General features: G+C 63.2%; 53 protein-coding genes (2 of these 53 cut by a window edge). 19 read left to right on the top strand and 34 right to left on the bottom strand.

The window, feature by feature from the left end:
- Window positions 1-911 carry the 3' portion of an AraC family transcriptional regulator gene (locus tag YUO_RS0120525; RefSeq protein ID WP_028348968.1) on the top strand. The gene continues 100 nt to the left of window position 1, outside the view, so the window shows 911 of its 1011 coding nt (coding positions 101-1011); its start codon lies off the left edge, out of view; it ends in the stop codon at window positions 909-911.
- Window positions 912-1541: 630 nt separating this feature from the next.
- Here YUO_RS0120525 and YUO_RS0120520 read toward each other — a convergent pair.
- The 5 genes from YUO_RS0120520 to YUO_RS0120500 all read right to left on the bottom strand — a co-directional run bounded on the left by YUO_RS0120520 (window position 1542) and on the right by YUO_RS0120500 (window position 5024).
- On the bottom strand, window positions 1542-1973 hold the full coding sequence (locus tag YUO_RS0120520; RefSeq protein ID WP_028348967.1) for an MgtC/SapB family protein: 432 nt from the start codon (window positions 1971-1973) through the stop codon (window positions 1542-1544).
- Window positions 1974-2065: 92 nt separating this feature from the next.
- Complete coding sequence (locus YUO_RS41240) at window positions 2066-2983, bottom strand: hypothetical protein (protein ID WP_035727129.1); 918 nt, start codon at window positions 2981-2983, stop codon at window positions 2066-2068.
- 321 nt (window positions 2984-3304) lie between these two features.
- Entirely contained in the window at window positions 3305-3577 is a 273-nt protein-coding gene (locus YUO_RS0120510) for a PilZ domain-containing protein (protein ID WP_035727192.1), read from the bottom strand.
- A 256-nt stretch (window positions 3578-3833) separates the two neighbouring features.
- Window positions 3834-4604 (bottom strand): SDR family NAD(P)-dependent oxidoreductase, encoded by a 771-nt coding sequence (locus YUO_RS0120505; protein WP_028348965.1) that lies wholly within the window; start codon window positions 4602-4604, stop codon window positions 3834-3836.
- A gap of 132 nt (window positions 4605-4736) precedes the next feature.
- Complete coding sequence (locus YUO_RS0120500) at window positions 4737-5024, bottom strand: hypothetical protein (RefSeq protein ID WP_028348964.1); 288 nt, start codon at window positions 5022-5024, stop codon at window positions 4737-4739.
- A gap of 56 nt (window positions 5025-5080) precedes the next feature.
- On the opposite strand from YUO_RS0120500, the gene YUO_RS41235 reads away from it, so the two are divergent.
- The 3 genes from YUO_RS41235 (at window position 5081) to YUO_RS41230 (ending at window position 9030) form a co-directional block, all read left to right on the top strand.
- Window positions 5081-6418, top strand: a complete 1338-nt coding sequence (locus YUO_RS41235) for a CoA transferase (protein WP_051379535.1) — start codon at window positions 5081-5083, stop codon at window positions 6416-6418.
- Between the two features lie 224 nt (window positions 6419-6642).
- Window positions 6643-8106 carry a hypothetical protein gene (locus YUO_RS0120490; RefSeq protein ID WP_235782770.1) on the top strand — a complete coding sequence of 488 codons (1464 nt, stop codon included), beginning with the start codon at window positions 6643-6645 and terminating at the stop codon, window positions 8104-8106.
- Between the two features lie 15 nt (window positions 8107-8121).
- Complete coding sequence (locus tag YUO_RS41230; RefSeq protein ID WP_051379534.1) at window positions 8122-9030, top strand: methylenetetrahydrofolate reductase; 909 nt, start codon at window positions 8122-8124, stop codon at window positions 9028-9030.
- On the opposite strand, the gene YUO_RS0120480 is transcribed toward YUO_RS41230, so the two are convergent.
- The gene (locus YUO_RS0120480) at window positions 9018-9983 is read right to left on the bottom strand and encodes an amidohydrolase family protein (RefSeq protein WP_028348962.1); all 966 of its coding nucleotides are present in this window, start codon (window positions 9981-9983) and stop codon (window positions 9018-9020) included. The two genes, YUO_RS41230 and YUO_RS0120480, sit on opposite strands and share 13 nt — an antisense overlap.
- 152 nt (window positions 9984-10135) lie before the next feature.
- Here YUO_RS0120480 and YUO_RS0120475 point away from each other — a divergent pair, with 152 nt between their 5' ends.
- Entirely contained in the window at window positions 10136-11734 is a 1599-nt protein-coding gene (locus YUO_RS0120475; RefSeq protein WP_028348961.1) for an FAD-binding oxidoreductase, read from the top strand.
- Between the two features lie 329 nt (window positions 11735-12063).
- On the opposite strand, the gene YUO_RS0120465 is transcribed toward YUO_RS0120475, so the two are convergent.
- The 5 genes from YUO_RS0120465 to YUO_RS0120445 form a co-directional block, all read right to left on the bottom strand.
- Window positions 12064-13239, bottom strand: coding sequence for a LysM peptidoglycan-binding domain-containing protein (locus YUO_RS0120465; protein ID WP_028348960.1), 1176 nt, complete (start codon window positions 13237-13239; stop codon window positions 12064-12066).
- 149 nt (window positions 13240-13388) lie between these two features.
- Window positions 13389-13733: a hypothetical protein gene (locus YUO_RS41220; RefSeq protein WP_051379533.1), complete on the bottom strand. Its 345-nt coding sequence runs from the start codon at window positions 13731-13733 to the stop codon at window positions 13389-13391.
- The gene (locus YUO_RS0120455) at window positions 13723-14823 is read right to left on the bottom strand and encodes a hypothetical protein (protein WP_028348959.1); all 1101 of its coding nucleotides are present in this window, start codon (window positions 14821-14823) and stop codon (window positions 13723-13725) included. Before YUO_RS0120455 ends, YUO_RS41220 begins: the two co-directional genes overlap by 11 nt.
- A complete protein-coding gene (locus YUO_RS0120450; protein WP_028348958.1) occupies window positions 14816-15238 on the bottom strand; it encodes a hypothetical protein in 423 nt (140 codons plus the stop codon). Before YUO_RS0120450 ends, YUO_RS0120455 begins: the two co-directional genes overlap by 8 nt.
- Before the next feature lie 217 nt (window positions 15239-15455).
- Window positions 15456-16868 (bottom strand): TolC family outer membrane protein, encoded by a 1413-nt coding sequence (locus YUO_RS0120445; protein WP_028348957.1) that lies wholly within the window; start codon window positions 16866-16868, stop codon window positions 15456-15458.
- Window positions 16869-17209: 341 nt separating this feature from the next.
- On the opposite strand from YUO_RS0120445, the gene YUO_RS0120440 reads away from it, so the two are divergent.
- On the top strand, window positions 17210-19057 hold the full coding sequence (locus tag YUO_RS0120440; RefSeq protein WP_028348956.1) for an acetyl-CoA hydrolase/transferase C-terminal domain-containing protein: 1848 nt from the start codon (window positions 17210-17212) through the stop codon (window positions 19055-19057).
- A 104-nt stretch (window positions 19058-19161) separates the two neighbouring features.
- Here YUO_RS0120440 and YUO_RS0120435 read toward each other — a convergent pair whose 3' ends face one another.
- Window positions 19162-19941 carry an enoyl-CoA hydratase gene (locus YUO_RS0120435; protein WP_028348955.1) on the bottom strand — a complete coding sequence of 260 codons (780 nt, stop codon included), beginning with the start codon at window positions 19939-19941 and terminating at the stop codon, window positions 19162-19164.
- Window positions 19942-20053: 112 nt separating this feature from the next.
- Window positions 20054-20731 carry a hypothetical protein gene (locus YUO_RS0120430; RefSeq protein ID WP_028348954.1) on the bottom strand — a complete coding sequence of 226 codons (678 nt, stop codon included), beginning with the start codon at window positions 20729-20731 and terminating at the stop codon, window positions 20054-20056.
- A gap of 350 nt (window positions 20732-21081) precedes the next feature.
- Between YUO_RS0120430 and YUO_RS0120425 the strand changes: the two genes are divergently transcribed.
- A complete protein-coding gene (locus YUO_RS0120425) occupies window positions 21082-21627 on the top strand; it encodes a sigma-70 family RNA polymerase sigma factor (RefSeq protein WP_028348953.1) in 546 nt (181 codons plus the stop codon).
- Window positions 21628-21629: 2 nt separating this feature from the next.
- Window positions 21630-22268 carry an NrsF family protein gene (locus tag YUO_RS0120420; protein WP_028348952.1) on the top strand — a complete coding sequence of 213 codons (639 nt, stop codon included), beginning with the start codon at window positions 21630-21632 and terminating at the stop codon, window positions 22266-22268.
- A 203-nt stretch (window positions 22269-22471) separates the two neighbouring features.
- Here YUO_RS0120420 and YUO_RS0120415 read toward each other — a convergent pair whose 3' ends face one another.
- Window positions 22472-23581 (bottom strand): DUF2336 domain-containing protein, encoded by a 1110-nt coding sequence (locus YUO_RS0120415; RefSeq protein WP_028348951.1) that lies wholly within the window; start codon window positions 23579-23581, stop codon window positions 22472-22474.
- A 61-nt stretch (window positions 23582-23642) separates the two neighbouring features.
- A complete protein-coding gene (locus YUO_RS0120410; RefSeq protein WP_028348950.1) occupies window positions 23643-24791 on the bottom strand; it encodes a GGDEF domain-containing protein in 1149 nt (382 codons plus the stop codon).
- A gap of 414 nt (window positions 24792-25205) precedes the next feature.
- Between YUO_RS0120410 and YUO_RS0120405 the strand changes: the two genes are divergently transcribed.
- The 4 genes from YUO_RS0120405 (at window position 25206) to YUO_RS0120390 (ending at window position 29345) form a co-directional block, all read left to right on the top strand.
- The gene (locus YUO_RS0120405) at window positions 25206-25775 is read left to right on the top strand and encodes a sigma-70 family RNA polymerase sigma factor (protein ID WP_028348949.1); all 570 of its coding nucleotides are present in this window, start codon (window positions 25206-25208) and stop codon (window positions 25773-25775) included.
- Window positions 25772-26482: a zf-HC2 domain-containing protein gene (locus YUO_RS0120400; RefSeq protein WP_028348948.1), complete on the top strand. Its 711-nt coding sequence runs from the start codon at window positions 25772-25774 to the stop codon at window positions 26480-26482. Before YUO_RS0120405 ends, YUO_RS0120400 begins: the two co-directional genes overlap by 4 nt.
- A gap of 35 nt (window positions 26483-26517) precedes the next feature.
- Window positions 26518-28251, top strand: coding sequence for a S8 family serine peptidase (locus YUO_RS0120395; protein WP_028348947.1), 1734 nt, complete (start codon window positions 26518-26520; stop codon window positions 28249-28251).
- A 548-nt stretch (window positions 28252-28799) separates the two neighbouring features.
- Complete coding sequence (locus YUO_RS0120390; RefSeq protein WP_028348946.1) at window positions 28800-29345, top strand: TIGR03809 family protein; 546 nt, start codon at window positions 28800-28802, stop codon at window positions 29343-29345.
- Window positions 29346-29368: 23 nt separating this feature from the next.
- Here the strand turns inward: YUO_RS0120390 and YUO_RS0120385 are convergent, their stop codons facing one another.
- From YUO_RS0120385 to YUO_RS0120360, 6 genes are all read right to left on the bottom strand, one after another.
- Window positions 29369-30739, bottom strand: a complete 1371-nt coding sequence (locus YUO_RS0120385) for a TIGR03808 family TAT-translocated repetitive protein (RefSeq protein WP_028348945.1) — start codon at window positions 30737-30739, stop codon at window positions 29369-29371.
- A gap of 224 nt (window positions 30740-30963) precedes the next feature.
- Entirely contained in the window at window positions 30964-31605 is a 642-nt protein-coding gene (locus YUO_RS0120380; protein ID WP_028348944.1) for a pyroglutamyl-peptidase I, read from the bottom strand.
- Window positions 31602-32594, bottom strand: coding sequence for a methylmalonyl Co-A mutase-associated GTPase MeaB (gene meaB / locus YUO_RS0120375; RefSeq protein ID WP_028348943.1), 993 nt, complete (start codon window positions 32592-32594; stop codon window positions 31602-31604). The genes YUO_RS0120380 and meaB overlap by 4 nt, the downstream gene beginning before the upstream one ends.
- A 53-nt stretch (window positions 32595-32647) precedes the next feature.
- A complete protein-coding gene (locus YUO_RS0120370; RefSeq protein WP_028348942.1) occupies window positions 32648-34159 on the bottom strand; it encodes a tripartite tricarboxylate transporter permease in 1512 nt (503 codons plus the stop codon).
- Window positions 34160-34162: 3 nt separating this feature from the next.
- Entirely contained in the window at window positions 34163-34648 is a 486-nt protein-coding gene (locus tag YUO_RS0120365) for a tripartite tricarboxylate transporter TctB family protein (protein ID WP_028348941.1), read from the bottom strand.
- A 42-nt stretch (window positions 34649-34690) separates the two neighbouring features.
- Window positions 34691-35686, bottom strand: a complete 996-nt coding sequence (locus YUO_RS0120360; RefSeq protein ID WP_035727125.1) for a tripartite tricarboxylate transporter substrate binding protein — start codon at window positions 35684-35686, stop codon at window positions 34691-34693.
- Window positions 35687-35906: 220 nt separating this feature from the next.
- On the opposite strand from YUO_RS0120360, the gene YUO_RS0120355 reads away from it, so the two are divergent.
- Window positions 35907-36377, top strand: coding sequence for an SRPBCC family protein (locus YUO_RS0120355; RefSeq protein ID WP_028348939.1), 471 nt, complete (start codon window positions 35907-35909; stop codon window positions 36375-36377).
- Window positions 36378-36383: 6 nt separating this feature from the next.
- Here the strand turns inward: YUO_RS0120355 and YUO_RS0120350 are convergent, their stop codons facing one another.
- The 9 genes from YUO_RS0120350 to YUO_RS47815 all read right to left on the bottom strand — a co-directional run bounded on the left by YUO_RS0120350 (window position 36384) and on the right by YUO_RS47815 (window position 44475).
- Complete coding sequence (locus YUO_RS0120350) at window positions 36384-37181, bottom strand: DUF3298 and DUF4163 domain-containing protein (protein ID WP_430649552.1); 798 nt, start codon at window positions 37179-37181, stop codon at window positions 36384-36386.
- A gap of 37 nt (window positions 37182-37218) precedes the next feature.
- A complete protein-coding gene (gene scpA / locus YUO_RS0120345; protein WP_028348937.1) occupies window positions 37219-39378 on the bottom strand; it encodes a methylmalonyl-CoA mutase in 2160 nt (719 codons plus the stop codon).
- A 42-nt stretch (window positions 39379-39420) separates the two neighbouring features.
- Entirely contained in the window at window positions 39421-39888 is a 468-nt protein-coding gene (locus YUO_RS0120340; protein WP_028348936.1) for a GFA family protein, read from the bottom strand.
- A gap of 2 nt (window positions 39889-39890) precedes the next feature.
- On the bottom strand, window positions 39891-41753 hold the full coding sequence (locus YUO_RS0120335) for a methylmalonyl-CoA mutase family protein (RefSeq protein WP_028348935.1): 1863 nt from the start codon (window positions 41751-41753) through the stop codon (window positions 39891-39893).
- 92 nt (window positions 41754-41845) lie between these two features.
- Window positions 41846-42337, bottom strand: coding sequence for a 2-amino-4-hydroxy-6-hydroxymethyldihydropteridine diphosphokinase (gene folK / locus YUO_RS0120330; protein WP_028348934.1), 492 nt, complete (start codon window positions 42335-42337; stop codon window positions 41846-41848).
- 1 nt (window position 42338) lies between these two features.
- A complete protein-coding gene (gene folB / locus YUO_RS0120325) occupies window positions 42339-42710 on the bottom strand; it encodes a dihydroneopterin aldolase (RefSeq protein WP_028348933.1) in 372 nt (123 codons plus the stop codon).
- Window positions 42707-43564, bottom strand: a complete 858-nt coding sequence (folP, locus tag YUO_RS0120320; protein ID WP_028348932.1) for a dihydropteroate synthase — start codon at window positions 43562-43564, stop codon at window positions 42707-42709. Before folP ends, folB begins: the two co-directional genes overlap by 4 nt.
- A gap of 85 nt (window positions 43565-43649) precedes the next feature.
- A complete protein-coding gene (locus tag YUO_RS0120315) occupies window positions 43650-44057 on the bottom strand; it encodes a DUF4332 domain-containing protein (RefSeq protein ID WP_028348931.1) in 408 nt (135 codons plus the stop codon).
- 52 nt (window positions 44058-44109) lie between these two features.
- Window positions 44110-44475, bottom strand: coding sequence for a hypothetical protein (locus YUO_RS47815; RefSeq protein WP_028348930.1), 366 nt, complete (start codon window positions 44473-44475; stop codon window positions 44110-44112).
- A gap of 326 nt (window positions 44476-44801) precedes the next feature.
- Here YUO_RS47815 and YUO_RS0120305 point away from each other — a divergent pair, with 326 nt between their 5' ends.
- The 3 genes from YUO_RS0120305 (at window position 44802) to YUO_RS0120295 (ending at window position 49231) form a co-directional block, all read left to right on the top strand.
- The gene (locus YUO_RS0120305; protein ID WP_028348929.1) at window positions 44802-46421 is read left to right on the top strand and encodes a helicase HerA-like domain-containing protein; all 1620 of its coding nucleotides are present in this window, start codon (window positions 44802-44804) and stop codon (window positions 46419-46421) included.
- Between the two features lie 77 nt (window positions 46422-46498).
- Window positions 46499-47821 (top strand): glycosyltransferase family 87 protein, encoded by a 1323-nt coding sequence (locus YUO_RS0120300; RefSeq protein ID WP_235782768.1) that lies wholly within the window; start codon window positions 46499-46501, stop codon window positions 47819-47821.
- 6 nt (window positions 47822-47827) lie between these two features.
- Window positions 47828-49231, top strand: coding sequence for a M20/M25/M40 family metallo-hydrolase (locus tag YUO_RS0120295; protein ID WP_028348927.1), 1404 nt, complete (start codon window positions 47828-47830; stop codon window positions 49229-49231).
- A gap of 226 nt (window positions 49232-49457) precedes the next feature.
- Here YUO_RS0120295 and YUO_RS0120290 read toward each other — a convergent pair whose 3' ends face one another.
- Complete coding sequence (locus YUO_RS0120290; RefSeq protein WP_028348926.1) at window positions 49458-50441, bottom strand: NAD-dependent epimerase/dehydratase family protein; 984 nt, start codon at window positions 50439-50441, stop codon at window positions 49458-49460.
- 107 nt (window positions 50442-50548) lie between these two features.
- The gene (locus tag YUO_RS0120285; protein ID WP_028348925.1) at window positions 50549-52198 is read right to left on the bottom strand and encodes a glycosyltransferase family 39 protein; all 1650 of its coding nucleotides are present in this window, start codon (window positions 52196-52198) and stop codon (window positions 50549-50551) included.
- Window positions 52199-52531: 333 nt separating this feature from the next.
- On the opposite strand from YUO_RS0120285, the gene YUO_RS0120280 reads away from it, so the two are divergent.
- Together YUO_RS0120280 and YUO_RS0120275 are read left to right on the top strand one after the other, a co-directional pair.
- Window positions 52532-53419 carry a hypothetical protein gene (locus tag YUO_RS0120280; RefSeq protein WP_028348924.1) on the top strand — a complete coding sequence of 296 codons (888 nt, stop codon included), beginning with the start codon at window positions 52532-52534 and terminating at the stop codon, window positions 53417-53419.
- Window positions 53420-53592: 173 nt separating this feature from the next.
- Window positions 53593-54006, top strand: a complete 414-nt coding sequence (locus YUO_RS0120275; RefSeq protein WP_028348923.1) for a Ros/MucR family transcriptional regulator — start codon at window positions 53593-53595, stop codon at window positions 54004-54006.
- A gap of 75 nt (window positions 54007-54081) precedes the next feature.
- Here YUO_RS0120275 and YUO_RS0120270 read toward each other — a convergent pair whose 3' ends face one another.
- Together YUO_RS0120270 and YUO_RS0120265 are read right to left on the bottom strand one after the other, a co-directional pair.
- Entirely contained in the window at window positions 54082-54510 is a 429-nt protein-coding gene (locus tag YUO_RS0120270; protein ID WP_028348922.1) for a SufE family protein, read from the bottom strand.
- A gap of 82 nt (window positions 54511-54592) precedes the next feature.
- Complete coding sequence (locus tag YUO_RS0120265; protein WP_028348921.1) at window positions 54593-55024, bottom strand: DUF5330 domain-containing protein; 432 nt, start codon at window positions 55022-55024, stop codon at window positions 54593-54595.
- 422 nt (window positions 55025-55446) lie between these two features.
- On the opposite strand from YUO_RS0120265, the gene YUO_RS0120260 reads away from it, so the two are divergent.
- Window positions 55447-56550: the 5' portion of a PAS domain-containing sensor histidine kinase gene (locus YUO_RS0120260; RefSeq protein ID WP_035727121.1), read on the top strand. Its footprint extends 723 nt past the window's final position; 1104 of the gene's 1827 nt are visible here — the first part of the coding sequence; the start codon lies at window positions 55447-55449; its stop codon lies off the right edge, out of view.

The following is a 56550-nucleotide window of genomic DNA, read 5'->3' as shown; positions in this document are numbered from 1 at the left end:
TGCAGAACGTCGCCCACTTGCTTGCCCCCGGGACCGAGCGCCTGATCAGCTATCACCTGGTCACCCAAGGAAAAGCGGTCGTATGCTTCGCCGACGAAGAGAATATCGCCGTCACCGCCGGGGATATCCTGATCATTCCCCACGGCGATGCTCATACCGTTTCGAACGGCCCGCCATCGACTTTCGTTGACAGCGGAGCTTCACTCGGCAGTTTTCTGGCGGGCGATCTCACGACAATGCAATTGGGTGGCGGCGGCGAACTGACCACCTTTGTCTGCGGCTATTTCGGCTGCGAGCGACATGCGGAGCGGCTTTTCCTTGCTGGCCTGCCGCTGATGATCAAGATCAATCTCCGCGGCGATCCGGCCGGCGAATGGCTGGAGAGCTCGGTTCGCCATCTCGTTTGCCAGGCTGGATGTGCGCGGCCGGGACATTCGGTCCTTCTCTCCAAGATGGCGGAAGCGCTCTTCATCGAAGCCATCCGCCGCTATATGGAGGCGCTGCCGGCAGAGCAGACCGGCTGGCTTGCAGGTGCGCGGGATCCGGTCGTCGGCGGCGCACTGGCGCTCCTGCACCGCAAACCCTATCATCGTTGGACAGTGGAAGAACTTGCCGCCGAAACCGCGGTTTCGCGCTCGGTTCTTGCCGAGAGGTTTTCCCGGTTTCTTGGCGAGCCGCCACTGACCTATCTTGCCCGCTGGCGATTGCAGCTCGCCGCCAGAATGCTCCAAACGACCACGGAGTCGGTGGTCGAGGTGGCGTGCGAGGTCGGGTATGACTCAGAAGCCGCGTTCAATCGGGCATTCAAGCGCGAATTCGGCCTCCCTCCAGGACAATTCAGACGATCGCGCTCCCGACCGCAACTGGTTGGAGGTGCTGGGCCAACTCATAGCCCATCGCGTGCGGTATGAGGGGACGAGCTCGCCGATCCGCCAGTCCGTCTCTACCAGTAGATCAATCCCCTTCGTGTCGCCGCGGCTCCGTTTTTCGCAAATGCTGCTGCAAGTCTCTGCTTTTCGGCGCAATGTGCAGCAAGCTTTTCGTAGATCCTTGCCTCCACGAATGGGGCGTGTTCTCTGTTGCTGGACACCGCATTAGCAGTCGCCGATATCAGAGCACCGATTTGGCGTATCAGCAGATCGTCGGTCGATGGCTGCATATCCTCCTCCCTCGATCCTGGTTCCGACTGGATTCTTTGATGTCGGTTCACCGCGCGTCGCTAGCCGAACCGCAGATGCTGGCTGCGACAGATTGCTCGCGCTACTGGTGTTTAGTGCGAGAGATGAACCCTGCGCATGTCCCTTAACCGAGCCAGGCAATATTCCCGGTACAGTATGTTGATCAGGTTCCACATGATCGAACGCCCGGTTGATCATTCGTCACGCTACCAGCAGATTGTTTCCGGATTTCTTCGTCGGCCGGGAAAATGGCTTCGCCAGAAGGGCAGAATATTTAATACGGCCGCGGGCGACGAAACACCTTCACGACGTCGTGACTGCTATTCCCGGTACGTTGGCTGCCGCAGCCCATCGTCCGGACCTTCAATCCATCTTCGGATCGTGTTCGTCCTTGACCAGCGTCAGTAGCGTCAGCGTTAGGAACGTGAACACCGCGATCGTCACCGCAACATGGTAGCTGCCGAGGCCGACGGAAATCCCGATCGCGCCGGTGGCCCACAGGCTTGCCGCCGTCGCCGTGCCCTGCACGGTCGTGCCCTGCTTGAGGATCGCGCCGCCGCCGATGAAGCCGATGCCGGTGATCACCCCTTCGATCACCTTCGACATGCCATCGGGAGAATTCACCATCAACTGTTCGCTGGCTTGCACGAAACCGCAGCTTGCCAGCGCCACCAGCGGGAAGGTTCGCAGGCCTGCGCTGCGCGCCCGCTTCTCGCGATTCCATCCGATCGGTACGGCCAGCGCGAACGAGGCGGCCAGCGTCAGAAAATGGATGCCTATCTGAGTCCAGTCCAAAACACGCCCTTCTGAAATAGAAGTCGCGCAACCCGCGACGCAGGCGTGTAACGCCGCAAAGCGGCGCAGGTTTCAGCGCGGCGGCTGTTGTGTCACCGGGTGCTGCCGACGACGGTCGTGCTCGGCGCGGCGCTCGTGATCGCAGCCTCGGTCCGGTACTGCGGCAAATGATGTTCGAGCGAATAGAAGACGCACAGCGCAAGGCTGGACCAGACGGCCAGGCTGAAATAAAGCGACATCCAGGCAATCTCGTCTTTCCACTCGGCAAGGTCGTGCGTCACGACCCAGCGCGTGCTGACGTCGCGCAAGCCCTCGCGCGGCGTCAGGCGCTTGTCGCCATCGGCGTCTCCGGTCCGCCAGCGCTTCAGGTACATCGGGACGTCGATCGTCATCAGAAACGCCAGGAAGCCCACGATGCCCGCGATGGCGACGACGAGGCCTATGCGAACCGCACCATTGAATTCCGGAAGCAGGCGGCAAAGGCCGACGCCGACGGCGAAGAAGGCGACCGCCCAAAGCGAGTTTTCGATGGCGTTGCCGAGATAATTCCTGGTCAGCACCGCATACCATGAAAGGCATTCCGCGATCAGGATCAGCGGCACGATCACCCACGCGACATTTACGGTCGTTTCCGCGCCGGTCATGGTGCCGAGGTGGTGCAGGATAATCGCCCATTGCACCACGAAGCAGATCTCGGCCACGGTCGCCACCGAACGTCCAACCATGACGCTCGACAGCCAGGTGTCGACCAGGCAGATCCGCTGCACATCGGCGCGCGGTAGAATCGACCTGAAGGCGCAGCCGAACACATAGGCCGCGCAGAACAGCAGCATCATCCCGATGCCGGACGAGCCGCCGGCAGCGCCGGTCGGCTGGACGGGAAGCTCGCGATACAGCGCGAACCAGATGGCGATATTGACGCCGCTCACCAGCGTCAGCAGGCCCCACCACCAGGACACGGGATTCGACCAGGCCAGGGAACCTGACCGCGCCTGCCATTCCAAGCTCATTCGCCGCTCCGCCGTAATCGAACTGACATGTGAATGTAATAATACAGTCACATATCGAAGCCAATGGCGACGAGAGTAGGGCGGGGCGGGATGGGCACTCCGGCGGGGAGGATGGCCATGAGGCGGGCCTGCATCCTTCGAGACGCGGCAAAGATGCCCGCTCCTCATCAGGATGAGGTTCTATGCCGGTATCTGATGGGCAGATTTAACGCGCGGTTGCGGAATCTCCCCTCATGGTGAGGAGACGCCAAGCGCCGTCTCCGGACGATGCTTCGCATTGCCGGGAGAACCATGAAGCCCCTGCGGCGGAGACGCCGCTCCTCAAGACAGGAATTTCACGCCGTAGGTCTTGCCGCGACGCCAGACCACTTCGCATGACTGGCGCGTCGTATGGTCGGGCACCAGCGCCAGTTGAAAGCTGTCCCTGACGTCGAACGCGACATCGGTCACAATCTTGGCGCCGCCCGGTGAGACGTCCAGGACAAAGCATTCAATCCTCGTTGTCCCGTTGTCGGTCGTCATCCATGTCGGCCGCTTGCGGAGCTCGCGTCGCGGTTCGCGCTGCACCTTTGTCCTTTGCTCGTCGACAATCATCGTGGCCATCCGTCATTGGACCCAGTGGCTGGGGTCATCGAAGCAGGCGTCACAATGAGGGTAAGTTCGTAAAGTTCAGTTAGCTTATCGATTCAAATTGACCGGTTTGGTTTTCGAGTTGTAAGCCGAGCTCTCACAACCTTGCCAGTTCCGTCGAGATGTTAAGGCCTCCGCAATGTGCCCACCATCACTTGCACCGGACGCTGGAATGGTGGGCACGACGCAAGGGCGCCTTTGCCCACCCTACAACCCGTCGTCAAAAATTCACGCGGTTCGAGATCGCGCCGTCGACGACGAGGTTCGAGCCGGTGGTGAACGAGGAGGCGGGGCTCGCCAGGAACACGGCTGCATTGGCGATTTCCTGCGGCGTCGCCATGCGGCCGGTCGGGTTACGCGCCAGCGCATCCTGGTAGCGCTTCGGCATATTCTGCTCGACCATGTTCCAGATGCCGCCCTTGAAATAGACCGTGCCCGGCGACACCACGTTGACGCGGATTTTCTTGTCCGCGTATTGCCGCGCCAGTCCCTTGGCCATGTGGATCAGCGCCGCCTTGATCGGGCCGTAGGAGCTGGCGCTATCCGCCTGCGCCGCCGAGATCGACGATATGATGATGAAGGCCGCGTCGCCGGTCTTCTGCGCGCCCGCTTCGAGCAACGGCCGCGCAGCCTCGAATGCGTTGACGGCGCCGAGCACGTCGAGCCGGAAATTCTGCTCCCATGAGGCAGGATCGCCGCCTTGCGCCATGGCGCCGGCATTGGAAAACAGCATGTCGATGCTGCCCAGCTCGGCGGCCGCATCCGACAGCCATGATTTCAGCGCGGCCGCGTCGGTGACGTCAACCGGCGCGCCGGTCGCGCGCACGCCAAGTCCTTTCAGCTCGGCAACGGTGGCCGCGACCTGATCCGCATTGCGGGCGCAGACGGCGACGCCCGAGCCTTCGCCCGCCAGCGTTTCGGCAATTGCCCGTCCGATGCCGCGCGTGCCGCCGAGCACAACGGCGTTTCTGCCTTTCAAACCCAAGTCCATTTTGTTTTTCCTTAGTTGATTCCGCAGCATTGTAGCGGCGACGGCGGTTACGGCGAAAGCTCAAACCGAGAAAGCCTCTTCCTTTCCGTCATTCGGGAGCGTTCTCGATGAACTCGTAGCCGGATGTGCGCACTACTCCGGCGCCGCGCCCACCGGCGGGCCGCCGGGCGGACGGTGCAGGAAGGTGATCGTCGCGTAGGCACCGAGCCACGAACCGAGTGCGGCGAAGGCGACGTAAACCCAGTTCTCGGTGTAGCTGATGACCGCGAACGATGAGAGCAGATACCAGACGCTGCTCCAGGTTGCCGCCGGCACACGCTTGCGCGCCACCACCGCCGAGGTGAACATAACGTAGACCGCATCCGTTGCGGCGGTCGCAAGCAGAACGGCTCCCGCCGTCAGGGGATCGATGGCAGCCATTGCAACTCCTCTGGTGGTCGGGCAGAGCTTGAGAAAACTAGGGAAGAGACACGCCGATGCAAAGCCCCAGAGAAATCCTCTCCGATATCTGGACCTCCATTGGCGGCGATCCGTCCGCGCTTGGCGCGCTCATGTTGACCGGCGACGAACCGCAATTGCCGTCGTCGTTTCGCGTCGCCGCCGCGGCGCAGGTCAGCGTCGCGGCAACCGGGCTTGCAGCCGTCGAGATCTGGAAGATGCGCAGCGGCGAGGCGCAGGACGTCGCGGTGGATATGCGCCATGCCGTGGTCGAATGCCGGAGCGAACGTTATCTGCGCGTCGACGGCAAGCCGCCGCCGCCGGCCTGGGACGCCATCGCCGGTATCTACAAGATCCGCGACGGCTTCGTGCGCCTGCACACCAATTTTCCCCATCACCGCGACGCCGTCTGCAGAGTGCTGAACTGCAAGCCGGAGCGTGACGCGGTGCAGGCCGCGCTGTTGCAATGGGACGGCGAGGCGTTCGAGACCGCGGCCTATACGAGTGGTGGCGTCGTTGCCTTCATGCGCTCGCATGACGAATGGTTGGCGACACCACAGGCCGAGGCGCTCGCCAGATTGCCGCTGATCTCGATCACGAAGATTGGCGAGGCTCCGCCAAAGCCGTGGCCCAAGGGCGGGCGGCCGCTCGCAGGTATCCGTGTGCTTGATCTGTCGCGTGTCATCGCTGGTCCCGTTGCGGGGCGAACGCTCGCCGCGCATGGCGCCGACGTGCTGCTGATTTCGGGGCCAGATTTGCCGGCGATCCCCTGGCTCGTCATCGACACCGGCAGGGGCAAGCTGACGAGCTTTGTCGAACTCAAGAGCGAACACGGGCGTGGCGTGCTACGCGATCTGCTGGCGCAGGCGGATATCTTTTCGCAGGGCTATCGACCTAGCGCACTCGCCGCCCTCGGCTTCTCGCCGGAGGATGCTGCGCGCATCAGTCCCGGTATCATTTGCGTCTCGTTGTCGGCCTACGGTCATGCCGGGCAATGGGCGGAACGTCGCGGCTTCGACTCGCTGGTGCAGACGGCGACCGGGTTCAACCATGCCGAGGGGCAGGCCGCAGGTCTCGATGGACCGAAGGAATTGCCGGCGCAGATGCTTGACCACGCCACCGGTTACTTCATGGCGTTTGGCGCCATGATGGCCAAGGCGCGCCAGGCGCACGAGGGCGGCAGTTGGCAGGTCCAGGTCTCGCTGGCGCAGACAGGAGGCTGGCTGTGGAATCTCGGCCGGGTCGCCGACGGTCTTGCGATCGAGGATTTGAAGGGGGAGGTGGTGAAGCCGTTCATCGAGGAGGTGGGCTCCGGCTTCGGGCCACTGCGGTACGTGACGCACTCCGCACTGTTGTCGAGAACGCCAGCCTTCTAGGCTCGCCCGGCGATGCCACTCGGCAGCCACCCGCCGCAATGGCCGGTACGCGAATAGGAGGTCCCGCGCTCAGGGCTGCCTCTCCAAACTTTGATCGCGTCCGCTACGGCGATTCTCGTTTTTGGTGTGGGCACACGCCCATGTTTCCTGCCCACTCGGTTTGTGGTTGACGCGATCCGGCCGCCGTTCCTTGATATCAGAAGGGACAACCGCAGGAGCAAGCCATGCGGATCGAGGAAAGCCAAGGATCTAGCCAAGGATCCGCAGGGCAACAAAACGGCCACGCGCCGTCGGCGAAATCGGCGCCCACAGCGGAGCAGATCCTCGGAGAAATCCGCGACTATTGCCGCCAGACGCGCACCGCCGAATCGACCTTCGGGCGGCTGGTGGTCAATGACGGCAAGCTGGTGTCGCGCTTGCGCGACGGCGCCCGGATCACGACCGGCACGCTCGACAAGGTCCGCGCCTATCTCGCCGAGCACCGGCCGGAATCGGACGGCGCGCCGGCCAATTCGCTTTCGGCCAAACCGCTGAACGACACGGCCGCCGCCAATGCGGTCGCGCCGCCGGGCTTCCGGTTCTTCGACAACCGCCAAAAATACCTGCTGTTCGTCTCGACCTGCAGCGAGAAGACCGAGGTCGGCAACCGCATTTCGCTCGAGCTCGGCAATCTGCAGCCGGCGCCGCCGGCGCTTCGTATCTTCGATGCCGGCGTCGGCGACGGCACCGTGCTGTCGCGGGTGATGCGGGCGGTGCATGCGCGATTTCCCACCATGCCGCTCTATGTCGTGGCGAAGGAGATCTCTTACGAAGATGTCCGCCTGATGCTGGAGAAAATGGCGGACCGCCTGTTCGAGCATCCCGCCACCGTGCTGGTCGTGACCAACCTCTATTACGCCGAGGCGCCGTGGCTGACGCCGCGTTCGGTCACGTCAGCGCAGGGCCTGATCTGGAAAGACGTCACGCTATCAGGCAACACCGCACACGGTTTCGCCGAGCAGATTGGCGAGCTCGAAAGCTTTCTCGCCGAGAACTGGCGCGCCGGCATCAGCCCGACCACGGGCAATCCGGTCTATCAGCGCCCGGTGATCCTGACGCTGCGGCGTGAGGATCATTCCTTCCTGCTCGATCCGATCATGCCGCGGCCCGGCCGCGTGATGGCCGATTACGATCTGGTCATCGCCTCGCAGCCCTATCGGGCGCGGGCGAGCGTCGAGTTCAAGGCTTCGAAAGTGGTGACACCGCTGGTCAAGGCGCTGCGCCCGGGTGGGCGGCTGATCGGCATCCATTCGCATGGCAAGGATCCCGGCATCGAGATCATCGACCAGATTTGGCCTGACGACGATCCCTTCAAGACCGACCGCTACGCGATCCTGCGCCAGGTCAAACACGAGCTTGGCGCGGCCGCGCGCCACTACAATTTCAATGCGTCCTCGGATGCACGCTCGATCTTCCGCTATCACATGCACACGCTTCCGGACGAGGTCAGCGGCCCGATTGGCACCTCGACGCTGTTCGCGGCCTGGAACGCCGCGATCTATGTGGCACAGATCGAGGACAACAGGTTGTCGGAAGTGGTTCGCGATGGCCGCTATCTCGAAGCCACCGGCCGCGTGCTGAAGAAACATGGCGGCCTCTGGTTCAACGACGAAACCTATGTGATCTCGCGCCGCCGCGCGCCGGCATGATAAAGGAAGGCGCCATTGACCGTCTCCGATCAAGCATCCGCCAGATTAGCCGTACTACTACCGAAGGCCTCCGTCGAAATTTCCTCGCGCGGGCATCAGGTCGCGGAGCTGAGCGATCATTTCGCTGGAGGCACCGACGTCACGATTACGTTCCTGCCCGGCGACAATTACCGTCACAACATTGAGACGGCTGCCGCGCTGCGCCGCGCCGGCTACAATCCGGTGCCCCATATCGCGGCGCGCGAAATGGCCTCGCGGGAAGCATTCAACGATTTCCTGGCGCGTGCGCGCGGCGAAGCCGATGTCTCGCGCATTCTTCTGATCGCCGGCGATCTCGCCGCTGCGAGAGGCCCGTTCAAATCGACGCGCGATGTCGCTGCCAGCGGCTTGCTCGAGGCGCACGCGATTGCATCCGTCAGCGTGGCCGGTCATCCCGAGGGGCACCCCTATCTCGATCTGCCGGACGCGCTGAGCGGCCTCAAGGCATGGCGCGACTGGGGAAGGCGGACGGGAGCCCGGGTCGATGTCGTCACACAATTCTGCTTCGAGAGCACGCCGATCCTGGAATGGATCGGCGCCCTCGATCGCGCGGGCATCGATCTGCCTGTCATCGTCGGCCTGGCCGGTCCGGCAACACCGGCGACATTGACAAAGTTCGCGCTCCGCTGCGGCATCGGCAATTCCATGCGCGCGCTGCGGGCCCAGATCGGCCGGTTCGGCCGCCTGCTGACGGACACCGGACCTGACGACGTCGTCCGGGGATTGCGAGCGGCGCCTGCGGCGGCAACCGCGCCGATCGCCGGATTCCACCTGTTCCCGTTCGGCGGCCTGCGCAAGGCCGGTGACTGGCTGCGCAATTACGACCGCGATTCGTTCGGACACCAGCGGGCCGCGATGTCGAGTGCCGGGCTTCAGAACCCGTAAAGCTGTGCCGGATTGTCGACCAAAATCTTCTTGCGGGTCGCCGCATCCGGCGCCCACACCGGAAGCTGATTCAACAGCCGCCCGTCGTCGATCTGAAACAGCGGCGTGACGTCGGTAATCTTCTTGTCCGCAGGCGTGACCGAGTTCGGGTGCGGCCAGTCGGTGCCCCAGACGATGCGGTCGGGATTGGCAGATATCAGCGCCTTGGCGAGCGGGATGCAGTCGGTGTAATCGGGCGCGAGTTTGGAGGCGCGATAGGCGCCGGAAATCTTCACATAGGCCTTGCCCGATTTAACGAGATCCACGAGGTCGGCAAAGCCCGGCTGCTCGACGCCGAGGTCTGCCTTGGCGCCGCCGAAATGATCGAACACGACCGGCACCGGCGAGGCCATCACCAGATCCCTGATCGCGGTGATCATCGCCGGGTTGGTGTAAATCTGCACGTGCCAGCCGCGCGCTTTCATGCGCTCTACGGCGGCTGTGAAGCGTGGCCGGGCGACGCTCGGATCGTTGACGCCGCCGGTTGCAAGGTTGAGGCGGACACCGCGAATGCCGGCCTTGCCCATGACATCGAGATCGCTCTCCGACGTCTTGTCGTCGATCACCGCAACCCCGCGCGCGGTCGGCCCCCGTGCCGCCATGCCGAACAGCGTGGCCGAATTGTCGGTGCCGTAGATCGAGGGCGTGACGATCACCACACGCTCCATGTGCAGCGCCCTGTGCAGGGCGGTCATTTCCTCGGGCGAGGCCAGTTCGGGCGTATAGACGCGGCCGGAGAAGAACGGGAATTTTTCGGGATCGGGGTGGATATGGGTGTGGCAGTCGCAGGCGCCGGCGGGTACATCGAAATTCACCGGCGTTGCCGGCTGCGCCGCTTTGGCAGAGGCGGTTCTATTGTTCATGATCACTCCGGCTGCGATGGAGGCAAGCATCATACTGCGTCGCGTCAGCATTGGTGTTCTCTCACATGTATGCGGCAGCTCCGCAATTGTCCGCTCCGGCTTATCGCTTCGGTAACGCAACCGGTCTATCGAACCAGAAGCCGCCCAAATTTGACTAAAGATCGGCCCGCCCGGAATATCCCGCAATCCCCTGGAATCAGTTCATGCAGAAATTTTCGCAAAAGTTCAAAACCGGCGTCTCCGTGGCCGCCGTGGTCGTCGTGCTGCTCGGCGTTTACAGCTACCGCAAGCTTCAGGCGCTGGCCGCCGATCCTACCGGGGAAAAGGGTTGCGGCCCGGCGGTCGGCGGCGGCGAGCAGGCGAAAATCGATCTGGAGCGAATCAAGTCGATAGCGCCGCTCAAGGACGTGAAATGGTCGCAGCTTGGCGGCAGCATCAATGATGCGAGCTGTCTCAACAAGACCGAAATCTATGGCGTGGTCGCGGTGCGCAGCGTCGAGGATATTGCAAAGACGCTGGCCTTTGCGCGCGACAACAAGCTCTCCGTCACCACCGCCGGCGTCCGCCACAGCATGGGTGGACACGCCTTCCGCAAGGGCGGCATTGTGCTCGACATGCGCGGCTTTAACAGAATCGTGCTGAACGAGAGCGCGCGGTCCATCACTGTGCAGCCGGGCGCGACCTGGCATGACATCCAGAACGTCTTGCATCCGCGCTTTGCGGTGCGCGCCATGCAGTCGACCGACATCTTCACCGTCGGCGGCTCGATCTCGGTCAATGCCCATGGCATGGACCATCAGGCCGGCGCGCTTGCGAAATCGATCAAGTCGATGAAGGTGATGCTGGCGGACGGTTCGCTGCGCACGGTATCGTCGACTGAGAATGCGGATCTGTTCAACCTCGTGGTCGGCGGTTACGGCCTGTTCGGCGTGATCGTCGAGGCCGAGCTCGATATTGCCGACAACCTCGTCTACCAGACCGGCCGTCGCGTGATGGACTACCAGGAGTTTCCGGCGCTGTTCGCCGGCGAGATCGAGAAGGACAGCAATGTCGGCCTGATGTACGGCCATCTCTCGACCGCGCCGAGCACGTTCCTGAAGGAATTGCTGCTCTACACTTATACGAAGGTCGACGGCACCGATTTCAAGCGGCAGCCACTCGGCGAGGTCAGCGGCACCAAACTGCGGCGGCTGACCATCAACCTCTCCAAGCAAGGGCCGCTGTTTCAGGAGATAAAATGGCTGTCCGAGAAGCACATCGAGCATCGGATGGAAAACTGCACGGTGACGCGCGCGCAAGCGATCGGATCGGCGGAGGCCTGTCTCGTCAACCGCAATGACCCCATGCACGATTCCGTACCCTATTTGCGCAACTCGCTGCCGGACGATACCGACATCCTGCATGAATATTTCATCCCGCGCAGCCAGTTCGTCTCGTTTGTCGACGGCATGCGCAAGGTGCTGACCGACAACAAGACCAATCTGCTGAACGCGTCGGTGCGGGTCGTGCATCAGGAAAATAATTTCCTGACTTATTCGCCCGAGCCGGCATTCTCGCTGGTGCTCTACATTAACCAGACCACGGACGAAGAGGGCAACCGGCGGATGAAGAAGGCGACGGAAGAACTGATCGACCTCACCATCGCGCACAAGGGCCGGTTCTTCCTGCCTTACCAGCTCTACTATTCGAAGGACCAGTTGCAGCGCTCATACCCGGAGATCAGCGATTTCTTCGCAGCGAAGCGGAGGTATGATCCGGGCGAGTTGTTCACCAATACGTTTTACCAGAAGTACTCGTCGTGAAGCCTGTCTGCCATCCCGAGCATCATGCATCGCTCGGCAAAAGCGGGATGGCAAGCATGGACATCACAAGAAATCGCGCAGCCTCGCAAGTTCAACGACGAGTTCGGCGGAGATAGTCTTGGGGATCAAATCGCCCTGTGGGACGGTATGAATCTCGTAGAGATGACGTTGGCTGAGCGGTTGCTCCAGAAACTTGGTGATGCATTCGTCCAAGGTGCCATCAAGCACCGAGTACGGAGCCGACCAAGCAGTGCCTTTGACGCGTTCGTTGTTTTTCGAAGGCCATTTTTTTAGAACGGCAGGAGCATGAAAGTCCGTTTGAGCACCCCTTAAGGATTGGCTTCCCGGTTGGGAATGACAAAGGTCTGGCCGGGATAGATGAGGTTGGGATTGCGGATTTGCTCTCGGTTGGCCTTGTAAATCGTCGCGTAGCGCGTGCCCGCGCCGAGGGTGGCCTGGCTGATGCGCCACAGGCTGTCGCCGCGCGATACCGTGGTGGTCGTGATCTTCGGCACCACGACGATGGAGGAGTTCGTGACGTCCGGCAGGGTGGCAGCCGTGGCATCCGCCACCTGAGACTTCGGCAGGGCGACGGAGTCTGGTTTGGAAGGTGAGGTCTGCGGCGGTACCGAGGCGGTAACCACCGGGTCGGGCGCGTTGAACGGCACCTCGGCGCGTCCACGCACCACGCCGGACTTCGAATCCACCTCGTCCAGCCTTACGCGATAGTTCCCGGGGCCGATTCCTTTATTGATCGTGACGGCAAAGCGTCCGTCCGCCGCCGCCGTTACCGACGCAATGAAGCTGTCGTTGAGGTAGAGCCTCACCGGAGCGCCCGAGCGCGCGCGGCCGCTCACATGGAATTTGCCGCCGGCCTCGATCTCGACCGCCTCCACAACCACCGCAGCGGTGTCCGGCTTCGCCTGGGCCGGCTGTGACATCACGACGGTAGGCTTGTTTGGCGTTATCAGGGCTACTACCGGCTGTTCCTTCAGGTTCGGCTCAAGCGCCACCGTGACGCTCTGTTTGGACATGATCTCTCTGCCGTCGGGCTGCTTGGCGCGCAACGTCAGATCGTAGGTGCCTGGCGGAAGCGGGCGCGGGATCATCACGAATTGTCCGGATTGATCCGCGACCGCGCGATCATGCAGCTCGCCATTGCGCAGCAGTTCCACGGTGACGCCCGGCGCCGCGCGTCCCGCGATGACAGCTTCGCCGGTCGGCTCGATGCGGGCGACGTCGAACGCCGGTCCGCCGTCGCCGCTCTCGGGCGCGGCCGTCGATCCGGCCAGCGCGGCTGCCACGGCGTTTGCCTCCGCCTGTGCGCTTGCGAGCGTCGGTCCCTTGAGCCGCTCGTCAGTGGCCGGCTTCGGCGCGACGCTTGCGGCCTTGTCAGCAATCGGCTCGCGCCGGATGTACTGGACGGCAACCAGCGCTGCGACGCTAGTCGCCACAACAAGCCCTATCAGGGGCACGACCACTCGGTTCATTGGCGTCTTGATCATGGTCTCAGCCCATCGGCCGGAAGATCGGCCCACCTCCATTATACAGGGATTCCGACCGAAATGGATACTAAAGCCGGCAGACAGGCTGCAAGTACAGAGGATTAAACCGTTCGAGCCGGGCGGGCGAGGATGGCTGGAACCCTGGTCCCTCAAAGCTGCGCGGTGAACCGATTCGGCGGCAGGCCGCTGCAGCCGCCGGCCTGTTCGGCGTCGAGCACCAATAGCGCGCCGGCCGCGTAGAGCCGGCCGACGAAATCGGCGTCGTCGGAACGTGCGATGGTGACGTAGCTGTTCGACGCAAGAATGCGGCCGTTGGCCTTGGCGATCGCGGCCAGCGCCTGGGACGGCGGACCTATGACCGCCATTGACTTGCCGGGGGGTGAGCCGAAGGTCAACGCGGTGACAACGGCAAGCCAGCCGCACACGACGAGGGCAAGCGCGCCGGCAATCTGGCCCCAACGCCCACCGCCGCGCTGACGTCCGTCAATAGTCATAGAAGTGCTCAATACTTGCACCCCTGGCCTTGAGCTCGCGGTTGATATCGACGAGACGGTCGATCCTTGCCTTCAGGCCCACCCGGCGGAAGCCAGGCTTCGCATCCAGCTCCAGTGAAAACAGCTCCATCGTACCCTTGATATCGAGCTTGGCGGCGTCGGGCGCAATCACGGTGATAAGGATGTCGTGATTGCCCGCGATCTCTGCAACCCCATAACCCCGATCCAGCAGCCGCTGCAGGATGTCGGTGAACGCCTTGTAGCGCGGCGTCTGCACGAGCTGCCATTGTGCGTTGAGCGCGCGGATCGGCTTGATGCGCGGTTCTTTTACCAATACCTCCGGCGGCAGCGTCGCGACGGCAAACATGATGTCGCGTGGCTCGGTGTCATTGCTGGCGTCGAGCGCCTTCTGAATCAGCGCGGCGTAACCGATCTTGACGAAGTATTCCGCGCCGAGCGCGAAGTCGCGCTCCCGGCTACGCAAGCTGCTTGGCGTCGGCGCCGAAATTGCCATCAGGCCGTCGAGCTTCTCGCTGAACGGGTATTTGTACCAGGGGACGGTGTAGAGGAACGCGGCATAGTCCTGCAGCACGGCGCGGCCGAACTCATCCTGCGGGGTGCGCTTCTCGCCCCTGATCCATTCGAACACGCGGCCGATGGTATTCTCGTAGAATCCCTTGACGGCATATTCCACGGAATAGCTGACGCCGATCACGTAAATCATCGTCTTCACTTCGGCCAGCGATTCTCCCGTTGCGGGCACGGCGCGATTGATGGTGCAGAAGCTGCGCCAGAAACCGAAGATGTGGCCAAGATAGTTGAAACGGCTTTCGCTGGAGCGGTCGAGGAAGCGGCCGAAATCCTCGAACGAATAAACGATGTACCATTCGGGGAACGTGAAGAACGTGTTGTTCAGCTTGCGCCGGTAGCCCGGCTCATCGATGGCGGGCAGGGTGACGGCCGGCGCGGTCGAGGCCGATGTGCTGGCCGCGGGCCGGCACATGCCCTCGATATAGGCCAGTGGCAAAAGCACCGTCAGCGCAATCAGGATCGCGACGACAGCCAGGATGCGCCGCAGCCACCTAAGCATGAACGGCGGTCCGCGTCCGCGGCGCGAGCAGATAGCCGATCACGATCGCCACGCCGCCGAGGCCGAGATGCGGCGCGTTGGCGAAAAACCGGGTCGAGAGCGGCAGGTTGAGGACGCCGTTGATCAGAATGCCGAAATCGAGATAACCGCTGCCGGTGAGCAGGCCGAGCACGCCATCGGCGAAATAGAACACGCCGAACAATTGAAAAAACAATTCCGAGGCGCGACGCGAGGTCATCGCCGCAATTGCCGCCCATAGCGCCGACACCAGATGCAGTCCGTCGGCATACCAGGTGCGGCGAAACAGGCCGAAGATCATGTCATTGGCATCGATGAACGCCGGGATGTAGCCGCTGAGGATGACGAAGCCGAGCAGGGCGGCATAGCCCCAGGCGCACAATCTGATGATGTCCATGATGTCTCCGGCCGGTTCGAATCTCGGTCCAGTCTAGAGTTTTCCAATTGTCTTGAGCAGGGCGTCGTTGCTGGCGACTGAAAATACCGGACATGATCAGCGTCCGGTTAACACCGCATTTGTCGTCATTCCGGGATGGTCCGAAGGACCAGACCCGGAATCTCGAGATTCCGGGTTCGATGCTTCGCATCGCCCCGGAATAACCGGGGGATACAACCTACTGCCCGGATGGCGTTCGCAGGCCGTGCCAGGCGTCGCGCACCTGATGGTAGTGCACTTCCGGCAGATAGTCCGGCGTGTTGAGGCCGAGATTCTTGACGTCGAGGCGGCCGATTGCGCTCAAGAGCGTATAGGAGGCGATGACGCGATCGCGCTGCGCACCGATCAGCCGCGCCTTTGCCAAGATCAGATCCTGCTGCGCGTTCAGCACGTCGACCGTGGTGCGCTGGCCGCCCGCCGCCTCTCGCTGCACACCCTCCAGCGCGACGGTGGCAGCCCGCACTTCGGCTTCCGATGCCGTGACCGCAATCTTGGCGCCTTCATTAGCGACCCAGGCGCCGACCGCGGCGGTGCGGGCCTGATTGCGGACCTGGTCCAGCACCTGCCGGCTTTGCGCTGCGATTTCCTTGGCTTGTCGAGTCTGTGAGGCGGCCATGCCGCCATCATAGATCGGCTGCGTGAGCTGGCCGGTCACGGAAGCCTGGTCGGTCCCGCGGGTGCCAAGTGTGGGGTCTGAGTCCTTGCTGCGGCTGACGCTTCCCTGCAGCGTGATGGTCGGCATCAGGCTGCTTTCGGCGACGCGGATCGAGGTGGTGGCGACGTCGAAATCGAAGCTTGCCGCCATCACGGCGGGATGCGCGCGGAAGGCCATCCCGGTGGCGTCATCGCGGCTGCGCGGCAGCAGGCGGTCGACGGTGTCAGCGGGGCGAAGGAGGTTCGGCGCGTTGCCGATGACCTGAAGATAAGTCGCTTGGCTGACGGCCAGATTGACCTCAGCGGCATTCAAATCGGCGCGACCCCGGCTCAGACGCGCCTCGGCCTGCGCAGCGTCGGTGGGCGTGACGTCGCCGGCATTCAGACGCTTCTGGGTGATGCCGAGCGTTTCCTGCAGAAACGCGACGTTGGCGCGCTGGGCTTCGACCAGCGATTGGTTGGCGAGAACGTTGGTGTAGACCGTGACGGCATCCAGCAGCACGCCCTGACCGACATTGCGCAGCGCCTCGCGACCTGCCTGCACCTGCAATTCTGCCACGCGTACACTGTTGGCGGTCCTGAAGCCGTTGAACAACGTCTGGGACACGGTCAGGCCGATGGTCCAGGGCTTCAGGTTCGCCGACTGGACGGTATTGTCGGGCAAGAGGTTGCGCACCGCCTGAAAGCCGGCGGAGAGAGTAGCGACGATCTGCGGCCGATAACCCGAAAGCGCCTGCGGCACGTTCTCGTCGGTGGCGCGCTGGCGGGCGCGTTCGGCATTGAGCGCGGGATTGGTCTGGTAGGCCTTGGCCAGCGCCTCGGGGAGGCTTTCACCATGCGCGGCCGGCGCCGCAAACGCGAGGCAGGCCACAGCAAGGCAAATGCCCGATCGAAGTAACCGTTCAACGTAGCCAACCTTGGCGGCGCGCGTAGCCATTTGATTCCGTAGTCAACACGAGAACGTGATAACCCTGCTTCGAGCCATCCCGCTCAATCTTCTTGTTTGAGCATGATCACAGGGAATGACGGTTACCCGTCATTCCGGATCATGCACTGTCCGTCCGCCCCCGCCGACATCCTCGGTTCGTCTACCTGTTTAGGGGGCGCCATGGCCACAGGCAAACTGCCGCGCGACATCAGTACATTAATTCGGTGAAAGTCCGTGCTTGGCTGTTGCCGGTTCGTCACAGACGAATCTTGGGTGAAGATAGGCTATAGCTCTCGTGGCTGGCGTCCGATTCCAGGGCGGCTGCCTACTACGCCCTAGGTTCGCATTCGATGCCAAAGCTGTTTTCCGATCCCGAAGCGATCGCGGAGGATATCATCCGCGATATCGGAACCAATCTCGTGGTTGGATTGCCGCTCGGGCTCGGCAAGGCTAACCACATCGTCAACGCGCTCTATGCACGCGCACTGGCCGACCGTTCGATCAAGCTGACGTTATTTTCGGCACTGACGCTGGAAAAGCCGCGGCCCTCGAGCCTGCTCGAACAACGTTTCATCAGTCCGGTGATCGATCGTCTGTTTGGTGGTTATCCTGACCTCGCCTATGCCAATGCACTGCATGCCGGAGAACTGCCGCCCAACGTCAAGGTGATCGAGTTCTTCTTCCTGGCCGGCAAATGGCTGCACGTGCCATTCGCGCAGCAGCATTACATCTCCGCGAACTATACCCATGCTGCATCGTATTTGCTGGCGCGCGGGCTCAATGTCGTCACGCCATTGGTGGCCAAGCGCGTGGTCGATGGCGCGACGCGTTACAGCCTGAGCTGCAATACCGACACAGCGCTTGATCTGCTGCGTGCCCGCGCCGAGGGGCGCGCTTCGTTCAAAGTGTTCGCGCAAGTCAATTCAGAACTGCCGTTCATGCCGGGTGCAGGCGATCTGCCGGGGGACGAATTTTCCGCCGTGCTCGATAGCCCCGCGACGGAGTTCCCGCTGTTCGCCCCGCCGGCCGAGCCGGTCAGCGACACCAAATACGCGATTGGGCTTCACGCTGCGAGTCTCGTACCTGATGGCGGCACGCTGCAGATCGGCATCGGGCAAGTCGGCGATGCGCTGGCGCAGGGGCTGATCGTCCGTCATCGGGACAGTGCGCAGTTCCGCGCCATCATGAAGCGCCTCGCGCCCGGCGTGGAGCCGGTGGAGAGCGCGCCGTTCGCGAAGGGGCTGTATGGGGTCAGCGAAATGCTGATTGAGGCGTTTCTCAATCTGATCGAGGCCGATATTCTCAAGCGCAAGGTCGACGGCGTCGTGCTGCACGGCGCATTTTTCCTCGGGCCGAAATCGTTCTATCGCGCGTTGCGCGAGATGCCGTCCGACCAGCTCGCGCGCATCCAGATGATGCCGGTATCGTTCACCAACGAACTCTATGGCGACGAGGATGCCAAGCGCCGCGCGCGCACCGATGCCCGCTTCGTCAACAACGCGATGATGGCGACGCTGATGGGGGCAGCGGTCTCCGATGGTCTCGACAACGGCCAGGTCGTCAGCGGCGTCGGCGGCCAGTATAATTTCGTCGCGCAGGCGTTCGCGCTTCAAGGCGCGCGGTCGATTCTCGCGCTGGAAGCGACGCGGCAGGCGGGCAGCAGGACGCACTCCAACATCCGCTGGAACTACGGTCACGAGACCATCCCGCGGCATTTGCGCGACGTCTTCGTCACCGAATACGGTGTTGCCGATGTCAGGGGCAAATCGGACGCCGAGACCATCGCGGCGATGCTCGCGGTCACGGATTCCCGCTTCCAGGATGAACTGGTCAAGATCGCCAAGGATGCCGGCAAGCTGCCGAAGGAGTTCGAGATTTCGCGCGCGCATCGCGAGAACTTTCCGCAGCGGATCGCGGATGCCTTGAAGCCCGCGCGCGAGGCCGGGCTGCTGCCGCCGTTTCCATTCGGTAGCGATTTTACCGAGGTCGAGCAGCGGCTGATACCGGCCCTGCAGTTGCTGCGGGAAGCGCAGCGGATGCCGCTGCTTTTGCCGGGATTGCTGTGGCAGGGAATGACCCAGCCGCCGGATGCCTCGAACCGCGAATGCCTGGCGCGGCTAGGCCTCGATCAGCCGACGACGTTTGCCGAACGTGCCTATCGCGCGCTGGTCAACGCGGCGCTTGCGCGGGTCCCGTAGGGTGGGCAAAGCGTAGCGTGCCCACCATCACTTTGTGCGGAGCGCAAGAATGGTGGGCCCGGCGCTGCGCGCCTTTGCCCACCCTACAAAACTGGAACTCGGCGTTACCTGTTCTTGTTCACCGGCTTGCGCTTCTCAATAAACGCCGCCATGCCTTCGGCACGATCTTCCAGCGCGAACGTCGAGTGGAACAGGTTGCGCTCGACATTCATGCCCTCCGACAGCGGCGTCTCGAACGCGCGGTTGATGGCTTCCTTGGCCATCGCGGCCGCGGGCCGCGACATCGAGGCGATCTTTTCCGCGGCTGAGAGCGCTTCTTCCATCAATTTGTCGGCCGGCACGACGCGGCTGACGAGGCCGGAACGCTCCGCTTCGGCCGCATCCATCATGCGTCCGGTGAGGCAGAGGTCCATCGCCTTGGACTTGCCGATCGCACGCGTCAGCCGCTGGGTGCCGCCGATACCGGGGATGGTGCCGAGCGTGATTTCGGGCTGGCCGAATTTGGCGGTATCGGCGGCGATAATGATGTCGCACATCATGGCAAGCTCGCAGCCGCCGCCGAGCGCATAGCCGCTGACGGCCGCGATCGTCGGTTTCCGGCAGGTGGCGACGCGATCGCCGCCGATGGCGGTGAAATCGCTGGAGAACATGTCGATGAAGCTTTTCGGCTGCATCTCCTTGATGTCGGCGCCGGCGGCGAATGCCCTTTCGCTGCCGGTGAGCAGGATGCAGCCGATCTTGTCGTCGGCCTCGAGGTCATCGACCGCGGCAGCGATTTCACGAAACACGCCGAACGACAGCGCGTTGAGCATTTTCGGCCGGTTCAGCGTAATGATGCCGACCGCGCCCTTGCTCTCGACAATGATGTTCTCGAACGTTGCCATGATCCACCCCGGATGGTCCTTTTCGCGGGCAATGTGCCCGCTGCCGGGATGGGCTTCAAGTGGGCTGGAACGGATCCGGGATCCGGGGATGCCGCGTCCGGTATTCCGATAGCTACGCCATGAACATGCGCGCGGCCGATGCCACCGTCAGCAGGGCGCCGAAGGCGATGAAGATCTTTCCGATCAGCGAGGTCTTGTCCAGGGTGGAACTCTCGTTGCTGACGGCTTGATCGGAGGCTTCCGATGCAGGTTTGGTCGAGGCCATCGCGACCGTCTGCGTGGCGGAGCCCTCAGCCGGAGTCGCCTGCAGCGCCCGATCGACATCGTTGAGCTCGTCGGAGGCAACTACGGTAGCATCGGCCGGCGCCTCGGCGTCAGCCGGCTTGTCCGCCGCCGTTTGCAGGACGGTGTTGGCCTTCTCAGACATCGCCGCCGACATTCCCTTGGCGCTGTCGGCCGGCGCATCGGCTGCCGTCATTTGCGCGTTGGCGTTGGCGAGCCATTCGGGCATCCCGGGCGGAGTGCCGCCGCTCGCATCGGCGACCTGCTTTTCCTCAGGCTGCTTGTTCTCGACGGATTTCGATGCCGCACGCGTGGATTTGCGATGGTCGGAGCGCTTCTTCAGGGAACGCGAACCCTGCCTGGCGGACTTCTCGGACGTCGCGCTCTCCGGTTTCGACACCGCCGCGTCATCGGCGCCGGCCGCCGTCGCCGGCGATGGTGCTGCGAAACCCAACAAAAGCCCTGCAGCAAGAATGAAGGCCGACCCCGCGCTGGCTCGGATCGTCATGTCGAATCTCCCCATTGGCCGCCGCCCGGCGGCGAAATGAGACCCCCCAGGTGTCCACAGCACGGCGGAAAATGGGAATCTTCGGGCAACACCGGGCAAAAGCTGGGCAATGTCGGTCAGCCGACGTGCCGGCGGGCATTTTTGCCGGCGCGGAATTAGCGAGCTAGGCCGGATGCGAGCCTGCGCAATCGATGTTATGAGCCTGCCATCGCGCAGCCGGCTGTCCCCCCGATTCCCCGGATAGGAAGCCAGCCCAAGCTGCCCGCGGGACCTTCGATCACGAGTTCGTGATCGGATGGTCCTGATGTAACAAATTGAAAGATCGACCGAATTACAGGGTAGGAGCGCGGGTGCGCGAACGGGATGACGAATGGACCGGCCTGATGCGGTCGGCCATTGCAGGCGACAGCTCGGCGTATCATCGCCTGCTCAAGGCCGTCACGCCGGTGCTCCGGGCGGCGGCGCGCCGTGGTCTGGCGCGGGCAGGGCAACCGGTCGATCAATCCGAGGACATCGTGCAGGACATTTTGCTGGCGGTCCATCTGAAACGGCATACCTGGGATGTCACCGCCCCATTTGCCCCATGGCTGTTCGCGATCGCCCGCAACAAGCTGATCGACGCGCTGCGCCGCCGCGGCCGGCGCATTTTCGTCGATATTGACGATTTCGCCGAGACGCTGCCGGGCGAAACGCCGGCCGAAACGGCTTCGCCAAGCGAAGTCGCCGCCCAGCTCCAGACGCTGCCAGCGCGGCAGCGCGACGTGCTGCAGTCGATCGCGGTCGACAGCGCCTCGATCAAGGATACGGCGGCGAAATTTTCGATGAGCGAGGGCGCGGTGCGGGTGGCGCTGCACCGGGGGCTAACCAGCTTGACGGCGAAGTTGCGGGAAAATTGAGCATGGATACCGATCAGCTCATTCGAACGTTGGCGGCCGACAACGCGCACCGCGCGCGGCCGGTCGGCTTCGCGCTGATGCTGGCGCTGTTGGCCGCGGCACCGGTTTCGCTGTTGATGTTCTTCACTGAGCTCGGCGTCAGGCCCGACGTGATGGTTGCGATGCGCAATCCGTTCTTCGACCTAAAATTCGCAGTGACGCTGGCGCTCGCGATCTCGGCGATTGCCGTCAGCCTGCATCTGTCGCGGCCTGAAGCTTCCTTGCGCGGATTTGGTTGGCTGCTGCTGGCGCCGGTGGGAATTTTGACCGCCGGAATCGGCGGCGAAATGATGATGCCGCAACGGTTGCCGATGATGACGCGGCTGGTCGGCAAGAATTCGTGGGTCTGTCTGACGGCGATCGCGCTGCTGTCGTTGCCGATCCTGGCCGGCGCCCTGCTCGGATTGCGTCACGGTGCCCCGTCGCGGCCTGCATTGGCGGGCGCCAACGCCGGATTGTTGTCGGCGGGATTGGCGGCAACGCTCTATGCCTCGCATTGCACGGATGATTCACCGCTGTTCGTCGCGACCTGGTACACGATCGCGACCGCGCTGGTGGCAGCGATCGGCGCGCTCGCCGGAGCGAAGCTGCTCAGATATTGAAGCTGCTCTCTTATCCTCCCCTGGAGGGGAGGATCGGTTCGCATGAAATGCGAACCGAGGTGGGGTGACGGTCTCTCCACCTCCGACAGTGCCCGTGTGGAGAGATCACCCCACCCCGTCTCGCATTTCGCTGCGCTCAATGTGAGCCGACCCACGAGCGAACTTCGCTCGTCTCGGACCCCTCCAGGGGAGGGTAAGAAAGCTCATGCCGCCGGTACGTTCTGCTGCATGCGGTGGAAGCGCAGCACCTGCTGCGCCGTCGAAGGCCGCAACCGTTCATAGGTGTCCTTGCAGGCGCCAAGATCCGTCGGCTCCCCGCCGGACAGTTCGTCGCGCATCCTGATGATGGTCCTGACCGTCGACCATGACAGCCCTGCGACCTTCGCCAAAATCATCACGCCTTCGGCGCGGCTTTCGATCATCATGTTCTCGGCGATCGCGACCGGCACGTTGGCGAGCGCCGCAATCGAGGCGTTGACCTCGTCGAATTTTCCGGCATCGGCAAACGATGCCAGTTCGGATTCGTCGAGCCGGCCGTGCTCGTACAGCGACTTGATCAGCGCGTGCGCAATCTCCGTGTTCTTGGTGATATCAGAGGTCGCCGAACGCGCGCGCAGCGTTGCCTCCTTGACCACGTTTGGCACCTCGGCCGCCTGTTGCGGATTGGCGGCCTCCAGCCGTTGTCGCACCGTGTCGGAGGCCTTGGCGAGCAGTTTCAGGTAGAGATGCCGCGGCACGGGACGCATGCCGATGCAGGCGGTGAGATTGTCGTCGCCTTCGGCGCGACTGACGAGGCGGGTAAAGCCGCGCTCGGTGAATTCCGCGCCGGGATTGTTGACGGTCGACTGGATCACCTGATCGTTGCCGCGCTGGACCAGCACGTCGGTGACCGCGCCGCTCAGCGTCTTGCGGGTCGAGATCGCCATCAAATGCGCCTGGCTCTTGCTGCGCGCATTCTCGATCAGGGTCTTGTCGTCGAGCCGCATCGATTGCGACAGCACAGGACCAGCCACCTCGATGACGTCGTCGAATGCAAGCGCGCGAATGGTGAGCGGCGGGGCAGTGTCGATCGGAGCGAGACGGTTGGCCAGCAGCATCTTGGCCGAGGTTTCGATGTGGTCGATCAGGCACTGGAAGACATCGTCGAACAGGCCGACCTGCTCGTCCGAATAATCCACCGCGCCGTTGATGAAGAGATCGGTCACCCGGCGCAGCGTCTCTACCCGGCGAGCGACGGTTCCGTGCGCAAGCGTGGACTGCAGTTCGTCGAGCAGGTTTCCGGGAGAAGGAGAGGTAGCGGTCTTCGAAATCATGACTCTGTCCTGGAGCAAAAGCGGCGGAGCTTCTTCGCCGCCGGAGCTGAAATATGTCGGATCAGGCGCTGGTAATCCGGTTACGTCCCTGCGCCTTGGCTGCATAAAGCGCACTATCGGCGCGCGCGAGAAATGTGTCTGATGTTTCGTTCGGGTTCAGCGTTGCAACGCCTGCCGACATCGTCACCTTCATGCCCTGCGAGAATGCGCTCCAGTCGAGATCGGCAATAATGGCGCGCAACCGGTCGAGCGCGTGCATGGCTTGGTCGACGTCCATGTCGGGCAGCACCAGCAGGAATTCCTCGCCGCCATATCGGCCGAACCGGTCGATGCTGCGGATGTTGGCAAACATGGTGATCGAGAATGTCCGCAGCACCTCGTCGCCGATCGGGTGACCGTAGGCGTCGTTGATGCGCTTGAACCAGTCGAGGTCAATCAGTGCGATCGAGCAGGGCGATCCGCTGCGGCTCGCGCGGGCGATCTCCTCCTCCAGCATCCGCATGATGCTGCGGCGGTTGGACGACCCGGTCAGTTCGTCGAGTTCAGCAAGCTCCTCGATCCGCTTGTACGCCGCCTTCAGTTCGAAGCTGCGGTCATAGAGCATCTTGCGCATGGTAGAGCCGTACAGCCCCACGAAGGCGCATTGTCCGATGGTGAGGACAAAGGAAAGCATGGCCGCGACGCGTTCGGTCTGGGTGGTAATCGGCAGGCCGATCGGGGTACTGGCAAACAGGAAGATCGGCGCCAGGCCGACGATGGTCAGGGTCCAGGTGATGATGGCCTGCCAGGACGTCATCCGCAGCGCGCCGAATCCGAAGATGAGGAATACGACGCTCAGGAAGGCAAATCCGATCTGCGGCGCGGCCAGCAGAAAGCAGAGCTGGAGCGCGACGTGGCCGGCGACCTGGAAGATCGTGAGATAATGGTCCTCGAACCGGTCGTTGAAGTGGGCTTCCGACAACACGACAAACACCGACACCAACCCGATGCCGGAAAGGAAATAGGCCGATGGAATGATGATCGGGACGGTGCCGGCGTAGCAATAGACCAGCAGGACCGAGGTGATGAGCAAATAGCTGACGCCTTGCACGGCCAACATCTGGCGGCGCTGGCCGGCCCGGCGCTTCAATAACTCCTGCGGCAGGCGGGCGACGCGCGCGGTCGCATTGTGAGAGTCTTGCCCCTGAAGCAATGATGCCGCGCCGCTCATGTCCCGCCGCTGTTGGTGATGCCCGACGAAACTTTAGGGAATAAAGCCTTTAGGTTTGGTATCTTTTGAAGCCGAATCGGCTCCGTTAAAACCCGGCCATTGCTGATTTCGCAATGGAAATCTGCCGAATTCCGATAGCGCGGAACCTGGCTGTGCGGGAACCCTGGGCGTCACGCAAATGCTGCCCTGCCGGCGAAGCCTTGCTAAGGTTGTGGGCGCGTTTTCAGGAAAGCGTTTCCGTATTATGGTACCAATCCAAGGGTTTAGCTCCTTTCTCGCGGCAAAATGGGCGGGCAATGCCCATCTGTGGGGTAGATCACACATGCGATTTGGGCATTGCCGTAATGTGAAGAATCTCACTCTTCACATCGAACCGCCGGCCACCCCCGTCCGACCAACCTTGCGAGACGGCCATTGAGCGCGACACAGGCGGCTTCAGACGAAATTCTGATCGCTCGGATCGCTCAAGGCGACCGGCTCGCCATGCAGGTGCTTTACGGAAGGCACCATGTCAGGGTGTTCCGTTTCGGGCTTCGGCTCGTAAGGGACGAACAGGTCGCGGAAGACCTCATCAGCGAGGTTTTTCTCGATGTGTGGCGTCAGGCTGGCAAGTTCGAGGGCCGATCCGCCGTTACCACCTGGCTCTTGGCGATTACGCGGTTCAAGGCTCTTTCGGCACTCAGACGCCGCAAGGACGTTGGGCTGGACGAGGAAACCGCGAACGCGATCGAGGATACGTCCGACGATCCGGAAGTGGTGGTGCAGAAGAAGGATACGGGTGAAGCGCTGCGCAAGTGCCTGACGGCCCTTTCGGCAGAGCATCGGGAGATCGTCGATCTCGTCTACTACCACGAGAAGTCCGTGGAAGAGGTGGCCGAAATCGTCGGTATTCCGGAGAACACCGTTAAGACGCGCCTGTTTTATGCGCGCAAGAAATTGGCCGAGTTGCTCAAGGCAGCAGGCATAGAGCGAGGTTGGCCATGATGGCAGCGAGCAAAAAAATGCTGGATCACGAGCCCAGCGAAATCGAGATGCTGTTGCCCTTCCACGCGGCCGGCACCTTGAGCGCGCGCGATGCGCGCCGCGTCGAGGAAGCGCTTGCCGGGGATCCCGAGCTTGCCCGGCAGTATGCCGTCATCCGCGAAGAATACGCCGGGACGATCAGCCTCAACGAGAGCCTGGGTGCACCGTCCACGCGCGCCATGCAGAAGCTGTTTGCCGCAATCGACGCGGAGCCTGTGCGCGAGCCCTCTCGCTCGGTGAGCCTGTCCACGCGCGTATCGGAATTTTTCGCAAGCCTGTCGCCGCGTACGCTCGCCTGGTCGGCGAGCCTCGGTGCCGTAGCGCTCGTGCTGCAGGCCGGCGTGATCGGCGCCGTACTGATGAAAAACCAGACCGCGTTGTTCGAGACGGCGTCGCTAAGCCTGAACGAGCGGCCATCGGCGCCGATTACGCGCGATCTCGCAGGCAGCGTCGCGCCGCCGCGCGCGCTGGTGCGGTTCGCGCCTGAAGCGCGCATCGCCGACATCACGGCGCTGCTCGACAACTACCAGGCCTCGATCGATGGTGCCAAGGGCGGCATGTTCCGGCTGCAGTTTGGCAACAAGGCGATGAGCAAGGACGAGGTTGCTGGCCTGCTGAGCAGGCTGCAGCGCGAGAAAATCGTCAGCCTGGCGGTGGCAACGCCGTAAGGCCGCCTGGCGCTGGCCGGGCAAGCTGAGGTCCCATGGTTCATGATGGCGTGAGTTGGTGGACAAGGACCCAGCGTGCGGCATGGGCGGTGTCGGCCGCGCTGTTGCCGTTAATCGCTTTCGGACCCTCGGCGGTGCATGCGCAAAGCATCATGCGCACCCCCAGTCTGAACGTTGGCTCGCGGGTACCAACCATCAGTCCGACAGTGACGCCGCGGATCAGTCCGACCGTTGCGGCGCGGCCGGCCATGCGCGCCGATACCGTCGCGCGGACACCGCCGTCCCGGATCGGCACCATGAGTTCGACCCTGAGAGTCCGTCCGGGGGCCGGTGTGCCGTCGACGCTGCCCCATGCGCGGTTTTCGCCCAACCTCTATCCGGCTTGTGCATATGCGCTTCGTGGTCCGGACGGCGAGTGCTTCGATCGTCCGGTGATGTCGGCCGGCGGCGGCAACGGCGCCTCGGCCAAGAAGGGCAAGGGCGGATCGGGCAACAACAACAACGCACAGGCGGCGGTCAATCTGCGCGCGGTCAAGAACGAGCTCGTCGCCGAAATCGACGGCGCGTTATCCACCGCCGAAGCCGACGAACTGGCGCGGCGTCACGGCCTGGAACGCATCGCGTCGCAGAACTTCCCGTTGCTCGGCGGCACCATCGGCCTGTTTCGCATCGTCGATAACCGGCCGGTGGACACCGTGCGCCGCGAACTCGCGGCCGATGCCAGCGTGCGTTCGGTGCAGCTCAATTTCCGTTACTTCCTGCAGGATCAGAAGAAGGCTTCGACCGCGGGCGACGCGCAATACGCCGTCGCCCAGCTTCGGCTGCCACAGGCGCACGCGCTCGTCCGCGGCATGAACGTCACCATTGCGGTGATCGATTCAGGCATCGACGCCAAGCATCCCGAACTCGCCAATTCGGTTGCCGACAGTTTCGATGCGCTCGGAAGCAAGGAAGGTCCGCATGTCCATGGCACGGGCATTGCCGGCGCGATCGTGGCGCATGCCAAGCTATTGGGGAGCGCACCGGAGGCGAGGTTGATCGCGATCCGCGCGTTCGGCGCGGGATCGAAGGGCGCGGAGAGCACGTCCTATGTAATCCTTCGGGGACTGGACTACGCGGCCGAGCACGGCGCGCAGATCGTCAATATGAGCTTTGCCGGCCCCAAGGATCCGCTGATCGAGCGGGGCATCGCCGCTACCGCAGCTCGTGGCATCCTGATGGTGGCTGCGGCCGGCAATGCCGGCGCGAAATCGCCGCCGCTCTATCCGGCCGCCAATCCCAATGTCATTGCGGTGAGTGGCACCGACGCACAGGAAAGACCGTTTGCGGCATCGAACCGGGGCAACCACATCGCGGTTGCTGCACCGGGCGCGGATATCTTCCTGCCGGCGCCCGATGAAAAATACCAGATCACGTCGGGCACCTCGTTCTCCGCCGCCTATATCAGCGGCGTCGCGGCGCTGATGATGGAGCGCAATCCTTCGTTGAAGCCGGGCGATGTTCGCGCAATTCTGACCAGGACCGCCCGCGATCTCGGCACCCCCGGCCGTGACGATCAGTTTGGGGCAGGCGAGGCCGATGCCTTTGCCGCCGTTACCGCCGCGGCCGCCGCACCTGCGGTTCCGCTTGCTTCGGTTTCCGGTAGGCCTGCGGGGGAGAAAGCGCCGGCGCATGACCCGGCCGCGGATAACACTTCCGTGAGCCGCGCATTGAACGACGCCTCGGCCTCGATCGCAGCGGACAAATCGGCCGCAAACGCCGCAAAATAGCCTGCCGCGCAGCGATTTTCCGACGATCGTCCCTGAAGACAAGGTTAAAAAAATCGTCCGGCGTTTTGAACGTCCGGGGAGGGTGTCGCGACTTATCTACGTGGGAGCGGTAATCCCTCCCCATAGGCTGTATTCGGCGCGAGCGCCCATCCACCCCAAGCGCCCATATAGCTTGACCCGTCCGGTTGTCCCCCCGGACGGGTCTTTCATTTTCAGCTCAGGTTTTTGGACGAAGCTGCGTTTCGTGCGGCACCGTGACGGCTTGCAACTGCAAGTTTTGCGACTCGTCTGGACGATGCGCAATTTCCCCGTGCATCTTCCAAAATGAAATGAGCGAGGCTCGCTGCGCAACGTGACCATGCTGCTGTGCGGCTTGATCGCGAATAGAGTGGATTAACCCGTATTTGTGCGGGTTTCTTCGATTGTTGCGTATTCCTGTAGCTTCACGCACTGGACAACGAAAAAGTTTTCCACAGAATATCCCCCGTCACATCCCACTGATTCGTCTCGGTTGCGTCTGCGTCCGTCTCTCTCTTACGGGCTGATTTATGGCACATCCTGCAGACGTGGCACGTGGCCGCAACATCGTTGCGCGCTGGTGCAGCCTTGCCGAGCAACGGTTGGAATACCTCACTGAACTGTTCGAGACCGGGCGCTGGCGCCGCTTCCACACCGAACGCGAATTCCTCGAAAACATCCAGGAAGCCAAGGCCGCCGTCGCAACCTGGCGTGACCTGTTGAGCCGCGAAGCTTCGCTCGACAACACGCAGATCGATATGGCCTGGCTGGGCCGCCGTCGAACGACGCCGCTGCTGCTGACGCCGCTGCCGCGCGACGAGGGCTATCGTCCGCCGGTCGTGCAGCTTCAGCCGCAACTGCAGTCGCCACCGATTGTCGCCGCGCCGCCGCCGATTGCGGCCACGCCGCCGCGCGACGTTCCCGCCGATGTTCTGGTCGCGCTGGAAAGCCAACTCGTCGTGGCGGACGAGGCGCCGTCCGTGCCGGATGTGCTGGCGCTGGATGAGATGCCGTTCCCGGCGATCGATCTCGACGCGATGAAGGAACGCTATCCGGCGTTGCGCAACGCGCTGTAGGCGGGGTGGGCGAGGAGAGCGAACTACCGCCTGACCGAGTTGCCTCTCACCACCACCTGCGCGTAACGCTGCGCGCCTTCGGCCGACAAATCGGTCGTGATGGTGCGGGCGTGATCGAGCCCGACCACGGCGCCGCGCGGGGTTTCCGAGATCATGTTGTTGTTGACCAGGGCCGTGCCGGCGCCTGGCAGCACCGATACGCCGACGCCGACGAAGGCGTTGCGGATCACGTTGCCTGATATCGCGACGTCGCGGAGATATTTGCCCCAGCCGGCGATGATGCCGAACGACGGCGCGTTCTCGATCACATTGCCTGTGACTGTGGAGTCCGCCTCGACATAGATGCCGATCCCGGCGTCGTCGTCGGGCGCGGTGCCGATCGGCCGCTTCGGCAGCAGATTGCGGATGATGTTGCCCTGGACGACGGCGATGCGTCCGCCCTCGTTGAAATTGCAGACGGAGACGCCGACGGCGGCGCCATCCACGGTATTGTTGGCGATCACGGCGCCTTCGAACGCAAATTCCGAATAGAGCGCGACCTCGCGGACATTGCTGACGCTGTTGTCCGTGATGTGAATATTGGACGCCGAATTGCCGCGCACGGCTGAATAGTCGCAATTCTTGATGCGGTTGCCGCGCACGATCACATTGCCGGCGCGGAAGGCGTTGATGGCGTTGCCATACTGCCCGGAGCCGCCGGGGCCGGCCTTGATATCCTCGATCCGGTTGTCGAGAACCAGCGTTCCGTCGTCGCCGATCGCGGTGCGCAGGATTTCGATGCCGTTGTCATTGGTATCGGTAATGGTGTTGCGCGCCACGATCAGGCCGAGCGCGTCGAAGGATACGATGGCGGTGGTCGCGATTTTCGTGAAGATATTGCCGGAAATATCGCCCGAGACCTGCTCGAGCCAGATGCCGTTGCCGCCGCTGCCTGATATTTCGCAGTCGGCGATCCGGACGTCGCGACCGCCGAGGCAGTGCACCAGGCCGCGGCGCGTCGGCAGCGGAATGCGACTGCCGTCGAAGGTGATGCCGGTCAGGCCGACGCTGTTGGCGCCTTCGCTCTGCAGCATCGAGGCGCCGCCGGTAAACACGAACTTGGTCGCGCCGCGGACGCCGACCAGTTGCGTGCCGTTCGAAAGCCGCAGCATGCCGGTGCGATAGATCCCCGGCGGCAGCGCCAGCGGCACCTGCGCGCGCGCCGCCTCGTCGATCGCGCGCTGCAGTTTCGCTGTCTGATCGTCCGGGCTGCCGGGGCGGACGCCATATTGCGTGACGTCGCGGCCGAGCGTGGAGGTGAGGGGCGCTGCGGGCGCAGCGTCAGGCGACATCGCCAGCGCACCGGCCATACCGGCGGCGGATGCTCCAATGAGATGGCGGCGGTTCATGTCCATGGCTGATGACCCTAGCGCGATGCAGGTCGCGGCATTCGCGTTTCATAGGTATCGCGAAAATGCAGTGCAGCATGGTGAAGACCGGGAAGAAGAGCAGCGATTGTTAGGGGTAGGGTTAATGTTGGGTACGGCCAAAATTCGTAGGGTGGGCAAAGGCGCGCTAGCGCCGTGCCCACCATTGGATCCGCGGGGAATAATGGTGGGCACGCTTCGCTTTGCCCACCCTACGCTCTCCGCGCCAGCCGCACCATTTCCAGCATCATCGCTTCGCCGGCATCGACCAGCTCCTCCAGCGTGATCCGCGGAAAACCTTTGCGTCTGACCACGCCGCTGCGCGCCAGCGGCGGGATGTGGATGAAGGTGGCAAGGCGGGGGCCGTTGCCGGCATCCACGGCTTCGATCGCGCGCCAGCTCAGATAGTTGCAGAGATAGCTACCGGCATCACGCGAGGCGCGGGCATCGATCGCGGTACCTCTGGCTGCGCGCAGCAGCTTGGCGGTGTGAGGGCCAAACATCTGCGCGTCCGCTCCGTCGGCAATGGAGCCTTTTCGGGCGCGGGTTTGCGCGGCGTCAGGCCACAGCATGGTGATGGCGTTGCGGGCGCGGGTTTCGATCCGCATATACGGTGTCCGCGAGGCGAGGCCGAACATCAACAGCGCATGCGGCTTGTGCCTTTGCAGAACGATTGGCAATTCGCGATCGACCGCGCTGTAGGTGACGGGAAAGATGTGGCTGGACAGTTCAACCTCGCTGAACGCGGGGCGTCGCAGCCGCGTCAGCCGCGCCACCAGCGGCTGCGTCGGATTGTAAGGCGCGCCGGGGAACGGACCGAAGCCGGTGATGAGAATGCGAAGCTTGTCGCTCACCGCAGCCACTCCGCGATCTGCTCGGCGGCGACCGCCGGCGTGATGCGGCCGTCGGCGACCTCGGCCTCGGTCTTCTTTACCTTGGCGCGGATCGCGGCATCGGAGCGCAGCCGCGCCATCGTCCGCTGCTCCAGCATCGACCACATCCATTTCACCTGCTGCTCGCGCCGCCGGCCGGCGAACTCGCCCGAGGCGTTCATGGCGGTGCGATGATCCAAAATCTTCTGCCACAGTGTGTCCATGCCGGTGCCGGTCAGCGCCGAATAGGTCACGACCGGCGGATGCCAATGCTCCGAGCGGGGACTGAGAATATGCAGCGCGCTGCGATACTCGGCCGCCGCCAGATTGGCGCGCTTGACGTTGTCGCCGTCGGCCTTGTTGATCGCGATCATGTCGGCGAGTTCGACCAGACCTTTCTTGATGCCCTGCAATTCGTCACCGGCGCCGGGCAGCATCAGGGCGAGAAAGAAATCGGTCATGTCGCAGACCGCGGTTTCGGATTGGCCGATGCCGACGGTCTCGACCAGCACCACGTCGAAGCCGGCCGCCTCGCACAGCAACATCGCCTCGCGGGTCTTGGCGGCGACGCCGCCGAGCGTACCGGACGAGGGCGAGGGTCGGACGAAGGCAGCGTCCGAATTCGCCAGCCGCGCCATCCGCGTCTTGTCGCCGAGAATCGAGCCGCCGGTGCGGGCCGAGGAGGGATCGACCGCGAGCACCGCGACCTTGTGGCCGCGCTCGATCAGGAACATGCCAAGCGCGTCGATGGTGGTGGATTTGCCGACCCCGGGCGAGCCGGTAATGCCGACGCGGACGGCCTTCCCGGTGTCTGATAACAGCGTCTGCACCAGATCGCGTGCCGCGGCCTGGTGATCGGCGCGCCTGCTCTCGATCAGGGTAATCGCACGCGCCAGCGCCGCGCGGTGGCCGGAGCGGAGTTCTTTGGCAAGTTTCCCGACATCGGGGGAAAGATTCTTCGGCAGGGTCATGGCTTGGTTTACAACGCCAGCGCCATGCAGGCGAGGGGGCCTTGCGCAGTCCTTCAGCGCGCCGACGCGGCGGGGACGGGCGCGCGTTTGAGCTTCCGCCATACCCAGACCAGCACCGGCCAGATCAGCGCGCCGATCGCCATGGCGGCAAGGATAGCGGCGATCGGCCGCTCGAAGAATGGCAACACACTGCCGTCAGACTTGATCAGCGAGGTCACAAAACTCTGCTCGATCATGGTGCCCATGACGATGCCGAGCACCATGGCGGCGACCGGGTAGCCGTTCTCCTCCATGACATAACCGATGACCCCGAAGGTCGCTACGATAACCACGCCGAATATGTTGTTGCCGATGGCGAAGGAGCCGACGGCGCAGCACAGCATGATCACAGGCATCACGGTGGAACGCGGCGCGCGCAGCACGTGGCTTGCGAGCCGGATCATGATGATGCCGAGCGGGATCATGATGATGTTGGCGATGATGAACATCAGGTAGATCGCATACATGCTCGACGCTTTTTCGGTGAACAGCGTCGGGCCGGGGTTGAGGCCCTTCATGTAGAGCACGCCGATGGCAATCGCCGCGATGGTGTCGCCGGGAATGCCGAACAGCAGCGAAGGCACCCAGCCCGAGGCGATGCTGGCATTGTTGCTGGCGCCGGCTTCGACCACGCCCTCGACATGGCCGGTTCCGAATTTCTCCGGTTCCTTCGAAAAGCGTTTGGACATGGCGTAGCTGACCCAGGCGGCCATGTCGGCGCCGGCGCCCGGCAGCACGCCGATGATGATGCCGATGATGTTCCCGCGCGTCATCTGCCAGTTGTACTTTTTGGTGAGCTTCCATTGGCCCGCCAAGATGCTTCCAAATCTACGCCGCGGGATTGGCGGCGGCTCGGGCGTCAGCATCGCCCGCATGACCTGCGCCACCGCGAATACGCCGACCAGCGCCGGGATCGGTTCGATGCCGCCGAACAGGTTGGTCATGCCGAAGGTGAAGCGCGGCACGCCGCCGGGGTTTTCGATGCCGATGCAGGCGACAAGTAGGCCGATGAACATGCTGGCGATCGCCTTCACCGGGGAAGACCGCGCGACCAGCGTGGCGCACATCAGGCCGAGGAAAGCGAGCCAGAAATATTCGAAGGTCGAGAACGACAGCGCGATTTCGGCTAGCGGCGGCGCGAGGATCATCAGCGACAGCGTGCCCGCGATGCCGCCCACGGCGGAGAACCAGACGCCGGCGCCGAGCGCGAGTTCGGCCTCGCCCTTGCGCGTCATTGCATAGGCTTCGTCGGCGTAAGCCGCCGAGGCAGGCGTGCCGGGAATGCGCAGCAGCGCGCCGGGGATGTCACCGGCGAATATCGCCATTGTGGATGCGGCGACGATGGTGGCGATTGCTGCGATCGGCGACAGATAGAAGGTGACAGGGACGAGTAGCGCGGTCGCCATCGTAGCCGAGAGCCCGGGCAGCGATCCGATGACGAGGCCATAGACCGATGCCGCGAACATCGCGACGATGACTTCCCAAGTGGTGATGAGCGCGAAGGCTTGCGTCAGGGTATTGAGCATCGATCACCAGGGCATCGGCAAAACGCCGGGCGGCAGCGGCACGCGCAGCAATTTTGAGAAAATCAAGTGGATGCCGATCGGCGCAAGCAGCGCGAGCGGCAACGCAACCTTCCAGCGGGCGCCGAGCGCGGTCGAGGTCACGTAGACGATCATTGCCGCCGTGAGGATGAAGCCGAGCCGGTCGGCGATAAACACGTAGAACAGCAACAGCGCCGGCGGGAGCAAAGCGCGCAGGCCATAGAGCTTTCCGGTTGGGGGCGGCGGCTGGCCGCCCTCGACCGGAATAAGGTGTTCTTCCTCTTCGAAGCTGCGGCCAATCCCGAACGCGATCGCGAGCCCGCACAGCGCGAGACCGGTGCCAATCACCAGCGGAAAGACGTTGGGCCCGACCGGCTGGCCGGGCACCGGCGGCAACTGCCAGCCGCCATAGGCAGCAGCCGCGCCGAGGCCAACGAGAAACAATCCCGTGACGCGATCGGGTAGACGCATGAACTGGCTCCGCGGCTATCGGGCGATGTCAGCCGATCAAGATCAGGCCTTGGAGAGACCGGCGGCCTTCATCGCAACGCCCATCTGGGCGTCGCCCTTCTCCATGAATGCGGCAAATTGGGCCGCATCGCCCCACACCGTTCCAAAGCCGCGATTGCTCATAAAGTCCTTGAACTCCTTGGAGTCGTAGACCTTCTTCAGCGACGCGGTGAGTTTCGTCGCTACATCAGCGGGCAGGCCCTTGGGACCGGCAATGCCGCGCCAGGCGCCGGTCGAATAGTCGATGCCCATGGCTTCCTTCAGCGTCGGGACGTCCGGGAATGCGGGATTGCGGGCCGTAGCCATGACGGCGAGGCTGCGCGCCTTGCCGGCCTCGATGATCGCGCGGGCTTCCGGCACCGAACAGGTGGTGAGGTCGAGACCTCCGGCAGCCAGATCCTGCATCGCGGGAGCGGCGCCGTTCGACGGCACCCAGGCCACGTGATTGGGGGCAAGTCCCATCGCCTGCATCCAGCCGACCAGTGCGAGATGCCAAATGCCGCCCTGGCCAGTACCGGAGGCCTTGAACTTGCCGGCGGGGGCGGCCTTGATCGCATCCGCCAGTTCCTTCACGGTCTTGTAGGGCGAGGTGGAACTGACCTGGATGCCGGGCGGATCCTCGTTCATCAGCGCCAGCGGCGTGTAGCTCTTGGGCGCCAGTTCAGTGAGCCCCTGCCAGTGCATCATCGAGATTTCTACCGTCAGCATGCCGATGGTGTAGCCGTCGGGCTGTGCGGTCGCGATCGCGGAATGGCCGACCACGCCGGAGCCGCCGGTGCGGTTGACCACGTTGAACGGCTGGCCGAGGTCTTTTTCCAACAGCGCCGCGACAATGCGCGCGGTCGCGTCGGTGCCGCCGCCGGCTCCCCATGGCACGATCACGGTCACCGGCCGGGACGGATAGGCCTGCGCTGAAGCCGGCTTGAAACCAAAGCCTGCGACAGCCGCAGCAGCAGCGGATGAAGCCGCGAAGGCGCGGCGCGTGATCTTTTTGGACATTTTGATGGTCCTCCCTGCGGCGTCCGTGATGCCGGGCGCTCTTGTGATGAGGCATTGTAGGCGGCTTTGCGTTGGGGTCGCAAGGCATTGGCGAATGATGGGGATCGCCGCCGGGTGGCATCTCGCCACATCCGGAAATCGGGTGGCGGCGATCGGGCCACCCGAAATAGGTATCGATGCGCGGCCCAGCATCGGGCCGCGATCGATTGCGGAGAGAGCCATGACGACAGCCTATTACAGCACCGTGCTGGACCATCCCATGGAAACCGTGTGGGCCCTGATCCGCGATTTCAACAATTATCCGGCCTATATCGAAGGGGTCAGTGAGAGCGTGATCGAGGATGACAAGGCCGGCGACGAAATCGGCGCGGTCAGGCGCTTTTGCTATTTCGGCAACTGGATCAGGCAGCGGCTGGCGGGCCACTCCGATGAAGCGCATTCGCTGACCTATGCGGGCATCGAGCCGTTTCCGTTTCCGTCCGGGTTGGCGCAGGACGCGACCGGGCCGACACGCTATGAGGGAACGATGCACTTGCTTCCGGTCGTCGAGGGCAACCGGACCTTCATCGAATGGTCGGTGAAGCTCGACACCGCACCGCAGGACGCCGATCGCTGGCAAGCATTGTTCCAGTCATGGATTCCGGATTGGACGCATTCGCTCGAACGGTCGCTCGCCCGCCTTGCTGCTTGATATCCATCATTGCCGCCGGTCTTCGTCTTCTTTCGGTCGCGCACCGCCGAAAATTCTGGCGCCCTCCGGCGTCAGATATGGCTTCAACGTCTCCCACGGCACGAAGGCGACATACTCGCCTTCGGCATAGGAGCCGACCGCGTAAGGTGGGTAGTAGAAGTTCAGGCCGGAGCTCTTGCCTTCATCAGTCGATGGCGCCAGTGCAATCGGGCCGATCTTGAGAAGCTTCGGTTCGATACCCTCGATGGCGCTGGCGTCCGTGTCTTCCGCGCCGCGTTTCTTTTTCTCGGCCGTGAGAGAGGCCATGACCCCTTGCCGCATCGCTTTCAGTGTCGGGCCGTTGTCAGCCGTTTCGGTGAAGAATGGACGGATGCTGATGCGCTTGCCCGCTGACTTGTCCCACAGGATCGTATCGGACGAGCTGTTGGGGTGCGCGCCGCCAGTATATTCGTAATCGGCCCTGACGATGCTGACATAGCGGCCATCGATCACCGAGCGCGTGTCGTATTTCCGTTCATACGACCACGCGTTGCGGAACAGGTCCGGATCCTGCTTGTGTTGCTTGTCGGCATCGGCGCGGTTCTTCTGCGCCCACGCTTTTCCCTCCGCAAGGCAGTTCGCCGCCAGCGCCGGATCGGCCTTGATCTTCGCGTCGAGAAAGACGCTGGCTTCGACCCATTTGGTCTTGATGGAAAAGTCCGGCTTGGGCTCGGCGGCAGACGCCGTGCCCGGCACCGCAGTGCCTGCGAGGGCGCCCGCCAAACCAATTGCCCGGGTGAGCGTGAGGAATGCAATGCCGCGCAAGGGCTATCCTTTGGAAGAGCCTGAACCCGGCGGAGGGCTACTCCGCCGCCTCGCTGCTATGGCCGAGCCGGGCGTTGAGCTTGTGGATCAGCTCTTCGGCGGCGTCCGAGATCACGGTGCCGGGCGGGAAGATCGCTTCGGCACCGGCCGCGTAAAGCGCCTCATAATCCTGCGGCGGGACGACGCCGCCGATAATGATCATGATGTCCTCGCGGCCATGCTTTTTCAGTGCGGCCTTGAGCTCCGGTACGGCGGTGAGATGCGCTGCAGCCAGCGAGGAGACGCCGAGGATATGGACGTCGTTCTCCACCGCCTGCCGCGCCGCTTCGTCGGCGGTAGCGAATAGCGGCCCGATATCGACGTCGAAGCCGACATCGGCAAAGGCGGATGCAATCACCTTCTGGCCGCGGTCGTGGCCGTCCTGTCCGATCTTGGCGACGAGGATGCGAGGCCGGCGGCCCTCGGCAGTTTCGAACGCATCGATCAGCGCCTGCACTTTTTCGACCCGGTTGGACATGGCGGACGCCTCCCGCTTGTAGACGCCGGTGATGGACTTGATCTCGGCGCGGTGCCGCCCGAACACCTTTTCCATCGCGTCCGAAATTTCGCCGACGGTGGCTTTTGCGCGCGCCGCGTCGATCGCGAGCGCCAGCAGATTGCCGTTACCTTCGCCGGCGCTGCGCGTCAGCGCAGCCAGCGCCTGATCGACGTCCTTCTGGTCGCGCTCGGAGCGCAGCCGCTTCAGCTTCTCGATCTGCAGCCGCCGCACGGTGGAGTTCTCCACCTTGAGCACGTCGATCGGTGCTTCGTTGACCGGCTTGTATTTGTTGACGCCGATCACGGCCTGCTTGCCGGCGTCGATCCGCGCCTGCGTCTTGGCGGAAGCTTCCTCGATCCGCAGTTTGGGCACACCGGCCTCGATCGCCTTCGCCATGCCGCCGAGCGCCTCGACCTCCTGGATATGGCCCCAGGCCTTCGCCGCGAGATCCCGCGTCAACCGCTCGACGTAATAGGAGCCGCCCCAGGGATCGATGATGCGGTTCGTGCCGCTCTCCTGCTGCAGGAACAATTGCGTGTTGCGGGCGATGCGGGCCGAAAAATCCGTCGGCAGCGCCAGCGCCTCGTCGAGCGCATTGGTGTGCAGCGACTGCGTGTGGCCTTGGGTGGCTGCCATTGCCTCGATGGTGGTGCGCATCACGTTGCTGAAGACGTCCTGCGCGGTCAGTGACCAGCCGGAAGTCTGGCAATGCGTGCGCAGCGAGAGCGAGCGCGGGTCCTTCGGGTCGAACTGCTTCAACAGTTTTGCCCACAGCAGCCGCGCGGCGCGCATCTTGGCGACTTCCATGAAAAAATTCATGCCGATCGCCCAGAAGAACGACAGCCGCGGCGCGAAGCGGTCGACGTCGAGGCCCGCCGCAAGCCCCGCGCGCAGATATTCGACGCCGTCGGCCAGCGTGTAAGCGAGCTCGAGATCCTGCGTAGCTCCAGCTTCCTGCATGTGATAGCCGGAGATCGAGATCGAATTGTACTTCGGCATCTTTTGCGACGTGTACGCAAAAATGTCCGAGATGATCCGCATCGAGGGCCCCGGCGGATAGATGTAGGTGTTGCGCACCATGAACTCTTTCAGAATGTCGTTCTGAATGGTGCCTGACAATTTCTCCGGCGGAACGCCCTGTTCCTCGGCAGCGGCTACAAACAGCGCGAGGATCGGCAGCACCGCGCCGTTCATGGTCATCGACACGCTCATCTGGTCGAGCGGAATGCCCGCAAACAGCGTGCGCATGTCGTAGATGGAATCGATCGCAACGCCCGCCATGCCGACGTCGCCGGACACGCGCGGATGGTCGGAATCGTAGCCGCGGTGGGTGGCGAGGTCGAACGCGACCGAAAGACCCTTCTGACCGGCGGCGAGGTTGCGGCGATAGAACGCGTTGGAATCCTCTGCCGTGGAGAAGCCGGCATACTGCCTGATGGTCCAGGGCTGGTTGACATACATGGTCGGGTAGGGGCCGCGCAGGTAGGGCGCGACGCCCGGCCACGTCTCCAGGAAATCAACGCCTTCGAGATCGGCCTCGCTGTAGGCCGGCTTTACCGGAATGCCCTCCGGCGTCAGCCACGGCTCGGCGCTGCCGGCGGGCTGCGCGGGCGCGGTGGGTTCAAAGGCGATATTCGCAAAGTTCGGTATGTGGCTCATGTTACCCATTATACCATATCTGGCTGGCCGAGATTGCCACTCCTAATCATGGTCCGGATGCTGGTGACTGACGATGGTCGCCATCTTTTCCGGCCCGTAATTCTGCTGCGTTGTCTGGCTCGGTAGGTTGGCGATGCCGACCACCCAGCCGAGCCGGGATTCGGTGCCATATTGCCGGGTTGGCACGACGAGGTCTGGGCGGTCGAACGTGCCGGTCATGATCTCGATCCGGGGGCCGCCGATCAACCGGTAGGTCAGCGGCGTGCCGCAGGCCGCGCAGAAATCACGCTCGGCAATAGAGGAGGATTGGAACGAGGCCGGCTTACCGCGCGTCCAGCTGAAATGCTCGTGCTCGATATCGGCGAGGGAGGCGAAGGGCGCGCCCGATGCCTTCTGGCACATCCGGCAATGGCAGATGCTGACCTTGGGCGGCACTTTCGACACCGCAAAGCGGATGGCGCCGCACTGGCAGCCGCCGGTCAGGACCGTCTTGTGGTTGCTTTCCGTCATGCTCACTCCATCCGCTGCCAGGCTTCCCGCAGCATCGCCAGCGCATCCCCGCCGGCAAAGATGAAATCGCCGACCCCGGCGGAACGCAGCGCGGCCTCCTGTGTGCCGGGCCGCCCTGCCAGATAGATATGCTTGGCGCCGGCCGCTTGAAGGGCCTTGGCGGCGGGTATCGCGTGTTCCGCATAGACCTTGTCGGACGAGCACAGGCAGGCAATTGCCGCACCGGACGCCGTGAATGCGGCAGCGAGTGCCGCGGGATCCGCAAAACCTTGCGTGTCGATCGCCTCGATGCCGCCGGTCTCGAAGAAGCTCTTGGCAAAGGTCGCACGCGCGGTGAAATCGGCCGGCGTGCCGAGATTGGCGAGGAAGATTTTCGGCCGTGCGCGCGAAGCCTTGAGCTTTTCGTCCGATTTGTCTCGCAGCGCCTCAAACGGCGCGGCCAGCCGTATTGGCGTGAGCGGATCGAACTTGTACTTCGCCTCGCCATACGGCGGCAGCACGATCGGCTTGGCATCGAGTACCGCGATATCGTCCTCGTGCAGATTCGGGAATTTGCTCGCGCCGGTCAGCACGTCCCTGCGCTTGGCAATATTGGCTTCACGTGCTGCCCGCGTCGCGGCGACCTTCTTCTGGATCAGGTTCTGCTCAAGCGCTGAGAAGATGCCACCGGCCTTTTCGATTTCCTGGAACAGCGACCATGCAGCTTCGCAGAGTTGCCGCGTCAGCGTTTCGATGCCGCCGGAGCCGGCTGCCGGATCGCTCACCTTGGCGAGATTGGACTCTTCCAAAAGCACCAGTTGCGTATTGCGCGCCACGCGTCGTGCGAAAGGATCGGGCAATCCCAGCGCCAGCGTGTGCGGCAGTACGGTGATGGCGTTGGCGCCGCCGAGGCCGGCGGAGAAGGTCGCCATCGTCGCGCGCAGCATGTTCACATAAGGGTCGCGCTGCGTCAGCATTCGCCAGGCGATATCGGCGGCGATGAACAGCGGTTTGGGCGTCAGGCCACAGGCCTGCTCGATCCGCGCCCACAACAGCCGCAGCGCGCGGAATTTTGCCAGCGTCAGAAACTGATCGGCATCGGCGGCAAGCCGTGCATAGACCACGCCCTGCGCATCTTCGAGCGCAATCCCGGCCCGTTCGATCGCGCGCAGGTAAGCGACGCTGGAGGCGAGCACGAATGCCAGTTCCTGCACTTCCGACCCGCCCGCGTCATGGATCACCCGTCCATCGGCCGCTGCGAACGGACCCTTAAAGCCCATGGCGGTGAGGCCCTGGATCGCACTGGTAACCGCGGGCACGATTTCGTCCCAACTATGGGGACTGGAGCCCGACACCGCACAGGATCCGAGCGGGTCGAGACCGAAACGGATATCGCAGGCCGCGGGATCAAGCCCTTTGCGTTTGATGTATTCGGCAACGTGAATGGCCGCCATGCGCGACTGCGGGCCGATCTGCAGCTCGATACCGATGCCGGCGTCGAGATAAATGCCGTCGAGAACCGCTTCGACGGCTTCGGCCGAAGGGTCCAACCCAAACCCGTGGGCGCCATTGGCGCCAGCGAACACCAGTGTCAGGCCGGTGGCGCCGTTTTCGAGATCGTGCAGCGCCTGCGCGTTGGCCGCTTTGGCGTCGGGATGATCGATCCGCTGCATGACCTGCCAGGGCGCGGCGGCGGCACGGCCGGCGACCGGCGTGGCGCCTTTCGCGCGGCGATAGATCGGATCGATTTTCAACCCGTCGGACGTCTTGCTGACCAGTTTCTCGAGCGGCGCGCCTTTCAGCACTCCGTCGACCAGCTTGCGCCAGTCCTCGTAGGTCGCCTGCGGAAACTCCGCGGCCAATGTCAGCTCATCGTTATCGGTCATCCGGCCCATTATTCCCTGGTCGTCTCTTTATTTGGCCGGAAATTGCCACGGGGCGGCCGCCAAGCCAAACGGTTGTTTTGGGTCTTTTGGGCTCAATCGAGGTCGGGTAAGCGCTCAATCCCCTCGGTCGACAATTGTGCCAGCGCATCCCGCACGCGGCGTCCCGCAATGACACGGTCGGGAACGATCTCGGCCAGCGGCACCAGCACAAAGGCGCGCTCGAAAGCCCGCGGGTGCGGCAGCGTCAGTTCCGGCTTGTCGAGGCTGACGTCATCATAGGCGATCAGGTCGAGGTCGAGGGTGCGCGGCCCCCAGCGCGTCTCATGGGCGCGGTCGCGGCCGAATTTCTTCTCGATCTTGTGCAGCGTGAACAGCAGCGCATGCGGATCGAGGCTGGTTTCGATCTCGATGCAGGCGTTGACGAAGGGCGCCTGGTGTTCCTTGCCCCAGGGCGGGGTGATGTAGTCAGAAGAACGCGCAAGCAGCGCAGCCTGGGTCATGCCGCAAATATTGGAGATGGCCTTTTTGAACGTCGCGCGGACATCGCCGACATTGCCGCCGAGCGCGATCAGCACGTCCGCCATGTCAGGGCGATGACCGTTTGCGCACGAGTACCACGCCGACATCCTCGAAAATCTCGGCGATCGGCGCATGCGGCTTGTGCACGGTGACCTTGATCCCATGGACGCGTGGGAACGCCGCGAAGATCGCGTCGGAAACGGCGCCGGCCGCACGCTCCAAAAGCTTGTAGTTGGTGTTCGTGAATGCGGCGGTCGCGGTCTCGACCACGCTGGCATAAGACACGGTGTCGGACAGCCGATCGGAGTGCGAGGATTCTGACAGGTCAACGGAGAGTTCGATATCGATCACGAACCGTTGCCCGACCTTGGTCTCATGCTCCATCACGCCGTGGCGGGCATGGATGACGACGCCGGTGATGAAAATCGTATCGCTCATTGCCGTTCCCTGATTGCCGCAGCCACCCGCAGCGCCTGTACGGTTTCGGCGACGTCATGCGCCCGGATGATCCGCGCCCCGTTTTGGGCCGCCAGCAGATGCGCGGCAATCGAGCCGCCGAGGCGCTGATGCGGTTCCGACGGCGTCACCGTGCTGATGAAACGCTTGCGCGAGGCGCCGACCAATACTGGAAGGCCAAGCGACTGCAACTCGCCGAGCCGCGCCAGCGCGGTCATGCTCTGCTCGGGCGTCTTGCCGAAGCCGATGCCAGGGTCGAGCACGATCTTGTCGGATGAAATTCCCGCCTTCGCGGCGATATCGAGCGAACGCGCAAAGAAAGCGGCGATATCCTGCATGATGTCTACAGCAGGATCGGCGCGCTCGCGGTTATGCATGACGATGACGGGCGCGCCACGCTCCGCGACCAGTCCGGCCATGCCGGAATCGCGCTGCAGCCCCCAGACATCGTTGGCGATTGTCGCGCCCTGATCGAGAGCCCAGGCGACGACGGCCGATTTCATGCTGTCGATCGACACGGGAATGCCGAGCGCGACGACATCGGACAGTATCGGCTGCAGGCGTTTCAATTCCTCTTCCGCCGAGATCGGTTCCGATCCGTAGGGCCGGGTCGATTCCGCGCCGATGTCGATGATGTCAGCGCCCTCGGCGATCATCCGCCGGGCTTGGGCCAGCGCCCGCTCCGGGGCGGCGAATTGACCACCGTCCGAGAATGAATCCGGCGTCAAATTCAGTACGCCCATCACCGCCGGATGGGGCCTGGACAGCAGCGCAGGCAGCACCGATTGACCGGCCGGACCGGTTGCGGCGGTTGATCTGGGCTTGGCTGCCATCATGCGGTCGCTTTGCGCGGTCCGCGCCGCCGAGTCAAGGCGCGAGGGCCGGCACCGCGGGACGGACTGGCGGTTCAGTCGCTGATCTTCAATAGCTAATTTTGGGCGGCAGCTTGCGCGCCTGCTCGATCAGTTGCTCGACCGATCGCTCAGAGGGCAAAACCTGGACGAGTTTGCACTTCGTGTTCACGTCTTTCATGTTCTGGGCGAGTCGCGCCGGGTTGCGATGGGCGAGTTCGCGTACCGTGGTGACGCCAGCGGCGCGTATCAGGCCTACCTTGGCCTTGCCCATCCCGGGAATGCGCATGTAGTCGGAAAAATTGGCCCATTCCAGCAGTTGCTGCTCGCTGATGCCGGTCTTCGCTGCGAGCGACTTGCGCCCTTTCACGGTGCGAGCAGCTTCCAGCAGCGCATCGGTCGTGCGAATGCCCAACGATTTCAGTTTCGAGGCAGAGTAGGCGGTCAAGCCGTCGATCTCGGAAAGGGGATAAGTCATGATACCAGATGAAAAAAGAATGTGCCCGGGCCGAATGTGCTCACCAAGACGACTACGCGAACTGGCTGAGACCCGGCGTCCCCGAAATGATTTCGCCCATTTGATCCGCTCCGATTTTGTCGCGACCGAACCTGAAAAGTTCACGCGCCACGCTTTGAATTTCGCTCATGCCCAGACCAAGCGCCATCAGCCTGGTGCCAACCGCCATCAAGCCTCCGCCCATCAGCCGCGCGAATCCGCCGTTGCTGCTGGAAGCCGCAATCGCAGCTTCGGCGCCCGGAATTTGGTCGATCAGAGCCTGAACCTTGTCGGCGGGGCCCTCGTTGCGGAGAAAACCCAGAACGATGCCGATGGTTTTTTCAGCGACAGCGCGATCGATACCGACCTTAGTGGCCAGTCGCCCTACCAGTTCGTCCATATTTGCCCCGTCCCCAAACCGGCTTTACCGGGTCGTCTATGCAAATTGATCTTGAGCGCCTGCGATCTGAAATACAAGCGATCCGCACGTGCGAAGGCCTAGATCGAGTCGCGAGTGTTGCAGCAATGCAAGAGTGAAGGCCGGATTCACGCTGACTTGTTGCGCTGCGCTCTCGATTTTTCTGCCGAAGGTTGGAAAAAAGTATGAGAAAGCATGAACGATGAGGCGGGCGAAGGCTCACGTATTTACCGCCGACGGTTTCAATCGGCGGGCAGGATGCGATATGATCGCCCACCAAATCCCCCGGCGCGCGAAGAGGCGATGCGATGGCGACTTCCGATAACAAGACAGCCGATACCGAAGAGAAGATCTTCATCGGAAAGGGCGAACAGACGGCCTGGCTGACGCTGGCGCTTGCCAATCGGCATGGCCTCGTCACCGGAGCGACCGGCACCGGCAAAACCGTGTCGCTGCAGGTGATGGCGGAGGGCTTTGCCCGCGCCGGTGTTCCCGTGTTCGCGGCCGATATCAAGGGCGATCTGTCCGGAATTGCTGAAGTCGGTGAAGCAAAAGACTTCATTCTTAAGCGCGCCGGCGAGATGGGCCTCAATTTCCAGCCCGATCAGTTCTCGACGGTATTTTGGGACGTGTTCGGCGAGCAGGGTCACCCGGTGCGCGCTACGGTTACAGAAATGGGACCGCTGTTGCTATCGCGAATGCTCGACCTGAACGACGTGCAGGAAGGCGTTCTCAACGTCGCATTCCGCGTGGCGGATGAAAACGGCCTGACGCTGATCGACATGAAGGATCTGCGGTCGCTGCTGGATGCGATCGCGCCCGCCGGCGGCAAAAGGGGGCCGGATGCCGAGGAGGACGAGCTGGCCGAAATCCGAAAGGCCGCGCAGAGTTACGGCAATGTCAGCAAGGCAACGATCGGCACCATTCAGCGCCAGCTTCTGGTGCTGGAAAACCAGGGCGGCACCAAGTTCTTCGGCGAGCCGGCGCTTTTGCTGAAAGACTTCATGAAGACCGACAGCGACGGCCGGGGAATGGTCAACATTCTGGTCGCCGACAAGCTGATGCAGAACCCAAGGCTCTACGCGACGTTTCTGCTGTGGATGCTGTCGGAGCTGTTCGAAGAGCTGCCGGAAGCCGGTGACCTGCCAAAGCCGAAACTGGTCTTCTTCTTCGATGAGGCGCATCTGTTGTTCAACGATGCGCCGAAGGCATTGCTCGACAAGATCGAGCAGGTGGTCCGCCTGATCCGCTCCAAGGGTGTCGGTGTCTATTTCGTCACGCAAAATCCGATCGACGTGCCGGACAAGGTGCTGGCGCAGTTGGGCAACCGCGTGCAGCACGCGTTGCGCGCCTTCACGCCGCGCGACCAGAAGGCGGTGAACGCGGCGGCGCAGACGTTCCGGCCGAACCCCAAGCTCGACACCGCTCGCGTCATCATGGAGCTCGGCAAGGGCGAGGCGCTGGTGTCGTTCCTTGAAGGTGGTGGTACGCCGACCATGGTCGAGCGCGTCATGATCCGGCCGCCGACGGCGCGGATCGGGCCGATCACGCCGGAAGAGCGCAACGCGATCATGGGCAAGAGCCCGGTCAAAGGCAAATACGACACCACGGTCGACGCCGAATCCGCCTACGAGATGCTGCAGAAGCGGGTAGCCACGACGGCGGCGCCTGCGGAAGGGCAGGATGGTGGCGGTGGCGGCATTCTCGGCCAGATTGGCTCGATCGTCGGCACGATCTTCGGCACCAACGTCAGGCGCGGCAGGCTGTCGACCGGGCAGGTGATTGCACGAGATGTCACGCGGTCCGTCACCAACAAGGTGGTCGGCGGCATCGTCGCCGATCTCGGCAAATCGGTTGGTGGATCGCTCGGCGGTTCAGTTGGTCGCGCGCTGGTGCGCGGCGCGCTCGGCGGCTTGCTGCGGCGCTAGGACTTTTTCGAGCGAAGGTGTTAGTCGGTTCGCGTGAAGAGCTGCGACGTAATCTCCTCTGAATCCGGAACGAGCGTGTGCTGAGATATCCGTCGCTACGAAGGCCGCTCGATATCCTGTTTCTGGTATGTTGCATCGCGCTGACGGCCGACGTGCTGGTCCCCGAAATCTGGGGCAACGGCAAGACCAAGGACTATCCGCTCTGGTTCTGGGCCGGTCAGCAGGTGTTGCACGGCAAGAATCTCTATCCTGACGACCTCGCCGCCTATTTCGAATTCATCTATCCGCCGCTGTCGGCGGTGCTGCTGGCGATTCCGAGCTGGTTCGGCAAGATCCCGCTCTATCTCTGCCTGTCGTTTCTCAACATCGTCGCGTGGTGGATGACGGCGCAATTCTCGCACGCGATGGCGGGATCAGGGCACAAGCCCGGGCCATGGCTGGAAGCACTGCCCGGCCTCGTCACTGTCACCTTCGTGTTCGACATGTTCGACCTTGGCCAGCCGAACCTGCTACTGCTGGCGCTGATGCTCTACGGATTCTGGCTGCTGCGCGATCAGCGCGGCTGGATGGCAGGAAGCATGTTTGCGCTCGCTACCGCGATCAAGGTGTTTCCGGTCGCGGTGTTGCCTTATCTGGTGTGGCGAAGACAGTGGGCGGCAGCCGCGAGCATGCTGGTTTTCATCGGCCTGTTTCTGTTCGTGCTGCCGGCGCCGTTTCGCGGCTTCCAGCACAATTTCACGGAACTGAGGACCTGGTACCAGGGCATGGTGGGTTCGAGTTCGGAGAAGGGGTTCGGGCAGCGCGATACGCAGAACTGGTCGTGGGTCAACCAGTCGATCATCGCGGTGACGCACCGGCTGACGCGGCCAGTCAACTACAACCAGGACAATCCGGCCAAACCCGTGCGCACGATGAACATCGTCGACGTCGATTTCAGGACGGCGAACTGGATCGTGGTGGCGATCTCGCTCGCGATCGGGCTCGGCTATCTCGCTGTTATGCCGCCGGCCCCGCGCCGCACGGAACGTTCGGATGCCGAAGAGATCGGCATCCTGTTTTGCCTGATCACGGTAGCTTCGCCGCTTGCCCGGCAATACTACTTCCTGTGGCTGTTCTTCCCGATCACTGTTTTGGTCCACCGTGCCGCTTACGATCCGCGCCCGGCGGTCAAAACCGGGACATGGACGTTGCTCGCCGTGGCGGGCGGGTTGCTGTGCCTGTCGCTGCCGCTGTTCCCGGTTGATGTGCAGGCCTATGGCAACAATCTCGCCGCCACCATCCTGCTCGCGGCGGGGCTGGTCTGGCACATATTGCATCCGCCTGCCGCGGATGTTGCCTTGCCTCAGGCCGCGGGCAAGCTACAACTTGACGCTAACAACAAGGCTCACAGCCAAGGATAACAAGCCATGTCCAACGCCAAGATCCAGCCGGTCCTCGATCACATCGACGCCGATTTCGACAACAGTCTCGAGCGGCTGTTCGCGCTGTTGCGGATCAAGTCGATCTCGGCCGATCCGGCTTTTGTCGGCGATTGCAAGGCGGCCGCCGATCATCTGGCGAAGGATATCGCCACACTCGGATTCAAGGCCGAGGTGAGGCCGACGGCTGGGCACCCGGCGATCGTTGCCAAGCTCAATGGCACCAGCGAAGGACGGCCGCACGTTCTGTTCTACGGCCATTATGATGTGCAGCCGGTCGATCCGCTCAATCTGTGGCACCGGCCGCCATTCGAGCCCGTTGTCACCGACCATGCCGACGGCCGCAAGATCATCGTCGCGCGCGGCGCGGAGGACGACAAGGGCCAGTTGATGACTTTCGTCGAGGCGTGCCGCGCCTGGAAGAAGGTCACAGGGTCGCTGCCGGTCGACATCACCATCATCATCGAGGGCGAGGAGGAAATCGGATCGAAGAATTTCGTGCCGTTCCTTGAGGCGAACAAGGCTGACCTGAAGGCCGATTTCGCGCTGGTCTGCGACACCGGCATGTGGGACCAGAACACGCCGGCGATCACGACCTCGCTGCGCGGGCTTGTCTATGACGAGGTCAAGATCAAGGCCGCCAATCGCGACCTGCATTCCGGCATTTTTGGCGGCGGCGCGCGCAATCCGATCCGGGTGCTGACCAACATTCTCGGCGGCCTGCATGACGAGAACGGCCACATCACCATTCCCGGATTCTACGATGGCGTAAAAGACCTGCCGCCGGACATCCTGGCGCAGTGGAAGAACCTCAACCTCACGCCGGAGTCATTCCTGAAGCCGATCGGCCTTTCGATTCCGGCCGGTGAAAAGGATCGCCTGCTGATCGAGCAGGTTTCCTCGCGCCCGACCTGCGATATCAACGGCATCATCGGCGGCTACACGGGGGAAGGCTCCAAGACCGTGATCCCGGCGGAAGCTTCCGCGAAAGTTTCGTTCCGCCTGGTGGAGGGACAAGACCCGGAAAAGATCCGAAAAGCGTTCCGAGATTACGTCCGCGCGCGCGTGCCTGCCGACTGCAAGGCCGAGTTCACCGACCATTCCAACGCGCCGGCGATTGCGCTCGACTGGAACATGAAGCCGCTGGCGGCCGCCAAGCGTGCGCTGACGGACGAGTGGGGCAAGGAAGCGCTCCTGATCGGCTCCGGCGCCTCGATCCCGATCGTGGCGGATTTCAAGCGCACGCTCGGCCTCGACACCGTGCTGGTCGGCTTCGGCCTCGACGACGACAACATCCATTCGCCGAACGAGAAGTACGATTTGAAGAGCTACCACAAGGGTATCCGCTCCTGGGCGCGGATCCTGGGCGCGTTCGCGGAGGGAGCAAAGTAGCGCGGGAGCGGTAGGGTGGGCAAAGGCGCTCTTGCGCCGTGCCCACCATTCTCTCCGCGGAATTGGTTTGAATGGTGGGCACGCTCCGCTTTGCCCACCCTACGATACGCCCAGATAAAAACGCCGCCCGGGATTGGACGGCGTTTGATTCCGAGACGTGTAGAGGGTGTATGGCAGCCAGTTTAGCGCATCCGCGCGGCTTGTCCACCGGATACTCTCGTCGCGCTCACTCGACCGGGTAGGGTCCCTCGCGAAAGACGCGGTCGTGATAGCCCTTGCTGCCAATCTGCCGCGCGAGTGGACTGCGGATGTCATCGCCGGCCTGCAGCCGCGCAATCAGCGCGCGGAAATCATGGCGCGGTCGCCAGCCGAGTTCGGCACGCGCGCGGTCGTTGACGTAGACGCGATCGATGCCTGGAATCATCGTCCAGCCGCGCCGCGCAAATTCGCCCTCAAACTCCGGCACATAGCGGCGGACCACACGCGGCGCGTCGTGGCGCAGTTCCGCCGTGTCGTTCCGTGAGAATGGCGTACTTGCGCTGATGATGTATTTCGCGAAGCCGATCGTTGGGGCGCGGTCGGCCGCCATCAGATGCGCGCTGACCACGTCTTCGATGTCGACGCGGCGATAGAGGAACTCGTTGGTCTTGATGTTGGCGTCGGTGTAGGCCTCGCGCGTCGCGCGATTGTCATCCTCTTCAGGGAAGAAACGCGAGGTGCGCAGCACGATGGTGCGAAGCGCGTGATTTCGCGCAAAGAGCTGGCACAGATCCTCCGCGGCAGCCTTGGTGACGCCATAGATATTTTTCGGCACGGCCGCGATATCTTCGGTGATCCAGGCCGCAGGCTCGCCCGGCGGTGGCACCAGCGCCTCGCCGAAGACGCTTGTGGTGCTGGTGTAGACGAACGCCGTGACGCCGGCTGCGGCGGCCTCTTCGAGCAGATTAAGCGTGCCTGATATGTTGACGTCGATAAATTCCTGGCGGCTGTGGGTCGCCACGTGCGGCTTGTGCAGCGTCGCGGCGTGCAGCACGGTCGTCACGCCCTTCATGCAACGGCGCGCGAAAGCGCGATCGGCGATCGAGCCCAAATGGTGCGTAAACGCGCCGGGCAGAACGTCAATACCGATGGCCTTGCGCCGATGCGCCTGCAACGTACGCATCAGCGCCTCGCCGAGATGGCCGGAACTGCCGGTCACCAGTGCCGTCACGCCGCAATAACCTTTCGCGCGCTCGAGAGTGGTTGATTTCGAGAGCGAACGTAGCCCTGCACCAGCTCAGCAGCAAGGCGCGGGCCGGGCGCGGCTGTTATGCGGGATCAGGGCGCCGGAATCGCCAACAGCGTCGAGATGGCGCGGCCGCGGATGTCGTAGACGCGGGCAAACACGACATCGTCGCGCTTGATTTCCACCATCACCGGCGCGGTGAGGCCCTTGCAGTAGAACTCGCCCAGCGTCATCGCGAAGTCGGCCGACTGGCTGTCCCAGCCGATCGTGAAGTCCGGGCCGAGCGCCACCTGCGCCGGACGCTGCGGGCCGCACACCGCGACCTTCCACTTGCGTCCCAGTGGAGGAAATTCCTGCCGTTCGACCAACTCCTCGCGCAGACCGTCGGAAGCCTGCTTCAGCGCCAACCCCCAGTAATCCAGCATAAACATCTTGTCGGCGCCGCGAACCGTGCCGGCAATGTGATTGAAATGGGTGTATTCATAAGGGTGCAGGCGGATCATCTCGCTGAGTGGCAGCAGCAAACCGAACGAGAACACCGCAAGCGCGGCGGGCTGCCAACTGCGGCGATTTTGCTTCAGCCATTTCATTCCCCAGGCGAACGCGACGCCCGCAAGCACCGTCATCGGCGGGATGACGAAGATGAAATGCCGGATACCGTTGTAGAGCGCCGGCCGCTTCACCATCGCGATCACCAGCGGCAGTGTCGCCGCCAGCGTCAGCATCAACAGGATGGTCTTGCGGCGGGCGGCTACGTCAGCGCGCGACAGCGACGTGAAAGTGCCGACGACACCGCCAATCAAGAGCGCGAGCAATATCTCGGGAAGCTGCAGCGCGAACAACGTCGGCAGATACGACCACGGCATGTCCGGCACCGAGACCAGCGCGCCGTCGAACATTTCTTTCCAGGGCTTTTCGAAGAAATGCGAGAAGTAGGTCAGCGCCTGGAACGGATGGCCGGGCTCCATGATCGACCACGGCCACACCAGGCCCATGATCAGGTATCCGAACACGAGCCCCGGGACCAGGACGTACACGACATGAGCGAAGCGGTGGATCGCCTCGCGCGGACCTTGCTTGCGAACGTCCTCGATCAACAGTGGGACGAAGCCCACCATCGCATAGACCACCGCCAGCCCGCCGAGAATTCGGCAGCCGATCGAGAGACCGGCGCCGAGGCCCACGATCAGGATCGTACGCGGCGAGGGCGCGGGATACTCCTCGGCGAGGCGCACCAGACCCAGGATCAGGATCACCATCGAGACGGCAAACGGCGCGTCCTTCGGGTTCATGAACATGTGCCCGTAGAAGGTCGGGCACAGCGCCAGCAGCAGCAGCGTCGCGAGCCCGGCAAGCGGGCCGCCGACGCGCCGCGCCAGCCGCCAGGTCACGGCAAGGCCGATCAGGCCGACGACGGCGCCGAGCAGCCGGCGCGTTTCGAACAATTCTAGCGGAATGACCTTGTGCAGCAGGGCGGCCGCCATGTCGAAGCCGCCGCCATACATGTAGAGATTGGCGAACGACAGCGCGCCGGTGTCCTTGAAGCCGGAACCGTACATCCGCAGCAGCAGATCGGCATATTCGGCGTGCGTGTAGTCGTCCCAGCCCAGCCCATAGTCGCGGAAGGTCAGGCCAGCAACGAGCGTGACAACGGCCAACGTGAAGATGGCGAGGTCGTCACAGGTCCGCTCCATCGAGCGCCGCGCAGGCGTATCGAGAGCAGAAGTCGTAATAGATGACATGGCGATTGGTAACCCAGCGTCCCCTATGGCCCAGCGTGGATATTCTTGAGCCTCATTCCCCGGGTACCCATATAGCGCAGTTCCATTACCAAGTAATTGGGAATTGTGGCGTAAATCCCTGATGCAATGCAACAAAAGGGAAGTAATTGGTAGGCGGTAAAGTTACGGGTGCCGGAGTGAACGGCACCTGAATGGCACGAAAGGATTCCTGCAACCGAACGACGCCATGCGGAACCTAGTGCGCAATTGGCGGGTGGCGATGCGCACAATATGACGGTATCGTGGCTTTGGGCGGCTTGCGAGCGTTTTGGGCGCGGCTGAGGGTTAGTTCAAATGATGGTTGTTATGTTGGTCGCCGGGATCGGCCTCGTTTTGGCGGGGCTGCTGGCGATCGGCTTCGGGATCCCGATCAAGGAATTCAGCACCGGCAACACGCTGATCATCGCCGGTGTGATCGGCGTCTGCACCGGCGCGATCATGCTCGCACTCTGGATAGCGGTCCGGGAGCTGAAAAACGTTGCGCGGCGGCTCGCCGCTAGTATGCCTGAAGCGCGCGGCGAGGCCGCGGTGCGGCCGGTACTTCCGGCTGGCGCGACGCGGGATTCCGCTTCCTTCGGCGGCGGTTTCCCAGCCGCCGAACAGCCCGCTGGTCCTGGATCATTCTCCCCAACGCCGCCGCCTTTCTCGCCAGCGGCGCCGCCCCCTTGGCAGAACGAGGCTGTCCTGCGGGATCACCCGATCCCGGAACCGACCCACCCCGAACCGCCACCATCGGCTCCGAAACCGAAGCGCAATTTGCTGTTTTCCTCGACGTCACGAAGAGAGCGCGAGCGCGCGCAGGGGCGCGCCGGTGAGCCGGTGCCGCCGGACCTTTTGTCATCGGACCTGCGTTCCAATCCACCCACCGTGCCGCCGGTCGAGCCGGCCGAAACGCCGCGGGCGTCGTTCGAGGATGCCTGGCCGAAAGCGGAGCGCGCAAAATCTGGCGAAACCCCGCCGCAGCGCCGCGGCGGCCGCACACCCCCGGCGCCCGTGGAAACCAATGGCGGACCGCCGCGCACGGAGGATCAGCCGGCGGTGACGGTGCTGAAGTCCGGCGTCGTCGATGGCATGGCCTATTCCCTCTACTCTGACGGTTCGATCGAGGCCCAGATGCCGGAGGGGATGATGCGCTTCGCCTCGATCGACGAACTGCGCGCGCATCTCGATCAGCGGTCCTGACCCGGCAATACTTGCCGCGAGAGCGGTTGTTGAAAATAAAGCGCCGCCGTTCTTGTCAGTTTCCCGGCACTTCGTTCATATACGCCAAGTTGTATAGGATGCCGCCGATGTATAGGCGCGGTTGGATACTGTCCGAACCGTGCGGATGCATCGTGATTCCAGAAGGTTGAGCCATGACCGATCCCGCCGGCAAGACGCCCGTCGAACTGACCGCCAATATCGTATCGGCCTATCTCAGCAACAACCCGACCCAGGCCTCGGAAATCCCGAACCTGATCAGCCAGGTCCACGCCGCGCTGATTCGGGTCTCGAGCGGCCGGCCCGAAACGCCGCTCGAGCCGGCCAAGCCGGCCGTGTCGGTGAAGAAGTCGATGACGCCGGAATATCTGGTCTGTCTGGAGGACGGCAAGCGCTTCAAGTCGCTGAAGCGCCATCTGCGCACGCAGTACAACATGACGCCGGAGCAATACCGCGACAAATGGGGGCTACCGCCGGATTATCCCATGGTGGCGCCGAACTACGCGGTGGCGCGTTCGCAACTCGCCAAGAAGATGGGACTCGGCCAGCAGGCACGGAAGCGGAAGTAAGCCAAAGCGTTTTCAAGCGAAGTGGGAACCGGTTCGCGTGAAGAAAACGCGTCAAAGAAAAGATAAGCCTATCTATTACGAAGCCGCGGCAAGCGCCTCGCGCGCGTCGGAGCGGATGCGCTCTACCATGGAGCGTAGGCCGTTGGAACGCTGCGGCGTCAGGTGCTCGCGAAATCCGAATTCGTCGAATACCGCGAGCGCATCCGTTGAAAGGATGTGCTGCGGCGTGCGGCCGGAATAGAGCGTGAGCAGGATTGCGATCAGACCGCGCACGATGTGAGCGTCACTGTCGCCCAGATATTTCAGCCTCGGTTCGCCGTTGCCGCTGCGGTCGATCTGCCTGGAAAGCCAGACCTGGCTGACGCAGCCATTGACCTTGTTCTCGGCGGAATGCTCGGCCTCCGGCATCGGGTCGAGGGTGCGGCCGAGTTCAATGACGTACCGGTAGCGGTCGTCCCACTCGTCCAGCAGTTCGAAATTGTCCCTGATTTCGTCGATCGTCATCTTGGCCCGCGTCCGTTTTCGTAAGTCTTATATAGGATGCGGATTGAACGAAAGCGACGGAAACGGAACCGGTTCCGCGGCCTTATTTTGAGGCCAACGGGGTCCGCGGCAGCCGCCATTCGATCGCCATGTCATCCTCCGTCAGCGCTTCCGTGGGCGAGGCGGCCGCGGTCACGGCCTCGGCGTCGCCGGCGGTGCCGATCGAGCTGGTATGGTCGGGCTTCTTGTCGGGGACGGCGGGCGGCTCGGGCTTCTTGTCGGTGATGATCTTGTACAATTGGCGGGCGCCCTCCTGGGCGCGCTGGCCGAGCGCGGTGGCGGCCTGGCCACCGACCTCGCAGGCCGCCGGCTGGCGCTTGCAGAACTGGCCCATGTCGGAGACGGCGGCGGTCGCAGCCGATACGGCCTCGGACGCGCCGATCTGCGGCACCTTGTCCGATTCAGGCGTCTTTTCTCTGGGCAACAGCACGAGCACGAGCCCGAGCCAGAATGCCATGCGAAGCAGAAAAAACATCTCGCGACCCCGGTCGTCTCTTATGGTTGTGTTGCGGTTAAGTCCGCTAGCTTTGTTTCTGACTAACAGCCCTCGATAAATCGCAAGTGTTTGCATTGAGGTAAAATCGCTGAAAATTTTCTGAAAACCGCAACGATTGGATTCGGCGTAAATTTTCGATTGACGACCACCGCCGCGCGAAAATTCGCGCCGCTCGCGCATCCACCATTTCGAAACCATAGATTGATCGCGCTGGAAACCTATCGTTCACCATCCGGGTCAAATGACCGTCGCGCGAGACGTCAAAACTCCGCGGATGCGCGTTGTTGGTCGGCCATGCGCCGGGCCTTAGCGTTCGCTTAAGTTCACTCTGACACGGTGACGCAAAGATAAGGGGGCGTTCCGGCGCGTCTGTCTGACGACCAAGCCGAAGCGCGGGAGCCGTGATTGTTTTGAGTATCATCCGCGATTGTCTCGATGCGCTGCTGCATCCCTCGGCACGATATGATGCGCTGACGCGTGCGCGTCATCGCGCTTTCATGGCGCCGCGGCTGCTCGGCAGCCTGGTGGCGCTTGCGGCCTTTCCGGTCTATCTGGCGATGCGCGGGGCGCCCTCGGCGCTCGAGGTCGCTGCCTTCGCCTGGCTGATCGCGCCCATCCTGTTGTCCTGGTTCCTGTCGCGCACCGGCCGCTACGAGGGCGCGCATATCCTGTCTGCGCTGGCGCTGGCAGGCCTTGTGATGATGGTCGCCGTGACCACCGGCGGTATCGAATCGTTCGCCGCGGTCTGGCTCATCGTCGTTCCCTTGGAAGCGGCGCTGTCGGCCTCGCGCCGCGTGGTCGTGTTTGCCTCTGCGCTTGCGCTGTCATGCGCCGCCTCGCTGATCGCGCTCGGGCATTTTCACCTGCTGCCGATGGCGGAGCCGAACGCGGCGCTGCGCGGCATCCTGATGGGTGCCGGCGTTGCTTCGGCAACGCTCTATGCGGCGGGACTGGCCGTTAGCGCGGAATCGCTGGCGCGCACTTCCGTATCGCTACTCTATCTCGAGGAAGACCGCTATCGTCTGCTTGCGCGAAACATGAGCGACGTGATTTCGCGTCACAACCGCAGCGGCGCCGTGGAGTTCATTTCGCCGGCGGCGGAAGCCATGCTCGGCACGCCCGGCGCCCGGCTCACCGGCCATGGATTGTTCGACCGCGTCCATGTCGCCGATCGTCCGGCCTATCTCACCGCCCTGTCGGATGCGGCGCGCGGCAGCGAGCAGCGCAGCGTCGAATTCCGCCTGCGCCGCGACGCGGTCCGCGGCCAGAACCCTTCCGCCGATTTCATCTGGGTCGAGATGCGTTGCCGGCCGCTCGAGCAGGTTTCGCCCGAGGCCGATGTCGTCGCCGTGATGCGCGACGTCACCGACCGCAAGATCCAGGAGCAGGCTCTTGAAATGGCGCGCACCGCCGCCGAGCAGGCGGATGCCTCCAAGACGCGGTTCCTGGCTACCATGAGCCATGAACTGCGCACGCCGCTGAACGCCATCATCGGCTTCTCCGAG

The sequence above is a fragment of the Bradyrhizobium murdochi genome (assembly GCF_000472965.1).
GTDB lineage: Bacteria > Pseudomonadota > Alphaproteobacteria > Rhizobiales > Xanthobacteraceae > Bradyrhizobium > Bradyrhizobium murdochi.
The sequence above is the reverse complement of the archived record's forward strand: the minus strand, read 5'-3'. Positions and strand labels throughout refer to the sequence as shown.

What these genes read in the sequence shown, in the direction of transcription:
- YUO_RS0120275 (WP_028348923.1), top strand. Translation starts at nt 53,593, where the DNA reads ATGACCGATCCCGCCGGCAAGACGCCCGTCGAACTGACCGCCAATATC.
- folP (WP_028348932.1), bottom strand. Translation starts at nt 43,564, where the DNA reads ATGATGGCAGCCAAGCCCAGATCAACCGCCGCAACCGGTCCGGCCGGT.
- YUO_RS0120465 (WP_028348960.1), bottom strand. Translation starts at nt 13,239, where the DNA reads ATGATCAAGACGCCAATGAACCGAGTGGTCGTGCCCCTGATAGGGCTT.
- YUO_RS0120455 (WP_028348959.1), bottom strand. Translation starts at nt 14,823, where the DNA reads ATGCTTAGGTGGCTGCGGCGCATCCTGGCTGTCGTCGCGATCCTGATT.
- YUO_RS0120295 (WP_028348927.1), top strand. Translation starts at nt 47,828, where the DNA reads ATGTCCAACGCCAAGATCCAGCCGGTCCTCGATCACATCGACGCCGAT.
- YUO_RS0120430 (WP_028348954.1), bottom strand. Translation starts at nt 20,731, where the DNA reads ATGACGATCCGAGCCAGCGCGGGGTCGGCCTTCATTCTTGCTGCAGGG.
- YUO_RS0120340 (WP_028348936.1), bottom strand. Translation starts at nt 39,888, where the DNA reads ATGACGGAAAGCAACCACAAGACGGTCCTGACCGGCGGCTGCCAGTGC.
- YUO_RS0120475 (WP_028348961.1), top strand. Translation starts at nt 10,136, where the DNA reads ATGCAGAAATTTTCGCAAAAGTTCAAAACCGGCGTCTCCGTGGCCGCC.
- YUO_RS0120500 (WP_028348964.1), bottom strand. Translation starts at nt 5,024, where the DNA reads ATGGCTGCCATCGATCCCCTGACGGCGGGAGCCGTTCTGCTTGCGACC.
- meaB (WP_028348943.1), bottom strand. Translation starts at nt 32,594, where the DNA reads ATGACCCTGCCGAAGAATCTTTCCCCCGATGTCGGGAAACTTGCCAAA.
- YUO_RS0120445 (WP_028348957.1), bottom strand. Translation starts at nt 16,868, where the DNA reads ATGGCTACGCGCGCCGCCAAGGTTGGCTACGTTGAACGGTTACTTCGA.
- YUO_RS0120280 (WP_028348924.1), top strand. Translation starts at nt 52,532, where the DNA reads ATGATGGTTGTTATGTTGGTCGCCGGGATCGGCCTCGTTTTGGCGGGG.
- YUO_RS0120385 (WP_028348945.1), bottom strand. Translation starts at nt 30,739, where the DNA reads ATGGACATGAACCGCCGCCATCTCATTGGAGCATCCGCCGCCGGTATG.
- YUO_RS0120505 (WP_028348965.1), bottom strand. Translation starts at nt 4,604, where the DNA reads ATGGACTTGGGTTTGAAAGGCAGAAACGCCGTTGTGCTCGGCGGCACG.
- scpA (WP_028348937.1), bottom strand. Translation starts at nt 39,378, where the DNA reads ATGAGCCACATACCGAACTTTGCGAATATCGCCTTTGAACCCACCGCG.
- YUO_RS0120305 (WP_028348929.1), top strand. Translation starts at nt 44,802, where the DNA reads ATGGCGACTTCCGATAACAAGACAGCCGATACCGAAGAGAAGATCTTC.
- YUO_RS0120355 (WP_028348939.1), top strand. Translation starts at nt 35,907, where the DNA reads ATGACGACAGCCTATTACAGCACCGTGCTGGACCATCCCATGGAAACC.
- YUO_RS0120395 (WP_028348947.1), top strand. Translation starts at nt 26,518, where the DNA reads ATGGTTCATGATGGCGTGAGTTGGTGGACAAGGACCCAGCGTGCGGCA.
- YUO_RS0120450 (WP_028348958.1), bottom strand. Translation starts at nt 15,238, where the DNA reads ATGGACATCATCAGATTGTGCGCCTGGGGCTATGCCGCCCTGCTCGGC.
- YUO_RS0120390 (WP_028348946.1), top strand. Translation starts at nt 28,800, where the DNA reads ATGGCACATCCTGCAGACGTGGCACGTGGCCGCAACATCGTTGCGCGC.
- YUO_RS0120365 (WP_028348941.1), bottom strand. Translation starts at nt 34,648, where the DNA reads ATGCGTCTACCCGATCGCGTCACGGGATTGTTTCTCGTTGGCCTCGGC.
- folK (WP_028348934.1), bottom strand. Translation starts at nt 42,337, where the DNA reads ATGGCGGACGTGCTGATCGCGCTCGGCGGCAATGTCGGCGATGTCCGC.
- YUO_RS0120270 (WP_028348922.1), bottom strand. Translation starts at nt 54,510, where the DNA reads ATGACGATCGACGAAATCAGGGACAATTTCGAACTGCTGGACGAGTGG.
- YUO_RS0120510 (WP_035727192.1), bottom strand. Translation starts at nt 3,577, where the DNA reads ATGATTGTCGACGAGCAAAGGACAAAGGTGCAGCGCGAACCGCGACGC.
- YUO_RS0120435 (WP_028348955.1), bottom strand. Translation starts at nt 19,941, where the DNA reads ATGGCAACGTTCGAGAACATCATTGTCGAGAGCAAGGGCGCGGTCGGC.
- YUO_RS0120415 (WP_028348951.1), bottom strand. Translation starts at nt 23,581, where the DNA reads ATGATTTCGAAGACCGCTACCTCTCCTTCTCCCGGAAACCTGCTCGAC.
- YUO_RS0120265 (WP_028348921.1), bottom strand. Translation starts at nt 55,024, where the DNA reads ATGTTTTTTCTGCTTCGCATGGCATTCTGGCTCGGGCTCGTGCTCGTG.
- YUO_RS0120370 (WP_028348942.1), bottom strand. Translation starts at nt 34,159, where the DNA reads ATGCTCAATACCCTGACGCAAGCCTTCGCGCTCATCACCACTTGGGAA.
- YUO_RS47815 (WP_028348930.1), bottom strand. Translation starts at nt 44,475, where the DNA reads ATGGACGAACTGGTAGGGCGACTGGCCACTAAGGTCGGTATCGATCGC.
- YUO_RS41220 (WP_051379533.1), bottom strand. Translation starts at nt 13,733, where the DNA reads ATGACTATTGACGGACGTCAGCGCGGCGGTGGGCGTTGGGGCCAGATT.
- YUO_RS0120440 (WP_028348956.1), top strand. Translation starts at nt 17,210, where the DNA reads ATGCCAAAGCTGTTTTCCGATCCCGAAGCGATCGCGGAGGATATCATC.
- YUO_RS0120410 (WP_028348950.1), bottom strand. Translation starts at nt 24,791, where the DNA reads ATGAGCGGCGCGGCATCATTGCTTCAGGGGCAAGACTCTCACAATGCG.
- folB (WP_028348933.1), bottom strand. Translation starts at nt 42,710, where the DNA reads ATGAGCGATACGATTTTCATCACCGGCGTCGTCATCCATGCCCGCCAC.
- YUO_RS0120480 (WP_028348962.1), bottom strand. Translation starts at nt 9,983, where the DNA reads ATGCTGACGCGACGCAGTATGATGCTTGCCTCCATCGCAGCCGGAGTG.
- YUO_RS0120315 (WP_028348931.1), bottom strand. Translation starts at nt 44,057, where the DNA reads ATGACTTATCCCCTTTCCGAGATCGACGGCTTGACCGCCTACTCTGCC.
- YUO_RS0120360 (WP_035727125.1), bottom strand. Translation starts at nt 35,686, where the DNA reads ATGTCCAAAAAGATCACGCGCCGCGCCTTCGCGGCTTCATCCGCTGCT.
- YUO_RS0120490 (WP_235782770.1), top strand. Translation starts at nt 6,643, where the DNA reads ATGCGGATCGAGGAAAGCCAAGGATCTAGCCAAGGATCCGCAGGGCAA.
- YUO_RS41235 (WP_051379535.1), top strand. Translation starts at nt 5,081, where the DNA reads ATGCAAAGCCCCAGAGAAATCCTCTCCGATATCTGGACCTCCATTGGC.
- YUO_RS0120420 (WP_028348952.1), top strand. Translation starts at nt 21,630, where the DNA reads ATGGATACCGATCAGCTCATTCGAACGTTGGCGGCCGACAACGCGCAC.
- YUO_RS0120400 (WP_028348948.1), top strand. Translation starts at nt 25,772, where the DNA reads ATGATGGCAGCGAGCAAAAAAATGCTGGATCACGAGCCCAGCGAAATC.
- YUO_RS0120285 (WP_028348925.1), bottom strand. Translation starts at nt 52,198, where the DNA reads ATGTCATCTATTACGACTTCTGCTCTCGATACGCCTGCGCGGCGCTCG.
- YUO_RS0120335 (WP_028348935.1), bottom strand. Translation starts at nt 41,753, where the DNA reads ATGACCGATAACGATGAGCTGACATTGGCCGCGGAGTTTCCGCAGGCG.
- YUO_RS41240 (WP_035727129.1), bottom strand. Translation starts at nt 2,983, where the DNA reads ATGAGCTTGGAATGGCAGGCGCGGTCAGGTTCCCTGGCCTGGTCGAAT.